This window comes from Leclercia sp. UBA2479 (assembly GCF_002341985.1).
GTDB lineage: Bacteria > Pseudomonadota > Gammaproteobacteria > Enterobacterales > Enterobacteriaceae > Enterobacter > Enterobacter pneumoniae.
In genome coordinates, this window is the sequence record NZ_DDPB01000009.1 from 112764 (window position 1) to 168136 (window position 55373).

Sequence of the window (55373 nt, forward strand, 5' to 3'; positions counted from 1 at the left end):
CTGGCGGCCTCGACGCTTCGCGAATCTTCCTTGATGGTACCCCGCTGGGCAATCCTGACGGGACGATGAACTTTGAAAACGTCTCGTGGGAATTTCGCCCTGGCACGTAGACCCAAACGCCGATCCCCGGATTTCCTGCTGTAGAAAACGAGTCCAGCATTGGCGTATCGCTGACAAAAGTTGCTCCCTGGACCCGCGCACTGAGTAATACCCAGATTGACGCGGTGTTCGTAGGTATTGGCATACCCGGACTTCAAAAGCAGGAAAACAACGCTGATGTTTTAGGTAACCCCAGAAAACGGAATCGAGGTGTAATTGTGAATCGCGTTCGCTGAGTAACAAGACTTTCGTTCCCGGTGCCACGTTATAACGGCCGATTGGAGCCGGATCGTACGCAATATCACGCTCGGCTTCGTCGGCAAGAAACGCCAGGTACGCTTCCCGGGTTTGGGCTTGTGCAAAACGTCCACACATAGAAACCTCCTTCAAGGTTAGGTGTTTTCGCCAGTACTCTGTTGTTACTCAGCCCCGGGTAGAAAATGGCAGATTCTCACTCTGTTAGCCATCACGCCGGGGCAGCTCCGCTCTTTGTGCGCCGTTTACCTCTCATTTACTTTCTCCATGATAGCGTATTAAACGATCCGCAACCCGGCACGGAATACCGGGAACGTAGATACCAAAACACAAAATCTATCCATGCAAGCATTTACCGCCAGTCTCTGGCGGTTTTTTTTTGCCTGCTTTCACGAGCAGAACTGTTTGCGGTACTGGGCAGGCGACAGGGCAAAGTGCTGTCGGAAGTGATGGCGCAACGTAGCGGTATTACCGAAGCCGGTCTGTTCGGCGATACGGTCAATACTGAGGCGGCTGTTCTCCAGAAACTCTTTGGCGCGGGTCAGGCGTTCGTTCAGCAGCCAGCGGGCAGGGGTGGTACCGGTCGCCTCCTGAAAACGTCGCAGAAACGTACGCTGGCTCATCCCCACGCGCTGGGCGAGGGAGCCCACCGTATGCCCCAGGGTCAGATGTTGATGCAGGTAATCGAATAACTGCCCCAGCCGTTGGCTTTCACGCAGTTGTGCCACCGGGCGGCTGAGCTGCTGGGTCTGAGAACCATCGCGATGGGGCGGGATCACCAGGCGGCGCGCGACCTGATTAGCTGCCTCCATGCCATAATCACGTCGTACCACGTGCAGGCACAGATCAATACCCGCAGCGCTCCCCGCGGAAGTCAGCAGTTGCCCCTCGTCCTGATACAGCACATCTTCCACCACGTTAATGCGCGGAAAGCGGCTCTTCAGGGTTTGGGTATAGCGCCAGTGCGTGGTTGCGCGCTGGCCATTCAGTAGCCCCGCAGCGGCCAGCACAAAGACGCCTGAGCAAATAGAGAGCAGATGACAGCCTCGCTGCTGCGCCTGTTGCAGGGCTTCGCACAGCGCTGACGGCACCGGGCTCTCTACGCCACGCCAGCCAGGAACGACAATCAAATCCGCCTCCTGCAGCAGCGACAGGTCACCATCGGCGACCATGCGGATCCCGCCCGTAGCCCGTAGCTCGCCGCCATCCACAGATGCCACGGCAAAGCGATACCAGTTCTCGCCCATTTCCGGGCGCGGCAGGCCGAAGATCTCCACCGCCACGCCAAACTCAAAAGTACAGAGGCCGTCATAGGCCAGTGCCACCACACGCGGGCGCGCGATATGTCTTAAGTTTGTCATCTTTTTGCTGTTTTCTGGCATAGGTGCTGGCATTCACAGGCATCGTCTCTCGTTACTCTAGTGTTAACACAGACACACAGGAGAAAGCCATGAGTTATGTTACCGAGTTCCCCGTCGCCGAGCCGCAAGAAGCGGTCGCCCATTTTCTGCGTCGCCTGAGCGTAGAGACCGACTGCGCGGATGTGCACCATGCCCTGAGCAGTGGTCAGCAGGATTTCGTGTTACTGCACGTCGTCGGGCAGGCGGCTCATTTTGCCCATCGCCACCTGCCGGGTGCCATCCATTTACCCTGGTCGCAAATCACCGCCGAGAAGATGGCTCAGTGGCCGGAGGGTACGCTGTTCGTCGTTTACTGTGCCGGGCCGCATTGTAACGGAGCCGATCGCGCGGCGCTGAAACTCGCCCGGCTGGGACTGCCGGTAAAGATCATGCTGGGGGGGATCACCGGCTGGGAGGATGAAAATTTCGCCTTCGCCAGCGGTGACTGAGTGCAACATGAATTTTATTCAACACACATGAATTTTTCTCGTTTGCCGTGGCGGGTTGCATGTGACATCTTTTTTGGACATTTAGACATCCAGAAGTCTAAAGATTCATAAGATGAATTATCACTGTCGGCAATCATCTGCCGACAGATAAAGGAGAAAAGCATGCAGCGACATAACGCCCCATACCGCGCCGACGTAGTTGGCAGTTTCTTACGCCCTGACGCCATTAAAGAAGCGCGGGTGAAATTTGCCAACGGTGAGATTGATGCCAGCGCGCTGCGTGCCATTGAGAATGACGCCATCCGCCATGTTGTTGAGCAGCAGTGTGCCTGCGGCCTGCACGTGGTGACGGATGGTGAATTCCGTCGCGCCTGGTGGCACTTCGATTTCTTCGACGGTCTGCAGGGTGTGGAGCGTTACGATTCCAGCCAGGGTATTCAGTTCAACGGCGTGCAGACTAAAGCCCACGGCGTGCGGGTTACCGGCAAACTGGGCTTTGGCGCGCACCCTATGCTGGAAGATTTCCGCTACCTGAAAAGCATTAGCGGTGAAGCGCAGCCAAAAATGACCATCCCCAGCCCGAGTGTGCTGCACTTCCGCGGCGGTCGCAAAGATATTGATGCCACCGTCTATCCTGAACTGGATGCCTATTTTGACGATCTGGCCACCACCTGGCGCGATGCGATCCACGCCTTCTATGAGGCAGGCTGCCGCTATCTGCAACTGGACGACACCGTCTGGGCCTATCTCTGCTCCGACGACCAGCGTCGGCAGATCATCGAGCGCGGTGACGATCCCGAGCAGCTGGCCCGCACCTATGCGCGTGTTCTGAACAAAGCGCTGGAGGGCAAGCCCGACGACCTCACCATCGGCCTGCACGTTTGTCGCGGTAACTTCCGTTCAACCTGGATCTCGGAGGGCGGCTACGAGCCGGTGGCCGAAGTTCTGTTTGGCACGGTGAACGTTGACGCTTTCTTCCTGGAGTACGATAACGATCGCAGCGGCGATTTTGCCCCCCTTCGTTTCGTCCGTCCGGGCAAGCAGCAGGTTGTGCTGGGTCTGATCACGACCAAAAACGGCGAGCTGGAGAACCCAGAAGGGGTGAAAGCGCGTCTGGAAGAGGCGAGCCAGTATGTGGCTAAAGAGCAGATCTGCCTCAGCCCGCAGTGCGGGTTTGCTTCAACGGAAGAGGGCAATAGCCTGACCGAAGCACAACAGTGGGACAAGGTTCGCCTGGTCACCCGCATCGCCAACGAAGTCTGGTAAAAAATGAGGCACAGCGTTGCACTTATTTAATGCAACGCTGTGCCGCTGCACCATCTCCATCCGTTAAACCTCGCTAAACCCGTCCGCTGTCAACCTGGCATCCTTTTTGCTCATTCACTTCTGAAATGATGTTTTGCTCTTTCTACGTCCTGTCGTCGCGGACGATTTCGCACAGCTTTCTTTTCAGGAGTGAAAATATGCACCGTCGTACCTTAATAAAAGCTTTTGCTCTGTCCGCCTCTGTGGTGGCCATGGGGATGAGTTTCAGCGTTCAGGCCGCTGAAACGATCAAAGTCGGCATCATGCACTCGCTCTCCGGCACAATGGCTATTTCTGAAACGCCGCTGAAAGACGTGGCGTTAATGACTATTGATGAAATTAACGCCAAAGGGGGCGTACTGGGCAAAAAGCTGGAGCCGGTGGTGGTGGATCCCGCCTCGAACTGGCCGCTGTTTGCTGAAAAAGCGCGCCAGCTGCTGAGCCAGGATAAGGTTGCCGCGGTGTTCGGCTGCTGGACCTCGGTCTCGCGTAAATCGGTTTTGCCGGTGTTTGAAGAGCTGAACGGCCTGCTTTTCTATCCGGTCCAGTACGAAGGGGAAGAGATGTCGCCGAACGTCTTCTACACCGGCGCTGCACCTAACCAGCAGGCGATCCCGGCGGTGGAGTATCTGTTGGGTGAAGATGGCGGCAGCGCGAAGCGCTTCTTCCTGCTGGGCACCGACTACGTCTATCCACGCACCACTAACAAAATCCTGCGCGCTTATCTGCACTCGAAAGGAGTTCAGGATAAAGATATTGAAGAGGTCTATACGCCCTTTGGTCACAGCGACTACCAGACCATCGTCTCCAGTATCAAAAAATTTGCCGCTGGCGGTAAAACCGCAGTGGTCTCTACCATTAACGGCGACTCTAACGTTCCCTTCTATAAAGAGCTGGCGAACCAGGGGGTAAAAGCCACCGACGTGCCGGTCGTCGCCTTCTCGGTTGGGGAAGAAGAGCTGCGCGGTATCGACACCAAACCGCTGGTGGGGAATCTGGCCGCCTGGAACTATTTCGAATCGGTCGATAACGCTGACAACCAGCAGTTTGTGGCCGCGTATAAAGCCTACGCCAAAGCGCATAAGCTGCCGAACGCCGATACCGTGGTGACCAATGACCCGATGGAAGCCACCTATGTGGGGATCCATATGTGGGCTCAGGCGGTTGAGAAGGCCGGTACCACCGACGTGGATAAAGTGCGTGCCGCCATGGCGGGCCAGTCCTTTAAAGCGCCGTCTGGCTTCACCCTGACCATGGATGAAACCAACCACCACCTGCATAAGCCAGTGATGATCGGTGAAATCGAAGATAACGGTCAGTTCAACGTGGTCTGGCAGACCGATGCCACGGTGCGCGCTCAGCCATGGAGCCCGTTTATCGCCGGTAACGATAAAAAACCCGACACCCCTATCAAAACCGCCAGTAACTAAGTTCAGGGAGATCAGCCATGAGCATGCTGCGCTTACTCATCGCCATCATGTGGCTTGCCGGGCTGGTGCCAGGGATGGCGCAGGCAACGGACGCCGATACCTTTGTTGCCGCCAGCCGCAGCCAGCAGGCGGTACTGCTCGGGGAGTGGGCGACGACGCCGGACCCGGCCAGGCTGCCGCTGTTACAGGCACTGCAACAGGAGAATCTTTACGTCGATGCAAAGAAACACGCCTTTACCCGCCACAACGGGCGCTATGACACCCTGAGCAGCGCCGCGACGCCGCAGGGACAGCCTAAGGCGGTGCGGCTAACTAATCGTCTACGTATTGCCGCCGCCACCGCGCTGGCAACCCATCAGCTTATCAGTGACAACGTCACGGATCGTCTTGCTGCGGCAAAGCTGCTGCAGCGGGATGCCCAGCCCGCGATGCTGGGTTTTATGCAGCAGCGGCTGAACGCGGAGCAAAACGAGGCGATACGCCAGGCGCTCAACCTGGCGATTGCCCGCCTGCAACTGTCCAGCCCGCAGGCAGAGGTGCGCCGCCAGGCCGTGACCGCGCTGGGTGAGGCGGACGACGCCGGGGCGCAGGCGCTGCTTACGCCCTACACGCAGGCGCAAACCGAACCCGATGCCAGCGTACGCGCGGCGGCAAGCCACAGTCTGAAGCAGATTGAGCGTCGGCTGATGATAGGCGATCTTCTGGGCCAGGCCTTTATGGGGCTGTCACTCGGCTCCATTTTACTGCTGGCGGCGCTCGGGCTGGCGATCACCTATGGCCTGCTGGGGGTGATCAATATGGCGCATGGCGAAATGCTGATGCTGGGCGCGTACGCCACCTGGATTGTGCAGCAGGCGATGGCGCAATTCACGCCTCAGTGGCTGGGGCTCTATCCGCTGGTGGCGCTGCCGGTCGCCTTTCTGCTAACTGCCGGGATTGGAATGGCGCTGGAGCGCACGGTGATCCGCCATCTGTATGGCCGTCCGCTGGAGACGCTGCTCGCCACCTGGGGCATCAGCCTGATGCTGATCCAGCTGGTGCGTATGGGTTTTGGGGCGCAAAACCTCGAAGTCGCAAACCCCGGCTGGCTCTCCGGCGGGGTACAGGTTTTTGCCAACCTCATATTGCCGTGGAACCGCATTGTCGTGTTGGTGTTTGTCATGATGGTGCTGTTCTTCACCTGGCTGGTGCTAAACAAAACGCGTCTCGGGCTCAACGTCCGGGCAGTCACGCAAAACCGCAATATGGCCGCCTGCTGCGGGGTGCCCACCGGGCGGGTCGATATGCTGGCGTTTGGCCTCGGATCCGGCATTGCCGGGCTGGGCGGCGTGGCGCTTTCGCAACTGGGCAACGTCGGTCCTGAATTGGGTCAGGGCTATATCATCGACTCCTTCCTGGTGGTTGTACTCGGGGGCGTCGGACAGCTGGCAGGTAGCGTCGCGGCCGCGTTCGGGCTGGGTATCTTCAATAAAATTCTGGAGCCGCAGATGGGCGCCGTGCTGGGCAAAATACTCATCCTGGTGGCGATTATTCTGTTTATCCAGAAACGCCCGCAGGGTCTGTTTGCACTGAAAGGGAGGGTAATTGACTAATGAGCCAGCCACTGACATTAACCCTGGCGCGCAAAGCGCCACGTACCGCACCGATTGTCGGCAGTCTGCTATTGGCGGCGCTTCTGGTGCTGCCCTATCTGGCGCTTTTGCCGGCCACCCATCCGCTGGCAGTATCGACCTGGATGTTGACCCTGGTTGGCAAAATTCTCTGCTACGCCATCGTAGCGGTGGCCCTCGATCTGGTCTGGGGTTACGCGGGCATGTTGTCACTGGGGCACGGGATCTTCTTCGCCCTCGGCGGGTATGCCATGGGTATGTACCTGATGCGTCAGGCCTCGGGCGATGCGTTGCCCGCCTTTATGTCGTTTCTTTCATGGAACGATTTACCCTGGTTCTGGTGGGGGACGCAGCACTTTGCGTGGGCGCTGGCGCTGATTGTTCTGGCTCCCGGTCTGCTGGCGCTGGTATTCGGCTGGTTTGCCTTCCGGTCAAAGATCAAAGGGGTCTATTTCTCGATCATGACTCAGGCGCTCACCTTTGCCGGAATGCTGCTCTTCTTTCGCAATGAGACCGGCTTTGGCGGCAACAACGGCTTCACCGGTTTTACCACGCTGCTGGGCTTCCCGGTTACCGCCATCTCGACGCGCATTACGCTGTTTCTTGCCACCGTGCTGCTGCTGGCCGCCTCGCTGGCTATTGGCTATGCGCTGGCGAAAAGCAAGTTTGGCCGCATTTTGACGGCGGTACGCGACGCGGAAAACCGCCTTACCTTCTGCGGTTACGATCCGCGCGGCTTTAAGCTGCTGGTCTGGACCCTCTCGGCCGTCCTCTGCGGGCTGGCAGGTGCGCTATATGTGCCGCAGGTGGGCATCATCAACCCCAGCGAAATGTCGCCCACAAACTCCATTGAGGCCGCCATCTGGGTGGCGCTGGGCGGGCGCGGCACGCTCATTGGCCCGGTGATCGGGGCGGCGCTGGTCAACGGGGCCAAAAGCGTCTTTACCGTGGCAATGCCGGAATACTGGCAGCTGTTCCTCGGCCTGATTTTCATCGCCGTCACGCTATTCTTGCCGCGCGGCGTGATTGGCCTGTTGCGTAAGGGAGAAAAATAATGCAGCCCGCCGAAACCCTCTTCACCCGCCAGCTGCCGGGGGATCGCTTCCGCGACCAGACCGACCCGGTTCTGCAGCTGGAAAACATTACCGTCAGCTTCGATGGCTTTAAAGCCCTGAGCGATCTCTCGCTCAATATTGGCGTGGGCGAGCTGCGCTGCGTAATCGGTCCCAACGGGGCGGGCAAAACCACGCTGATGGATGTGATTACCGGCAAAACGCGCCCCCAGAGCGGGCGGGCCATTTACGATCAATCGACCGATCTCACCACCCTGGAGCCGATGATGATTGCCCGTCAGGGGATCGGGCGTAAGTTTCAAAAACCGACGGTCTTCGAGGCACTTACCGTCTGGCAAAACCTTGAGCTGGCGATGAAGGGCGATAAAACGGTCTGGGCCAGCCTGCGGGCGCGTCTGAGCAGCGAGCAGGGGGACCGCATCAATGAGATGCTGACTCTGCTGCGGCTGAGCGCCGAGCGGGATCGTCTGGCAGGACTCCTTTCGCACGGGCAGAAACAGTTTCTGGAGATTGGCATGTTGCTGGTGCAGGATCCGCATCTCCTTTTGCTGGACGAACCTGCCGCCGGCATGACTGATGCGGAAACGGAATACACGGCCGAGCTGTTTCGCACCCTGGCGGGAAAACACTCTCTGATGGTGGTAGAGCATGATATGGGGTTTGTTGAAACTATTGCCGATCACGTCACGGTGTTACATCAGGGGCGGGTCCTGGCGGAAGGATCGCTGCGTGACGTTCAGGCCAACGAACAGGTGATTGAAGTCTATCTTGGCCGCTAAGGAGCCAGCCATGCTACAGGTTAACGAACTGAATCAGTATTACGGCGGTAGTCATATCCTGCGCGGCGTGAGCTTCGAGGCGCATACCGGAGAGGTGACCTGCCTGCTGGGGCGTAACGGGGTGGGGAAAACCACCTTGCTGAAATGCCTGATGGGGCTGGTGCCCGCCCGCACTGGCGAGGTTACCTGGCAGGGTAAAAAGATCACCAAAGCCTCGCCGCACCAGCGGGTACAGGCCGGGGTGGCCTATGTGCCGCAGGGACGGGAGATCTTCCCCCGTCTCACGGTGGAAGAGAACCTGCTGCTGGGGTTATCGCGCTTTCCGGCGCGTGAAGCGAAGCGGGTGCCAGACGATATCTGGCAGCTTTTCCCCGTTCTGCAGGAGATGAAACACCGCCGCGGCGGCGATCTCTCCGGCGGGCAGCAGCAGCAGCTGGCCATTGGCCGGGCGCTGGCCAGTCGGCCGCAGTTACTTATTCTGGATGAACCCACCGAGGGGATTCAGCCTTCGGTGATCAAAGAGATTGGCCAGGTGATCCGCGAGCTGGCGAACCGGGGGGATATGGCCATTTTGCTGGTCGAGCAGTTTTATGATTTTGCCGCCGGCCTGGCGGACAGTTATCTGCTGATGTCGCGGGGGAGCATCATTCAGCGTGGCCGCGGCGAGAATATGGAGCAGGAGGGGGTACGCGGTCTGGTCGCCATTTAAAGGGCGTTGCGCTTGGTGATGTTATATTATAACATTCTCACTCTTTACAACGGAGTGAGGACATAAGAGTGGCTGGAAAGATTGGTAAACTTGCAATGACTTTGGGGGCGCTGTTAATGGGTGGGCAGGCCTGGGCCCATTCGCACGGTCATCAGATGACCGAAGCGGAACAGAAAGCGGCGAACGGCGTATTTGACGATAAAGATGTGCAAGAGCGCCCGCTCTCCAACTGGGACGGCGTCTGGCAGTCGGTCTATCCGTTCCTGCTGAGCGGTGATTTAGACCCGGTATTCAAAAAGAAAGCGGAAAAAGAGAAGAGCAAATCTTTTGACGAGATTAAAGCCTATTACCGCACGGGTTATGCCACCGACGTAGAGACCATCGGGATTGAAAATAACGTGATGGAGTTCCACACCGGTAAAAACGTGAGCCGCTGTGAATACGTCTCTAACGGTTATAAAATCCTGACCTACGCTTCAGGTAAGAAGGGAGTGCGTTATCTGTTTGAGTGTAAGGATGCCAGCAGCAAGGCGCCGAAGTTCGTTCAGTTCAGTGACCACACCATTGGCCCGCGTCAGTCAGCCCATTTCCATATCTTTATGGGCAACACCTCGCATGAAGCGCTGCTGAAAGAGATGGATAACTGGCCAACCTACTATCCGAACGAGATGTACAAAGAGCAGGTGGTTGACGAGATGCTGCACCACTAATTTCTACAAGGCGAGGGGATCCTCGCCTCTGTTTTATATGGTCTCAGGAACGTCACCCTGCCACGCCTTCACGTTCATCCCTCGCAGGATCATTAGCCAGGCAGTAACGATCGCCACCATCATGATGGCAAACAGCGACCAGTGCGGCAGATGGGTGAGGATAATTCCGGTGATCATGGGGTTAAAGGCTGCGCCCAGCCAGCCCAGCGCCTGTGCGGAAAAGTAGCTGGCCTTCAACCCCGGCGGCGCGATATTGTCAATCAACATATATTCCCCCGGGGCATAGATAATCTCGCCGACGGTAAAGATCGCCGCCGCCACGCCCCAGTAAATCAGGTTATTGCCCGACACCATAAAGCCTGCCAGCCCCAGCACGAAAAAGAGCGTCCCCAGAGTCATTAGCGGGCGGATATTTTTACCCGTCAGCTTACGGCCAATCAGGTATTGCAAAGAGACCACCATCGCCGCGTTGACCGGCAGGACCACCGCCACCACCTGTTGGGCAAAGTCGCTGTCGTAATCGGCGGCCAGGACATACTGAGAGATACAGCTGGCGAAGGAGCCGCCCACGTAGGAGGCGAGCAGACCAGAGAGGGTATACCAGAACAGCGCCCGGTCTTTCAGCAGTATTGAAGGCTGCCAGGCGACGGGCGCGGATTCGCTGGTAGCGGCTTCGACACGCTGCACCCATAGCTGGATAAAGACCAGTGGCAGCGCGGCGCAGAGCGCCGCCAGCCAGAAGTGCAGTTGCAGGCTGTACATCACCAGCAGGGTGCCAATCGGCGGGCCGATGGTCCAGCCGATGTTAAGAAAGCTGTAATTGAGCGAGAAAATTTTCGCCTTTTGGCCTGGGGTAAGCACATCGGAAAACCAGGCCTTTAGCACGGTGGCGAAGACCGAGTAGGCGCAGTTAATCAGGGCAAAGAAGAGCACCACCAGGGTGACATTATCCACCAGCGGAATGGCGATAAAGCCGAAGATAAATGCCGTAATGGAGACCAGCATATAGCGCTTTTTATCGAACTTATCCGCGAGGATGCCAAACCCCATACTGAACACCACGCCGATCGTCAGGGCCACCGTCAGCGCATAACCGATATTCTCCACGCTCATCGCATAGACGCGGGTGAGGTAGATGGTCATGAAAGGTAAGGTCGCGCCGCGTCCAATTGTTAATAACAATGACGAAGCCAGCAGCGCTGCGGTTGAGCGCCTGAGTGATGGTTTCATTATTCCTGCCCGACAATTGCTTATGATTATTTTGTTGTGTCTTATCAGGATTAACACGGCATAAGCGGCTTGTATAGCACCTAATTTATCCCTAAGTGCTTCGCCTGACTGCCAGAATTAATGATCTGTTCTTCACGCTTTTTTTTCGCTACTTTGGTTCTCTTTACAAAAATTTAATAAACAGGGGCAGAGTATGACGCGTAAAGACGGGCTACTGGCGTTACTGGTGGTGGTCGTATGGGGGCTCAATTTTGTGGTCATCAAAGTTGGGCTGCACAATATGCCGCCCCTGATGCTGGCCGGGCTGCGTTTTCTGCTGGTGGCCTTTCCCGCGCTCTTTTTTGTCGCCCGCCCGCAGGTGCCGTTTCGTCTGCTGTTGGGCTACGGCCTGACCATCAGCTTTGGACAGTTCGCCTTCCTCTTTTGCGCGATTAACTTCGGTATGCCAGCCGGACTCGCCTCGCTGGTCCTTCAGGCCCAGGCTTTCTTCACCATCATTTTGGGGGCCATAACTTTTGGCGAACGGCTGCAGGGCAAACAGCTGGCAGGGATCACGCTCGCGGTCTTTGGCGTACTGGTACTGGTGGAGTCCAGCCTGAATGGCCAGCACGTGGCGTTACTGGGCTTTATGCTCACCCTGGCGGCCGCCTTTAGCTGGGCCTGCGGAAACATTTTCAATAAAAAAATCATGCTGCTGGCGTCGCGCCCGCCGGTGATGTCGCTGGTGGTATGGAGTGCGCTGATCCCCATTCTGCCCTTTATGGCAGCCTCCTGGCTGCTGGATGGCCCACAGGCGATGCTGCAAAGTCTGGTGAATATCGATCTCACCACCATTTTGTCGCTGGTCTACTTGGCGTTTGTCGCCACCATTGTCGGATACGGCATCTGGGGGACGCTGCTGGGACGTTATGAGACCTGGCGCGTGGCACCGCTGTCGCTACTGGTTCCTGTGGTAGGGCTGGCCTCTGCGGCGCTGCTGCTGGACGAGAAGCTGAGTGCACTGCAGCTGCTCGGGGCGGTACTGATTATGACGGGGCTTTACATCAACGTCTTTGGGTTTCGCTTTCGCCGGGCGGCGCAGGTAAGGGGCTAAAAAAAAGCCCCGCAAGCGCGGGGCAAATACGAATTACAGGTCGTGGTTGTAGTACGGCACGCCTAATTCGTCGGATTTATCGCTGCCAGCGCCCATATGGTTAAAATCGAACGGCGACTGATCATGTGCAGAAGGTAGGATCATCGCATCGCGATTATTCTGCTGCACAGCGCGGGGAGTTTGCTCCGCAAAGCTCTGGCCGGAGACCAGCACCAACAGGGTGAGGGCGGCGGAGATAAACAATTTCATGATTTCCTCGATACGTCTTGAAAGGCGATTAACAACTACAGTGGTTTAGCGGCATCAAATAACGAGATTCACCGTGCATATTGGTGATGCGATACTTGTGCGGCGGCACGTCGAAATAGTTTTTAAACGTGCGGGTCAGGGTCTGTTGCGATTCAAACCCATAACGCTCCGCCAGATACAAAATCGGCTCGTTGCTCTCTTTCAGCTTCTGGGCGATTTCCGTTAACTTGCGGCTGCGGATGTATTGACCTAATGAATGGCCTGTCTCTTTTTTAAACATCCGTTGCAGGTGCCACTTGGAATAACCTGAACGCTCAGACACCTTCTCAAGTGAGAGCGGCGATTCCAGGTTATCTTCGATCCAGTCCAAAATGCTATGAATTGTAATAGCGTCAGTATTGCGTCTGGACATCGTCATACCTCTTTCTGTTTACGGCAGGATTTTCTTAAGCAAATGCTCAAGAGTTGCCACTTCATCCGCCGTTAAGTTTTTTGTTAGTTCCTGGTGTAATTCTTGCCCTACTAATTGATGACATTGCTCACACATTGCTGCGCCGTCGCTGGTCAACTGCACCAGTACGCCGCGTTTGTCATTCGGGTTAGGGCGTCTCTCAATCCATCCTTTGCAGACCAGTCGATCCATCATGCGCGTCAGGGCGCCAAGATCGACGGATAAGACCTTTTTGAGCTCAACCGGCGTGATACACCCTTCGCAACGCACAGAACAAAGGACTTTGAACTGGGTGGCAGTGATGTCCAGCGGCGACAAATAGTCATTGAGCAAGCGGTCTTTTTTTTGGTTAACCATATAGATAAGGCGACCCAGTGGGATAATTTCGTTGAAGAGATCACTGGTGCTTTTCACAATGGTTGCCCTGGCAAGTAGTTTAATCACGGCAGATATTATTGCTCAGGCAAGTATAAGTCAACTGAATGTATTCCCCGATGCCACGATTTGCTAAAACGTTTCATGAACTTTTTTTTAGCTTTTTCAAATCAATTACATAACTGAAGATTATTTATCACCGGGCGTAAATAGTCAGAATTGGCGCGCCGTAGCCTAAACCCGCTTTAACACCGTATACTTCCTGAGTTGATGAATGGAAAAGGATGACACGCACTATGGTAGAGCTCTTACAAGCCATCGGTCTTGGGCTGGTGGTCCTGCTGCCGCTGGCAAACCCGTTAACGACCGTGGCGCTCTTTCTCGGTCTTGCGGGGGACATGAACAGCGCGGAACGTAACCAACAGTCTCTGATGGCCTCGGTTTACGTCTTTGCAATCATGATGGTGGCTTACTACGCCGGACAGCTGGTGATGAACACCTTTGGGATCTCGATTCCTGGCCTGCGTATCGCCGGGGGCCTGATTGTGGCCTTTATCGGTTTCCGTATGCTCTTTCCGGCGCAGAAAGCGCACGACAGCCCGGAGGCAAGAAGCAAATCGGAAGAGCTGGAGGATAAACCTGGTGCGAATATCGCCTTTGTTCCCCTGGCGATGCCCAGTACGGCCGGGCCGGGTACCATCGCGATGATCATCAGTTCCGCCTCCACCGTGCGCGATAATACAACCTTTCCTGACTGGGTCATCATGGTGGCCCCACCGCTGATCTTTGCGCTGGTAGGCGTCATTTTATGGGCTAGCCTGCGCAGTTCGGGCGCCATTATGCGCTGGGTAGGTAAGGGCGGGATCGAGGCTATCTCGCGGCTGATGGGCTTCCTGCTGGTCTGTATGGGCGTGCAGTTCATCATTAATGGGGTGCTGGAAATTATTAAGACCTATCACTAATAAAAAAGGGTGGCTTGAGCCACCCTTTTTTTATCCGTGTTGCGGCCGCTCTTCCAGCGAAACCGGCCACTTACGAAACACTAGCACTGACCAGATTAACGCCACCAGCGCCGGTATCGCCCCCAGGTAACCGATAGCGGACATCGAAAGATGCAGGCTGATCTGATTGCCAACCAGCGCGCCCGCACCAATGCCGATGTTAAAAATGCCGGAGAAGAGTGACATCGCCACGTCGGTGGCATCTGGCGCCAGCGCCAGCACTTTAACCTGCATGCCCAGGCCGATAATCATGATCGCCACGCCCCAGAAGATGCTCAGAATGGCAAGGTTCGACTCGCTCCCCGACGCCGGTAGCAGCAACAGCAGACACGCCAGCAGCAGGCCAATCGCGCCGCTAACCAGTAACGAGGCGTGGCGATTACCCAGCTTGCCAAACAACACACTGCCGACAATGCCCGCGCTACCCAATATCAGCAGCAATACGGTGGCAAATCTGGCGCTAAAGCCGGCAACCGTCTGCACAAAAGGTTCGATGTAGCTATAAGCCGTGTAGTGGGCGGTCACCACGACAACGGTCAGCAAATAGATGCTCATCAGCGCCGGGCGACGGAAAAGCAGGGGCAGGCTTTTCAGCGAGCCAGAGTGTTCGCTCGGCAGTTTTGGCAGTAATTTAATCAGACACAGCAGGGTAATCAGCGCGCCCATCCCGATGACAAAAAACGTGGTGCGCCAGCCAAAATATTGTCCTACGAGGCGGCCAATCGGCAGCCCAAGCACCATAGCCAACGCGGTGCCCGTTGCCAGCAGGCTCAACGCCTGAGCGCGTTTGCCCGCCGGGGCCAGACGAATGGCCAGCGAGGCGGTGATCGACCAGAAGATGGCATGAGCAAAGGCGATACCGATGCGGCTCACCACCAGCACGGTGAAATTCCACGCCAGAAACGACAGCACGTGACTGGCAATGAACAACACAAAAAGTGCAATCAGCAATTTACGCCGCTCCACCTGACTGGTGAGCAACATAAAGGGTAACGACATCATTGCCACCACCCACGCATAGATGGTCAGCATGATCCCGACCTGCGCGGTTTCCATGCCAAAGCTGCTGGCAATGTCGGAGAGCAGGCCAACAGGCACAAATTCAGTGGTGTTAAATATAAACGCAGCAATCGCAAGCGTAACCACCCGTAGCCACGCGACCCTGCGGGAATCAGTGTTGATTGTCATAATTTTGTCTGGGAATCGTTACGTAAAGAAGAGGAGGCGATCTTAAAACCATCGCTGGTGAAAAGACAATCATTTTGTGACGTAGATCTCAAAATCACCGTTAGAGAAAGGGTGGTGAAATCGGACAATTTCCATGAATATAGGATGCAACATCATATTAACAACCGGAAAAGCGATGCAGAAATATGATTATTATCTGGTAGATGCGTTCAGTGACGGCCCATTTAGCGGTAATCCTGCGGCGGTCTGTCCGCTGCCAGACTGGCTGCCGGACGATACGCTCCTCAGGATGGCGCAAGAGCACAATCAGTCAGAGACGGCCTTCTTCGTCTGCCGTAAAGAGGGCATCACGCTGCGCTGGTTTACCACCACCACGGAGGTGAATCTTTGCGGCCATGCAACGCTGGCGACGGCATATGTCCTGTTTAATGAACTGGGTTACCCCGATCCCCACCTCCATTTTGAGACCGCCTCCGGCACGCTAACGGTGACCCGCGACGGCGACTGGCTCACGCTCGATTTCCCGGCCTGTCCGACAGAGAAGCAAACGCCGCCTCCGCAAATGCTGGCCGCGCTGGGGATTGAGCGCTACGTCGAGGCTCGTAAAGGCCGTGCCTGGGTAGTGGTGCTGGAAAATCGACAGCAGGTGGAAGCCGTTACTCCGAATATCAGCGCTATGATCCCCGGTGAACATAAAGTGTGTATTACCGCCCCGGGCGAGGGCGAGTATGACTTTGTCAGCCGTTTCTTTTCACCGGGCGTCGCACTCTGGGAAGATCCGGTCACCGGCTCGGCGCATACCATGCTTATCCCTTACTGGGCGGACAAGTTGGCTAAGACCACTCTGCTGGCGCGACAAGTCTCAGCCCGGGGCGGTGAGGTACGTTGTCAGTTGAACGGCGATCGCGTCATGATGGGCGGGAAGGCGTCGCTGTATATGAAAGGGCAGCTGTTTATTCGTGAATAACAAAGGGGTAACCCAATGAAAGAAATTGCATTTTATCTGGTCGATGCGTTTAGCGATCGCGCTTTTAGTGGCAACCCTGCTGCCGTCTGTCCGCTGGAAAGCTGGCTGCCGGACGACATTCTGTTAAAGATGGCACAGCAGCATAACCAGTCCGAGACGGCCTTTTTTGTCCGCACGGACGCAGGCTTCGAGCTGCGCTGGTTTACCACCCAGGATGAGATTAACCTCTGCGGCCATGCGACGCTTGCCAGCGCGCACGTCATTTTTGAATACCTCGACTACCCGGAAACGGAGATCCTCTTTTCCACCCGCTTTGTTGGCGACCTGAAGGTCTCGCGTAACGGCGACTGGCTCACGCTGGACTTCCCGGCCTGGAGCAGCGACGCGGTCGACAATCCCCCCGCGCTGCTGTTTAGTGCGCTCGGCATTCCGGCGTCCAGCGCGGTGCGCGTCGGGCGTGATTATATGGTCGTGCTGGAAAACCAGCAGCAGGTTGAATCCCTGACCCCGGCTATCGAGGCGCTGAAACCGCTGGGTAAAATGGTGTGCGTTACTGCGCCAGGCGATGAAGTGGATTTCGTTAGCCGCTTCTTCTGCCCGGGCGAATCGGTGGCAGAAGACCCGGTCACCGGCTCCGCGCACAGTATGCTGATCCCCTGGTGGAGTGAGCAACTCGGCAAAACCCAAATGACCGCACGTCAGGTTTCCGCCCGCGGCGGCGATCTGCGCTGTGAACTCAAGGGAGACCGCGTGCTGATGAGCGGCCAGGCGGCGCTTTATTTGAAAGGCACGGTGTTTCTTCGCTAACATCCCGCGGGCGGCGTGAAATTCCGCCCGCGTTAAAAGCAGCCAAGCCCCCTCCCAACGTTTTCCCGGAAAGCGCCTCGCAGTTTTAAGCATGCCTGTTCGCGTACCTTGTTAATGATCTTAACCCAGCGACGCCCCACCGCAGAGCACCCACTCCTGACCGGTGATCGGGGCCGCTTCCTCACTCAGTAGAAAATTCACCGCAGCGGCCACCTCCTGAGGAAGGATCAGGCGACCCATGGGGGGAACCCTGGGTGGGGAAGAGACGCGTCCGGGGTCGCTAAGCATCGGCGTCTGGGTCGCGCCGGGCGCGACCACGTTGGCGGTAATACCCCGTGGCGCCAGTTCCGCCGCCCAGCTGCGAATCATCCCTACCAGCGCGGCTTTGGTGGCGACATACTGCGATCGGCCCGCGGCACCCCGGGAGGTCCGGCTGCCGATAGCAACCAGCCGTCCACCGGGGCGCATTTGCGGTACAAAGTGGTTAAAAAGTTGCTCGGCAGCATGAACATGCAGGCTCCAGAGCCGGGCGCTGATGGCCGGATCCAGCTCGCCGAGCGGGGCGGCAGCCATCATCCCGGCGGCGTGGACAATCGCCTGAGGTACTGGCAGGGTAGCGAGTGCGGCGGCAAGCGCGTCGCTGTCGCTAAGATCCACGCTCACGCAGCGATAGTTCGCATGGTCTAAAGGTAAACCGCGCCGGCTCAGGCCGATAACCTGCCAGCCTTCATCAAGCAGGCGCTGCACAATGGCTTCGCCGATTCCTGAGCTTGCACCCGTTACGATGGCACTGGGCATGTCACACCTCCAGCAGGGCGCGCGGCACCTTGAATACCGCTTTGCGCACGGTCATGGATTCGTCTAAGGCGCACAACGCCTGATGCGGCTCGCCGGGCAGAAATACTGCAAAAGCACCGGGAGTTAACCTGATGTTGACCGGGAGCGCAGCGCCGGTGGCGATAAAGAGATCCGGTTTGCGCTCTTCATCCTGCGGCTGCGCCAGCGACTGCACACCTGCGTTGATCATCTCGCTGCCGGCCAGCATAACCTGAATATCCGCCCACTGGTGATGATACTCCGTATGGCGCTGGGTCTGCGGCTGGGTCTGCGCCGGGCCGATATGGCAAAACCATGCGCAACCTTCCGGCTGCCAGCGGCCGTCGTCCCGGGCGGCTAGCGCCGCCAGGGTGCAATCAGCGCGCGTCAGGATGGACAGCAGCGCGGTGGGGAGCCCTGCCAGCGGCAGGGCGTTCAGATGGCCGATAATCACTGTGATGACTCCTTAACCCATTCAGGCGAGACACGAACATATTTGATCGCCTGGCGGAAATAGGTGTAAGCGATGTGTAGCGTGCCGTCGGCGCCCTGTTTAATACTGGGGTAGGAGAACTCGCGGTTCAGCTTCTCCAGCGAGTTATTCGTCATGCAGTAGCCATCGCCTTCATCAAGATTGCGCTGCCACGCCCAGCTCTTTCCGCCGTCGGCCGATATGGCTACCGTCATCGGTGCGCGCGGGGCACCCCAGAAGGCGGTGCGTTCTCCGGTCGCTTCTGGCTCTTTACGGTCATCACCATCGTCGATCTCGTCATACAATGAGGCGCGACGCTCCAGCGCTCCGGCTGCGCTCATGTGGTTGAACACCAGCGCCAGCTCACCGCTGGCAAGGGTGGTGACCTGGATAGAGGAGTTGTTGTTCGGCAGCGCCGTGGGTTCCGGTACAGACCAGCTTTCGCCCTGATCCTGCGACTGGCTGATATAGATATGATCCGCCCAGCGGCTACGGTAGAGCGCCACCAGATGCCCATTTTTCAGCGGCGTAATGTTCATATGGACGCAGCCCAGGCTTTGCGGCACCTCGACATCGCGCCAGCTTTTCCCCCGATCGGCAGAGATTTTCACCGCGCTAATATCATCGTTTCCGACCCATTTCTCGCCCGGTCGGGTGCGGCAATAGAAGACCGGCAGCAGCCAGTTACCGTTTTCGAGAACGGTGATGGGCTGGCGGATAAAGGTACCCGGTTTATCCAGCAGAGTAGCAATCTCACCCCAGGTTTGGCCAAGATCATGAGACTGGCGGTAACGTACGATGGCGGTATCCTGGTTGCCGGAGATCTGCGCGGTCCACAGCAGCCACAGTACGTTGTCCGGCGCGAGGAACAGCACCGGGTTCTGCTCGGAGCGGCTGGCATCGTCAGAAAGCTTTACCGCCTCGCTCCACTGGTTGCTACCGGGAGCCAGGCGAGACCCCCACACAGAAATATCAGCAATCCCTTCCTGGGTGCCGCCGAACCAGACGCACATCAGCGTGCCATCCGGCAGGGGCAGCAGGTTGGCGGCATGGTTCTGCGGACAGGAAGAGGGCAGCATGGCCGTTTCCACGCGGGCATCCTGCGGCTGCGGGCGAACAATCCCGTCACGGGTTACGGTTACAGACATATCAGACTCCATTATGTTGAACAGGGGCAGGCGCTTTGCGATCCGCTTTATTGGGGATCAAACGGTCGAGAACCATAATCACCGCCGGGGTGACCAGCGCAATATACATATTGTTAATCCCAAACGGATCGCCCAGCAGATACCAGACCGAGGTGACTACGCAGGCGCCAATCAGCCCGGCATTCGCCCCGCGGGCGCTCTTAAAGAACGGGGCGTAGAAGGCGATGATGGCCACAACCGTAATCGACAAACGAATAGCGCGAGTAAAGAACGATAGTTTCAGGACTTCCGGGACCAGCAGCACAAAGATTAACGGCAGGAAGCCAATCAACAACGACAGCCAGCGGGTCGCTTTAAACTCCTGCTCCGGGGTCGGGTTGCGGTAGGGCACGTAGAAATCTTTCACCACCAGCGAGGCGATAGCGAGTGCCACGGTGCTGACGCTGACAAAGATGGAGGCAACAAGTGACGTTGTCACCAGTCCCGCCAGCCACGGATTCATGTCCTGCAGGAAGATAGGCATTGCGTACAGGCTGTTAATCTCCGGATGCAGGTACTTCGCCGCCACGCCAATTACCGCAATCGCCAGCGCGATGGGCAGGCAGAAGAAGAAGGCGATCCAGGTGGAACGTTTAGCTGACTTCACATCTTTCGTGGAGGAAATGGCCTGAATCACGAACTGGGTACAGAAAATGGAGCCGATGGTGCCAATCAGCCAGGCGACAATGGTGCTGGCGCCGATATTGCCGTCCCAGGTCCAGTAGTAAGATGGCATCTGTTCAATCATGGGGGTAAAGCCGCCGGTTTTAGACAAGGCGAAGCCCATAATCACCAGGATACCGAAATACTTCAGGGCGCTGTGCAGCAGGGTCACCCACGCCACCCCCTTCATGCCGCCAAAAGCGAAATAGAAGGTACTGACGATGGCGGTGATAAAGGCGGCAACAGGCAAGTTCACCTTCAGTACCGTCGAAATCGCCGCCGCGCCGCTCACGTAGTTACCTACGTTCACCAGCAGCAGGGCGTAGATCATAATGATGGAGATAATGTTTTTGGTGCTGGTGCCGTATTTTTCGGCAATCGCCCCGGAGATGGTGATCTTGCCGGTGCTGTAGATGCGTTTCACCAGCAGCAGCCCAAACAGCGGGAAGCCGATAGCCGCGCCGATGACTGACCAGGAGGCGGCAAAGCCATCTTCAAACGCCGCCTGTGCGGTACCGATCGTGGATTTCGCACCAATGTATTCCGACATCAGCAGGATCCCGACGATAAACGCCGGCATCGCGCGCGAGCCTTCCATAAAATCACCGGTGTTTTTACTGCGTAACCGGAACGTCAGCCAGGTAGTAAACAGAATGTAGACAATCACAATGCCTACGATGATGAGGGTATCTTCAGCGGTAAAGTTGTTCATCTTAGCCTCTCTTCAGGGCGTATGAATCCTGGGCGCAGAGGGCACCCGAATTCTTATGGACGAAAGCAAACGCCGGTTACTGCAGTGACTTCGTCACTATCTGGCGGATCTGGTCTGTTTGTTGCGCATCGAAAGCCACCGCGTAGCGGCTCTCTCCCACCTCTTCACCCATGACCTGCAGCGCTTTTTTCACGGCCGCAGGCGAAAAAGCGACGCTGTACAGTCGGGTACGGAGATCGGTCACGCTCTCCTGGGCCTGCCGCGAGCCCGCGATATCCCCGGCACGAAAACGCGCCCAGATGGCATTGATCTCGTTCGGCGCCACGTTCGCCAGGCCAGAAATACAGGCGGAGCATCCCTCAACAAAGCCCTGATGAATGAGCGAATCCGGGCCATTCAGCACGTCAAAACCGTCAATATCTTCAACGGCTTTCAGAAAACCGCTCAGGCTCTCATGGCTCCCCGCGCTGTCTTTAATGCCGATAATATTGGGGTGAGCGGCCAGCGCCCGGGCCGTCTCAGGCGCGATGGTGTTGCCGGTTCGCGCCGGGATGTTGTAGAGGAATACCGGTACGTTCAGCGCATCGGCAATAGTGGTGTAGTGGGCGATCAATTCAGCCTGGGTGAGTGGAACGAACCACGGGGTGATAACGGAGACCGCGTCCACCCCCAGCGCCTCGACCTGTTTACCCAGACGAATCGTTGCCCGGGTCGAAATTTCGCCAATATGTGCCACCACCGGCGCGCGCCCGGCCACCTCTTCCACGCAGGTGCGGGTGACGGCCACTTTTTCCTCTTCGGTCAGCACAAAGAACTCTCCGTTAGTACCGCCACAAAAGATGCCGTTGCCCGCCGCCAGCTGACGCTGGATCTGACGTTTTAGTCCCGGCAGGTGCAGCGCCCCGTCGTCGGTGAAGGGGGTGACGATCGCCGTCAGCACGCCCTTAATGTTGTTACGCATTACACACTCCTTTGAAGTTAACTGGCTGGAAACAGAGTCTGATAAATACCTGCGACCTCGGCATGGCTGACCTGGCGCGGGGCATTATTCATCAGACGTTTTACGTTCAGGGCGGCATCGCTCAGAGAGGCGATGTCATCGCGCGGGACCCCCAACGTTTCGAGGTTGTCGGGTAAATCTAGGCGACGTACCAGGGCGGCTAAGTAGTCCACCAGCGCGTGCGACTTCTCTTCCAGCGACAGAGAGGTGTCGGCGCCGGGCACCAGATCCCACACTTGCGCAAATTTCTCAACGGCATCCGGACGAACCACGCGCATGCAGGGGGCCAGCAAAATGGCATTCGCCACGCCATGGGGCAGATGGTACGTCCCGCCCAGAGGATAAGAGAGGGCATGAACCAGATGGGTGCCCGCATGGGCAATGGCGACGCCGCCGTAGTAAGAGGCCCACAACATCTCCAGCTTCGCGGCCAGGTTGTGCGGCTCGGCGCAGGCGGTTTCAATGTTGTTCAACAATTTGCGCAGCCCCGTCAGCGCCGCGTTATTGCTTACCGGGTTGGCCACGGTTGCGGTGAAACACTCAATCAGATGGCAGAGGGCATCAATACCCGTTGAAGAGGCAATATGCGGCGGCATGCTGGTCGTTAACTCCGGCAGCAGCGCGACATAATCTGGCAGCAGCACGGGAGAGATGATGCCAACCTTGGTGCTCTGCTCGGGAATCGCGAGAATCGCGTTTGGCGTTGCTTCCGAACCGGTGCCGGCGCTGGCCGGAATCAGCAACGAGGGGAGGCGAACCTGCGGTTTTTCGCCTGCCAGCAGGGCATCCAGCCCAGGGGAGTGGGGATGACACAGCACCGAAAGCAGTTTGGCCACATCCAGTACGCTGCCGCCACCTACGCCGACCACCAGATCGAAGGCGGTCTCTTTTGTTTCTGCCAGCAGGGCGCGCACGTCGTGGCTGGTGGGCTCCGGTGGCACACTGTCAATCACGCTGAGCTGGCGGCCATCGGCCTCCAGCAGGCTGCGGATGGCGCGGGCGGCGTCGAGACGGGCGATATTGCCGTCGGTGACCAGTAATAGATGCGTTTTACCTGCCAGCAAGGGGGCAATAGCGGGGATAGCGCCCGCGCCGCTGATGATCGTACTGTTGATGGTTAACACATGAATCTCCTGTTGCTGTGTCTGTGATTGATTTCGCTCATTACAAGGCAATCACAGTCATCGTGTCCTTAAATTTATAATTTATTCACAAACTGAATAACTTGATCTTGCTCACATATAATCAATTATGATTGAATATAATCATTAACAAGAAATGCAAACCCGGAGTGGGGATGAAAGTGAACAGCAAAAGAGAGGTCGTAGTCATTGCCGATGACTTTACCGGCGCTAACGATGCGGGGGTGAGCCTGGCGTTGCGCGGTAAAAAAGTCAGTGTGGCGTTTCAGACTCCCTTTACCGGTCATGCCGACGCGCTGGTTATTAATAGCGATAGCCGGGCGCTAACGGCATCAGAGGCCGCTGAAAAGGTGGCGGGCTATGGTGCTGAAATGCGCCAGGCACAGTGGCAGGTGAAAAAAATTGACTCCACCCTGCGGGGTAATCCCGGGGCGGAAGTGGAGGCGCTTCTGCAGGCGACCGGCCAGCGTCAGGCGATTATCGCGCCAGCGTTTCCGCAGGCCGGGCGTACCACCGAGCAGGGTGTCTGTCGCGTGTTCGGCCTACCGGTGACGGAAACCGAATTCGCCAGCGACCCCAAAACGCCCGTGCGTCATGCGCAGATTGCCGCAGTGCTGGCAGAGCAGACGGCGCTGTCAAGCCAGGTGGTTACGGCGTCGACCCTGGCCGCAGCCCTGACTGGCGACACCCGATTACTGATTGTGGATGCCCAGAGCGATGACGATCTGGATCAGATCATGGCCGTAGCCGCAGCCTGCGACCCGCGTCCGTTGCTGGTGGGTTCCGCCGGACTGTGTGATGCCCTGGCGCGTCACCTGGCGCGTCCGCGTCCTTTATTGGCGGTGGTTGGCTCGATGAGTGAAATCGCGCAAAAGCAGATTCTGCGAGTACGCCAGCAGCAGAACGTCCGCTCGATCTTTATCGACATCACCGATCTCTTTCGCGACGGAATAAGCGGTTATGCGCAGCAGATTAGTGTGGCGCTGGCGGCTGGAGAACACTGCGTGGTGCACACCTGTTCCGATCACGCCGCGCGTCATCAAATTGACGTGCTGTGCCAACAGTACGGGCTGAGTCGTGCGGAGCTGGGTGAGCAAATCAGCACATTTCTGGGCGCGCTCACGAGCCAGGTGCTGGAGAGCAGTAACCCGGCAGCGTTATATGTCTCCGGGGGGGATGTGGCAATGGCGGTAGCCAGTGCGCTTCACGCCGAAGGGTTTGAAATCACCGGGCAGGTGGCGCGCTGCGTACCCTTCGGTCGGTTTTTAGGTTGTCGCTGGCAGGGGCCAGTCATGACCAAAGCGGGCGGTTTTGGTAGTGAAACCACGCTGCTTGAGGTTCTGCATTTTATCGAGGAGAAGATGAGTGACTAATATCATTGCTGTAACGATGGGCGACCCGGCGGGCATCGGCCCGGAGATCATTATCAAATCCCTGACCGGGGGGGAACTCTCTGGTGCACCGATCGTGGTGGTGGGATGCGCAGTGACGCTGCAGCGCGTACTGGAGAAGGGCATTACGCCTGCGGCCGAATTACGGATGATTACCCGCGTCAGCGATGCCCACTTTGGCCCGGCTATCATCAACGTGCTCGACGAACCCCTGGCCGATCCGCAGGCCTTGCAGCCCGGCGTGGTACAGGCTCAGGCCGGCGATCTGGCCTATCGCTGCGTGCGTCGCGCTACCGAGCTGGCGATGGCCGGAGAGGTAAAAGCCATTGCCACCGCTCCGCTGAATAAAGAAGCGCTGCATCTGGCGGGCCATCTCTATCCGGGGCACACCGAGCTGCTGGCACATCTGACCGACAGTAAAGACTACGCGATGGTGCTCTATACCGATCAGCTTAAGGTCATTCACATCACCACCCACATTGCGTTGCGCAAATTCCTTGATACCCTGAACCCGGAAAGGGTAAAAACGGTGATTGGCATTGCCGATACCTTCCTTAAGCGCGTAGGCTACACCAACCCGCGCATCGCCGTGGCGGGGGTGAACCCGCACGCGGGAGAGAATGGTCTTTTTGGCGATGAAGAGATCACCATCGTTGGCCCGGCCGTCGAGGCGATGAAAGCGCAGGGGCTGAATGTCTTTGGACCCTGCCCGCCGGACACGGTCTTTATGCAGTGCCATGAAGGTATGTATGACATGGTGGTGGCGATGTATCACGATCAGGGGCATATTCCCTTGAAACTGCTTGGGTTTTATGATGGTGTCAACATCACCGCCGGGCTGCCGTTTATCCGCACTTCCGCTGACCATGGCACTGCGTTCGACATTGCGTGGACAGGTAAAGCGAAGTCTGAGAGCATGACGGTTTCTATCCAGTTAGCGATGCAAATCACACGGGAATAATATGAAGGGATATAACCGGTTAGAGCAGATAATGGACTACCTGAAGGGGCACAATCTGGTGACGGTTGACCAGCTGGTAGCCGTGACTGACGCCTCCCCGGCGACCATACGTCGGGATTTGATTAAGCTCGATCAGGAGGGGGTTATCAGCCGTACCCACGGCGGCGTAACACTGAACCGGTTTATTCCTTCCCAGCCCACCACCAGTGAAAAGATGCAGCGCAGCCTGGCTGAAAAACATGCCATCGCCTGCGCGGCGGCAAGCTTCGTTAAGGCCGGCGATGCGGTGGTGCTGGATGCCGGCACCACCATGATTGAACTTGCGCGACAGCTGACGCATTTGCCGCTTCGCGTCATTACCAGCGATCTGCATATCGCGCTGTTTCTTTCAGAGTTTAAGCAGATTGAGGTCACCATTATTGGTGGGCGCATCGATGACTCCAGCCAATCCTGCATCGGCGAACATGGCCGCCGTCTGCTGCAAAACATCTGGCCGGATATTGCGTTTGTCAGCTGTAATGGCTGGGATGTGGAGCGAGGCATAACCTCGCCCACGGAAGAAAAAGCGGCGTTAAAGCGCGATCTGATTGCTAACGCCCGCCGTCGTGTACTGCTGGCAGACAGCTCAAAGTATGGCGCCTGGTCGCTGTTTAACGTTGCGCACCTTCACTCGCTGACCGATATCGTGACCGACCGCCATCTGGATGAAGATGCGCAACAGACGCTAAGTCAGCTCGACGCCACCCTGACGCTGGCACCCTGAGCGTCAGGGCAGGCGAGCAATATTGGCTTTAATGACCTCTACCGACTGGCGGAATTTTTGTTGCTCCTCTTCCGCCAGTTTCAGTTCTATAATCTGCTGAACCCCGCTCTGCGCCAGTACGGCCGGTACGCCAATCGCCACCTCATCGACGCCATATTCCCCCTGCAGAATGCAGGAGATCGCTAGCGCCCGGTGGCTGCCAGTAAAGATATTGCGGCAGATTTCAGCGATGGTTCCGGCGATACCGAACTCGGTGCACCCTTTACGGGCGTAAATCTCAAACCCTTGCTTGCGCACGCGTTCGGCCAGGGCGTCGAAGTCCAGGGTATTGCCGGTATGGTGTTGATAAACTTCGGCGATAGGTGAGCCGTAGACCGATGAGTGCGACCACACCGGGAACTGGGTATCCCCATGTTCACCCAGAATAAAGGCATCGATGCTCTGGGCGCCAATATCCAGCGCTTGCGCAAGGGTGCGGCGCAAACGGGTGGTGTCCAGCCAGACGCCAGTGCCGATCACCTGACTGCGCGGCAGGCCGGAGAGTTGCCACACCTGCCAGGTGATGATGTCGCACGGATTAGTGGCGATCAGGAAAATGCCCTTAAAGCCGCCCGCCATCATCTGCGGCACAATACTTTTGACAATGTTAGCCGTCGCGGTCAGCTCATCTAGGCGGGTCTGGCCGGGCTTTAACGCGCCGCCGGAAACGGTGATCACCGCGATATCCACATCCGCGCAGTCGCTCACTTCGCGGGTGGAAATGGTCATCATCCCCGGCATATAGGCCGCGGCGTCGGCCAGATCCCAGGCGTGCCCCTCGCTGCGCGCCTTATCAAGATCCACCAGCAGTAGCTCTTCGCAGATATTCTGGTTTAACAGGGCGTAAGCGGCGGAGGTGCCGACATTACCGGCGCCGATAATCATCACTTTACGGGCTTTGGTGTGCATTGTTTTTCCTGAGGTTTTAATCGTTAACTGCCTTCAACGTTACGCCGCGGGAACGGGCGGCGCAACGGGCGCGGGTAGCTATAAGTTTAAAATATGAATAACCCGTCATAGTGAAGGGGTAGGGTAGAGAAAAACGACAAAAGGAGCCTGCTATGTATTCCATTACCTCTGAATCACCCGCTCATCCGGACATCGTTACGCTGATTGCCGCGCTTGACCGGTATCAAGGCGAACTCTACCCGGCTGAAAGTAACCACCTGCTCGATCTAACGGCGCTGCCCGCCGACAGCCTGATTATGATGGCGATCCGCGATCTGCAGCTACGCGCCGTGGGATGCGGCGCCATTGTGCTGAACGGTGACGGTACCGGCGAGATGAAACGGGTCTATATCGATCCGACGCATCGCGGGCAGCACCTGGGAAACCGATTGCTGGCGGCGCTGGAGGATGAAGCCATGAGCCGCGGCTGCCATACTATCCGCCTTGAGACGGGCATTAAGCAGGATGCCGCCATTCGTCTTTATGCCCAGCAGGGATATCAGCTCTGCGAGGCTTTCCCGCCCTACGCCGCCGATCCGCTAAGCCATTTTATGGAGAAGGCGCTGGTGGCTGATGTTCGTTTAGCAGCGCTATAAATGCCTCCAGTTGCCGGGTCATTGCTCCCCGGCGCCAAACCAGCCAGGTGGTGAGCCAGCGCCAGTTTTCGGCCAACGGCCAGGCCTCGACCTGATGATGTCCGGGCATACTTTCCAGCATCGAGCGCGGCATCAGGGCAATACCCGCCCCGGCAATCACGCAGGCCAGCATGCCGTGATAAGACTCCATCTCGTGAATCCGACCGGGCGTGGCCCGGTCGGCATGGAACCAGCTTTCTAAATGACGGCGATAAGAGCAGTTTGCGCGAAACGCGTAAACGTCCTGACCACTTACCTCGGCGGCGCGCGCCACCTTCGCATGACCCGCCGGCACCACCAGCATCATCTCTTCCCGGTAGACCGGCATCCCTTCCAGCTCCGGATGCGTTAATGGCCCGTCAACGAAGGCCGCGCTGAGGGTCCCCTCCAGTACGCCGTCGATCATGGTGCCGGAGGGACCGGTCGCAAGAGCGAATTGTATGCGCGGATAGCGCTGGTTGAATTGCGCCAGCGAGGCGGGAATGCGCACCGCAGCGGTACTCTCCAGCGCCCCCAGAGAGAAAAGTCCCTGAGGTTCATCGCCGGCCACCACCATCCGCGCCTCATCCACCATGGCGAGGATCTGCCTGCTGTAACGTAAAAAATTATGCCCGGCAGGAGAAAGCCGCAGGCGCTGGTTTTCGCGGATAAAGAGCGCCACGCCCAGGTCGGCCTCCAGCTGTTTGATACGGGTGGTGAGGTTAGAAGGGACGCGGTGCACCTTCTGCGCCGCCAGGGTGATGCTCCCCGTCTGAGCTACGGCGTTAAACATTTCCAGCTGCGTTAAATCCATACCATTCTCGATTCGTGAAAAAGGTGGTCAATATTATTCATTTTTCAGAAATAGCAGACCAGGCCACACTTAGGCAACTGTTATTCACTGGAGCACAAGATGAACTACTCCTCAGCTACGCATGCTTTTTCGGTCAATCCGACGACCGGTGAAACCCTTGCCCGCTGGCCGTGGGCCACGGCGTCTGATGTTGAGACGGCGATCGCCAATGCTGATGCGGGCTACCGCCAGTGGCGTACCGTACCGCTGGCCAATCGCGCGCAGCTTCTGCGGGATCTCGGCGCGGCACTGCGCCAGCACGGCGAAGAGATGGCCCAGACCATTGTCCGTGAGATGGGCAAACCTCTTGTTCAGGCGCGGGGCGAAGTGGCGAAATCCGCCAGCCTTTGCGACTGGTATGCCGATCACGGTCCGGCGATGCTGAGCCCGGAAGCCACGCAGGTGGAAAAAGCGGTCATTGAGTACCGTCCCCTGGGGCCGATTCTGGCGGTGATGCCGTGGAACTTCCCGCTGTGGCAGGTATTACGCGGCGCGGTACCGATTATTCTTGCCGGTAACAGCTATCTGTTAAAACATGCGCCCAACGTGCTGGGATGCGCGGATCTGATCGCCCGGATATTTACCGCCGCCGGCTTCCCGCAGGGGGTATTCGCCCAGATCAACGCCACCAACGAAGGGGTGAGCCAGGCGATTAACGATCGGCGTATCGCCGCCGTGACCGTCACCGGTAGCGTACGCGCCGGGGCCGCCATTGGCGCCCAGGCCGGGGCGGCGCTGAAAAAATGCGTGCTGGAGCTGGGCGGTTCCGATCCCTTTATCGTGCTTAACGATGCCGATCTGGATCTGGCGGTCAAAGCGGCGGTCGCGGGGCGTTATCAGAACACCGGGCAGGTCTGCGCCGCCGCCAAACGATTTATTGTGGAAGCAGGCATTGCCGGGGCCTTTACCGAGCGCTTCGTCGCCGCCACCGCCGCACTGAAGATGGGCGCGCCGGAGCAGGAAGAGACCTTTATCGGGCCGATGGCGCGTTATGATCTGCGCGATGAACTGCATCAGCAGGTTCAGACCTCCCTGGCCGAAGGGGCGACGTTGCTGCTGGGCGGCGAGAAAATAGCGGGCGAGGGCAACTATTATGCGCCAACCGTACTGGGTAACGTTACGCCTGCAATGACCGCGTTTCGCCAGGAGCTGTTCGGGCCGGTTGCGGCCATCACCGTGGCGAACGATGCCGCCCATGCCCTGGCGCTGGCTAACGACAGTGATTTTGGCTTGTCGGCAACGGTCTTCACCACCAGCGATGCCACCGCGCAGCAGTTTGCGGATGGGCTGGAGTGCGGCGGGGTGTTTATCAACGGCTTTAGCGCCAGCGATGCCCGCGTGGCGTTCGGTGGGGTGAAAAAGAGCGGTTTCGGTCGCGAGCTGTCCCACTTTGGCCTGCATGAGTTCTGTAACGTGCAGACAGTGTGGAGAGATCGTCTGTAACAAAACCCGGTAAAGGCCTGCGGATCGCAGGCCTTTGTCATGCTGCTGAAATAGTTCTGTCATTTATAAACCGTAGACTCGCTGGCGTCTAACGTCTTGTTACAGAACACAAATATGAACCTAACGCAAATTTTTCGTCCCCTTGTTCAGCGACTCAGGCCACGGCAGTTTGGCCTGCTGGCGGGGATCTTCTGTATTATTGCGCTTTTCTCCGCACTGCAAATCTCCTCCTCCGTGCTGCTTACGTTCTCGCTGAGCGACGCCCAGCGCAACGATCAACGAAATCAACTCGCCCTGACCCAGCAGGAAAAGCTCGACGAGGCGCGTATCGCTCTGCTGTCGGCAAGCGATCTGCTCAACCGTGCCGGGGTCTACTTTATGCAGGACAAAGAGACAGGTTCTGAAGGGAGCTGGCAAAGCCTGATGGACGAGGCACGGAGCGCCCTCGCGGTCTCGGGAAAGGCCTGGGCAAGCTGGCAGGCAATGCAGCCGCGACAGGACGACGCGCTGGTGAGCAGCTATCAACTCTTCTTCGGTGCGATTCAGGAGCAGGCGGAAGGGCTCGTGAAAACGCAGTCCATTGATGCCTTCTTCGCCGTACCGGCTCAGGCATTCCAGGCCGATTTTAACGACAACTATGCGCGCTATCAGCAGACCAGTAGCCAGCTTGCCGCCGAGGGGCGCCAGCGTCTGACCAGTAGCCTGTCGAATCTGCAGACGCTGTTTATGCTGGCTCCGCTACTGCTGGTGGCCATTGCCGTACTGGTCTGGTTTGGCATGTCGCGCTGGGTCATTACACCGCTGCGCGGCCTGATTGGCTGGATCAATCAGCTGGCCGCGGGGGATCTTTCAGGTACGCCGCCTGCGATAAAACAGGTCAACCGGGAGATTTCGCAGCTGGATGACAGCATTCATACCTTGCAATGCGGTCTGCAGCAGCTGGTGAGACAGGTGAGCGACGCCACCACGGCGATGGTGGAGAACATCGGCTCGCTGGCCGAGGGGAACCGGGCGTTATATCACCAGTCCACCCTGCAGGCGCGAGAGCTGAAAGAGGTCACTGCCCATATCGCTACCCTTGAAACTCACGTGGAGGGCAATACCGGCTATGCGAAGCTCGCCAGCTCCCGCGCCGACGAGGCCCGCCAGGTGGCGGCAGGCGGGGATCGCATGATGGCTACCGTTAATGCCTCGATGGCGGCCATCGTCGAGCGCTCGTCTGAAATGCGCGGCATCGTAGCAATGATTGATAACGTCGCGTTTCAGACCAATATTCTGGCGCTCAATGCGGCGATAGAGGCGGCTCACGCCGGCAATCAGGGGCGAGGATTTGCCGTAGTGGCGCGGGAAGTCGGGCTGCTGGCCCGTAAGAGCAGCCACTCGACCCAAACCATCCAGGAGCTGATTAACCGCTCCCTGCAGGGGATCGATGACGGTTCGCAGGCGGTGACCCGGCTGGAAGATAACCTGCAGCAGGTCATGAGCCTGGTGGGGAATCTCTGCAGCCTGCTGAATGATATCTCGGTGGCGACCCTGAGCCAGGGAGAGAGCATTCACCATATGACCCGCCAGTTGCAGGGGTTGAACAACGTGGCGCAGCAAACCGATCTCCTGGTGAACACCGCCACCGAAGCGTCTCAACGCCTGCATGATGAGTCGGGCTTGCTGATTCAGGCGGTTTCGCGTTTTCGACTTCCAGCCTGACGCAACACATTCGCCTCTGGTATACTCCCAGCCCGTTTTTGGGCTGTGAGCAAGGAGTAAGACGTGGCTGCGGTCATCGACAATCAGATGCTGGAAGAGATTCTGGCGCAGGTGCGCCCATTACTGGGGCAGGGTAAGGTAGCTGATTACATCCCGGCGCTGGCCTCGGTAAAGGGCAATAAGCTCGGCATCGCCATCTGCACCCTCGACGGACAGCAGTTTCAGGCCGGGGATGCCACCGAACGCTTCTCAATCCAGTCGATCTCCAAGGTGCTAAGCCTCGTAGCGGCCATGCGCCAGTACGACGAGCACGAGATCTGGCAGCGCGTGGGAAAAGATCCCTCCGGACAGCCCTTCAACTCGCTACTCCAGCTTGAGATGGAACAGGGAAAACCGCGCAATCCCTTCATTAACGCCGGGGCGCTGGTGGTGTGCGATATGCTGCAAAGCCGCCTCAGCGCGCCGCGTCAGCGGATGCTGGAAATTGTGCGCCAGCTCAGCGGCCAGTCGGATATCACCTACGACACCACCGTGGCCCGTTCGGAGTTTGAACACGCGGCGCGCAATGCCGCCATTGCCTGGCTGATGAAGTCGTTTGGCAATTTCCACAATGACGTGACCACCGTTTTGCAAAACTATTTCCACTACTGCGCGCTGCGGATGAACTGCGTAGAGCTGGCGCGCACCTTCCTGTTTCTGGCCCACCAGGGTTCGGCTCCCCATTTGGGGCAGGAGGTGGTGTCACCGCTACAGGCACGGCAGATTAACGCCCTGATGGCGACCAGCGGCATGTATCAAAATGCCGGGGAGTTTGCCTGGCGCGTGGGGCTGCCGGCAAAATCGGGCGTGGGTGGCGGCGTGGTAGCGATTGTTCCCCATGAGATGGCCATTGCCGTCTGGAGCCCCGAACTGGACGAGACGGGTAATTCACTGGCGGGGGTGGCGGCACTGGAGCAGCTCACCCACCGACTGGGGCGTTCTGTATACTAATGACTGATTTCACTCCGCTGTTTACCCGGCTGGCACGTTCGCCGTTTCGTTCCCGTTTTCGTCTGGGAGTGAAAGAGCGACAGTACTGCTGGGATAAAGGGCCAGAAACTATCGATCAGCACGCGGCCGATTTTATTGCCAAACGGTTAGCTCCGGCGCGCCCGGCGAAGGATGGCAAACAGACGCCGATGCGTGGACACCCTGTGTTTATTGCACAGCATGCTACCGCGACCTGCTGTCGGGGCTGTCTTGCCAAATGGCATAATATTCCGGAAGGGGTTGCACTGACCGCCGCGCAGCAGCACTATGTTGTGCAAGTCATTCATTTCTGGCTGGTGCAGGAAATGAACGCAAAACATTGATGGGTACCGCAGTGTTACCTCTGTGTTATATATTGATGCTAATCTTTTACACTTCCGCCAGCCGCTAGATCATTGTCTGTCACAAGCAGTGATATGGATAGAGATTGAATGTCAGCTTCTCCTTTCTTCAGATTTACTTTCTTTGCTAAGAACAACCCGTTACGTAACGCGGTGTGGATCTTTTTGTTAACCACGCTGTTTTACTTTATCGGTGCGAAGTTACGTCTGATCGAAGCGCTGTCGGTCTTCTGGCCGCTTAATGGCGTGATGGCCGGGATTTTTGCCCGCTATATCTACCTCAACCGGTTGCGCTACTACGCCATCTCATACGTGGCGATGCTGGGTTACGATGCCATCACAACCAACTGGGGTATCGCCTCGCTGGTGATCAACCTCTCGAATATGGCGTTTATCGTTACCCTGGCGCTGCTGGTGATCCGCGATAAACGGCTCAATAAAGGTACGCCGGATCCGCTCAACGCCCTGCGTCTGTTTGGCTACTGTCTTGTGGCTGCGCTGTTTTGTGCGTTAATCGGGGCAGCGGGTGCTGTGGGTATTGCCAGTCAGACCTTCTGGCCGTCGGTGGCCGACTGGTTCAGTGAACAGTTCTCTACCGGGGTGCTGATTGTGCCCTGTTTGTTGACCATCCGGTGGCCTGAACTGACTCGTCAGGTTCGCCTGCAAAATTTGATGCCGGTGGCAGCGCTGATCGTCTCGGTCTTCGCCTCTGTCATGATCGGTGGTGCCGGGAGCCTTGCCTTCCCGCTGCCTGCGCTCATTTGGTGCGCGGTACGCTATTCAGTGCCGGCAACCTGTCTGTTGACCTTCGTGACCGGTGCCACAGAGATCACGCTTATCGCCAACTCGATTATTGATATCGCCGTGACGTCGCCCCTTACCACGCCGATGATGTTTTCGGCGCGTCTGGGGGTCGCTACCATGGCGATTTGTCCGGTGATGGTCGCAGTGAGCGTGGCGGCGATCAACTCGCTCATCCGCCAGGTCTCGCTGCGCGCGGACTATGATTTCCTGACCCGTGTTTACTCCCGGTCCGGACTGTACGAAGCGCTCAAACATGAGGAGTCGCATCGGCACCCTCGCTTCCTGACAGTGATGTTGCTGGATATCGATTACTTTAAAAGTATCAACGATAACTATGGCCATGAGTGCGGCGACAGGGTGCTCCAGGCGTTCGCAGAACAGGTGCAAACCACCGTGGGAGAGGATGGTCTGGTGGCGCGGATGGGGGGCGAAGAGTTTGCGGTGGTCGTCAACTCTCCATCGGCACAGCAGGGCTATGCGCTGGCCGAACGCATCCGGGCCTCTATTGAGCAGCATCCCTTCCACTGGCGTGGGCAGACGCTCTTCATCACGGTCAGCATTGGCCTGGGAAGCGGTAAATCTGAATCCTGGCAACTCACCGAGGTCTTTAACCGTCTGCTGACCGAAGCGGATGATTATCTCTATCGTTCGAAAAAAGCGGGACGAAATCGTACCAGTGGTCGGCTGGACGAAAGGGTTCAGCCTGCCGGGAATACTACCGCGCGTGAACAGGTATAACCGCGCAGACCAGTCTGGCTGCGGGGTTTATATCCTTGTTTAACAGATAAATATCTTGCTACGTATTTTTAACGCCAATACTATAACAGGGTGATTGTATCGGAAAAAACGTGTGATGAACGGAACTGACCAAATCAGTAAGCCCCCCCGCATACCAGGAAGTCGGTTCGTCAAACGCATGTACTTGATGCGGATCCTTGGCACCTTTCTTTGCTTTATCCCTATCTGCTCCGTCTTGTTAGAGCAACACCGCTCCGGCTGGCTAATTGGCCTGTTGGCGCTGAATGCCTTTGTCTGGCCAACTCTCGCCTGGATGCGCTCACGTCACTCCGCAACGCCGCTTAAAACCGAGCACCAGAACCTGATACTCGATGCAGGGGCCGGCGGTTTCTGGATTGCGATGATGGCCGCCAATCCGCTTCCTTCGGTGACCATTGCCACCATCCTGCTGGCGGATCGCCTGTCAGCAGGCGGTGTACCCTTAATGAAAAAGGCGCTGGGGCTGATGGTGGCCGTATTTCTGGCGACGTGGTTGACTCAGGGTATGGCACTGGTTGCTGAGGTGTCTCAACGTACCATGTACGCCACGCTGCCGCTGATTGCCGTCTATTCCCTGGCGCTGAGCGTGCTGACCGACAGCATTGCCATTCGCCTGCGCCTGAAATCCCGTGAGCTGGAACGCATCGCGATGATGGATCCGCTGCTGGATATCGCTAATCGCCGCCTGCTGGAAACACGCATCGATCATGAACTGAACAAGCTGCGTAAAAGCTGTCATGAATCGGCGCTGATGTTTATCGACATTGATAACTTCAAAGAGGTGAATGACCGTTTCGGCCACAAGGTAGGGGATATGCTTTTGGTGACAGTGTCACATATTCTGCATGTTGCTACCCGGACAACCGACACTCCCGCGCGGCTGGGCGGGGATGAGTTCGTCATTTTACTCCCTGACACCTCCCTCGAAGAGGCCCGGAGCGTGGCTACCCGTATTATGGATGCCGCTGCTATTATTGATGAAGTTGCCGATGAGCCGGTGCTGTGTACCGTAAGTATCGGTATTGCCAGCGCCACGAGAGAGATGAAGAGTGTTACTGACTGGTTACAGGCTGCAGACACCGCGCTCTATCAGGCGAAACGGGAAGGTAAAAACCGCATTTTTGCCCATTGATTCACTGCAAGATGCGCTAAGCTTTTAAAAAGGACGCCCTCCGGAGACGACATGAAACCACCCATATTCCCTGCCAACGAAGCGGAGCGTCTTGCATCGCTGCGCGATTCAGGTCTCCTTGAGGCCAATTTACACCCAACCTGCGATCGATTGACCAGGCTGGCGAAACGGTTATTTGATGTGCCCATGGCGATGGTGAATCTGGTGAGCGAGCATACCGTCCTGGTGAAGTCGGCCGTGGGCATGTCCGAGGCTGCCCAGCCACGGAACATCTCTTTTTGCGGGCATACCATTCTTTCATCCTCGGCGCTGATCGTGCCCGACACCCTGAAAGATGAACGTTTCCTCGATAACCCCCTGGTAACCGATGACCCGCCGGTCCGCTTTTATGCCGGTTATCCTCTCAGCCTGCCGAACGGGGCGGTCGTAGGTGCTCTGTGCCTGCTGGACAACCGGCCGCGACAGTTTAGCGAGCAGGATATCGCCAGTCTGCGTGACCTGGCGGCGCTGGCAGAAGTGGAGTTTTCTGCCGTCAGTTCGGCCATCACCGACGACCTGACCGGGCTCTATAACCGCCGGGGCTTCCACCATATGGCGACCTGGGGTATCAATAACGCCCGTCGTCGCGCCGAACCCCTGACGCTGGCCTGGCTCGATCTGGATCGTTTTAAGCAGATTAACGATCGTTATGGTCATGCGGATGGCGATGCGGCCCTGAAGGCCATGGCCGATTTGCTGAAAGCCACCTTCCGGGAGGCCGACGTGCTGGCGCGCTATGGCGGAGATGAGTTCGCCATTCTCTTTACCAACAGTGATGAGAAGGGCGCCTGGATTGCAATGCAGTTTCTAACGGAACAGGCGGCAGTCTGGAATGAGCACGCCCAGCACCCGTGGGCGCTCTCCTTCTCGTGGGGGGTGAGCGAGTTTGATCACGATCGCGATGACCTGCATAGCTGGTTACGCACCGCCGATGAGAAGATGTACTCCATGAAACAGCAGCGCGGTACCGGGCGCGTATCATAAGTAAATCCTCTTGTGTTAATAAAACGTTAAGAGCAAGCTGATGTGGTTGATTATGGAGAAAATAATGACCACATCACTCGCTATTTCATCTCTCTCGCGTGAACAAATCCTTACGCATCTTCCCGCTTTAGCCGACATTCTGCACAACTGCGTACAAGGTGGCGCATCGGTAAGCTTTATGTTGCCGTTTACCCAGGATCAGGCCTGCGATTTTTGGCGCGGCGTTGCCGATAGCGTTGGGCGTGGCGAACGCGTTGTACTGGCCGCGGCCCGCGCCGATGGCGAACTGATCGGTACAGTGCAGCTCATTACCGACCAGCCGCCAAACCAACCCCATCGCGCGGATGTCGCCAAGTTGCTGGTCCATGAAAATGCGCGTCGTCTCGGGGCCGGTCTACAGCTGATGCAGGCGCTCGAGCAGCACGCCCGTTCCCACAATAAAAGCGTGCTGGTGCTGGATACCGCCACCGGTAGCGGGGCGGAAACCTTCTATACCCGTACCGGCTGGCAAAAAGTGGGCGAGATCCCGCGCTATGCGCTGATGCCTGGCGGCGAAATGACGGCGACCTCGGTGTTCTACAAATTTTTATAGTCTTTAGCAAAACTGCTACAAGCTTTGATCAAAACGGGGGTTAGTGGTCGTAAAGTTTTGGTAAGTTATTACACCAATCTTATCAGGCTGTATGACTAATCATAAAAGGAACCCCCTAGTGAACACACTCAACCGTCGTGATTTCCCCGGTGCCCTCTACCCTGAACGTATCATCCAGTTTGGTGAGGGCAACTTCCTGCGCGCGTTTATCGACTGGCAGATTGACCAGCTAAACGAGCATACCGACCTCAATGCCGGCATTGCGATTGTGCGTCCGATTAAAAGTGATTTCCCCCCGTCACTCAGCACTCAGGACGGCCTGTATACCACCATCATTCGCGGTCTGAATGAGCAGGGTGAAGCCGTGAGCGACGCGCGCCTTATCCGCTCTGTTAACCGCGAGATCAGCGTCTACGATCAGTACGATGAGTTTCTGAAGCTGGCGCACAACCCGGAGATGCGCTTTGTCTTCTCGAATACCACCGAAGCGGGGATCAGTTACCACGCCGGAGATCGCTTCGACGACGCGCCTGCCGTCAGCTACCCGGCCAAACTGACCCGTCTGTTATTTGAGCGTTTCAGCCACTTTAACGGCGCCAGCGATAAAGGCTGGGTGATTATTCCTTGTGAACTGATTGACTATAACGGCGAGGCGCTGCGTGAGCTGGTGCTGCGTTATGCCCAGGAGTGGGCGCTGCCGGCGGCCTTTACTCAATGGCTGAACGAGGCCAACAGCTTCTGTTCCACCCTGGTTGACCGTATCGTCACGGGCTATCCGCGTGACGAAGTGGCGGCGCTCGAGAAATCTCTGGGTTATCACGACGCCTTCCTCGACACCGCCGAACACTTTTACCTGTTTGTGATTCAGGGGCATAAATCTCTGGCCGCCGAGCTGCGTCTCGACCAGTTGCCGCTTAATGTGCTGATTGTGGATGACATCAAACCCTATAAAGAGCGCAAAGTAGCCATTCTGAACGGGGCGCATACCGCGCTGGTGCCGGTGGCCTTCCAGGCCGGGCTGGATACCGTTGGCGAAGCGATGAATGATGCGCAGATCTGCGCCTTTGTTGAGAAAGCCATTTACCAGGAGATTATCCCGGTGCTGGATCTGCCGCGCGACGAGCTGGAGTCATTCGCCAGCGCGGTGACGGGGCGTTTCCGCAATCCGTACATTAAGCATCAACTGCTGTCGATTGCGCTCAACGGCATGACCAAATATCGCACCCGTATTCTGCCGCAGTTGCTGGCAGGGCAGCAGGCGAGCGGTAAACTCCCGGCGCGCCTGACCTTTGCGCTGGCTGCGCTGATTGCCTTCTACCGTGGTGAACGTAACGGCGAATCCTACCCGGTGCAGGATGATGCCCACTGGCTGACCCGTTTCCAGCAGCTCTGGGCTCAGCATCGTGATAAGCAGATCGCAACCAGCCAACTGGTCACTGCGGTTCTGAGCGTGAGCGAACACTGGGAGCAGGACCTGACGCAGGTGAAAGGTCTGGTCGAGCAGGTGACGCTGGATCTGGATGCGATTTTGCACCAGGGGATGCGTGCGGCGGTGGAGCCGCTGTGCTAATTCTTCTGCCTTAACTGTACCCGGCTGCGGCCGGGTTTTTCAGTAATCCTATTAGTTACAACATACTATTTTGCTTTTTTGATTAAGGTCGGGCACCGTGCGCACTGTCAGAGGTCTGGCAAGGGTGCAATACTTCTTTAACATACTTGCAACCGTGACAACGATCACGTTTAATAGTCGCCGCTCTTAATTCTTCAGAAGCTGACTATGATCGTTCGTCCTCAACAGCACTGGCTGCGGATGATATTTGTCTGGCACGGTTCGGTGCTGGTTAAAATTTCCTCCCGCCTGTTTCTTAATTTTTTGCTCTCTATTGCCGTCATTATCCTGTTGCCCTGGTATACCTCACTCGGCATCAAACTGACCGTAGCGCCATTCAGTATCCTTGGCGTGGCGATAGCGATCTTCCTCGGGTTTCGTAACAACGCCTGTTACTCACGCTATGTCGAGGCGCGGCAACTCTGGGGCCAACTGATGATTGCTTCCCGCTCGCTGTTCCGCGAGGTGAAAAACACGCTACCCGATGATCCGGCACTGGGTGAATTTGTGCGTCTGCAGATTGCCTTCGCCCATTGCCTGCGTATGTCGCTCCGCCGCCAACCGCAGGCCAGCCAGCTGGCGAACTACCTGTCACCCGAAAACCTGCGCCACACGATGGATTCCAGTACACCGGCAAATCGCATTTTGTTGATTATGGGGGAGTGGCTGGCCGTACGGCGCCGGGAAGGGCAGTTGTCCGATATCCTCTTTCACAGCCTCAATAACCGTCTGAATGATATGTCTGTGGTGCTGGCCGGATGCGAGCGTATTGCCAATACACCGGTACCGTTCGCTTATACGCTGATTTTGCATCGCACGGTCTATCTGTTCTGCATCATGTTGCCCTTCGCCCTGGTGGGGGATCTGCATTACATGACGCCGTTCGTTTCGGTGTTGATCTCCTATACCTTTATCTCTCTCGATGCGCTGGCAGAAGAGCTTGAAGAGCCCTTCGGCACTGAAAACAATGACCTGCCGCTGGATGCTATTTGTAATGCGATGGAAAGAGACCTCCTGCAGATGAACGACGAGCAAGAGATCCCGCCGCGCATCCTGCCTGATAAGTACTACCAGTTAACCTGAAACGGTTCGGGGCGGTTGGCAACCCTGGCACGCCTCGACGTTTATTATCCCATCGGCAGACGTAACCGGGCCGCCAGCCAGGCCTTGCGCGCAGGACTAACCTGCAGTAGCGTCGTTATCCTGTCCGCTATCTGGAAAGGAATCATGAATATCACCATCACGCCCGCGCAGCCTGAACAGCTTGCCGCGTTGCGCGCCATTGAATTGGCGGCATTTGATACATTACGGCTCGCCGGTGCGGTCAGCGGCGAGGCCTCTGCGGCAAGCCTGGACGAACTGGGTGCCTTGCGCGAGGAAGGGGTGTTACTGACGGCTTTGACGCCGGAGGCGGTGCCGGTCGGTTTTGCAGCAGGCAGCATGGAAGAGAACTGGCTTCATATTGCTGAAGTGGATGTGCACCCTGACTGGCAGCGTCAGGGCGTGGGGACTCAGTTGATGCGGGCGATACTTGATACCGGGCGAGCCCGTGGTCTTGTTGGGGCAACCCTGACAACCGATCGCCTGGCGGCGTTTAATGCGCGTTTTTACGCGACGCTGGGTTTTGAAATAATCGAAGGGTCCGCAAGGCCGTGTCATTTGGCGGATCGGATCACCGATGAAATCAACAGCGGGTTCGATCCCGCCAGACGTGTCGCTATGTTGATGCGCTTTTAATTGATGTAAAACCCGCCAGGCGATTCCCGGCGAGTTATCTCACAGGCTGGGATATTTCCCATCCTCATCCACCAGGTAAATCTGGGTTAAATACCATTTTTGCTTCTCCTGCTTAAAATGGTACTCATACACGGGCGAATAATACTCAGCCGACAGCTGGGTGGTGATAACCGCCTCCTGCTGTTGAATGTTTTTGCCGATAATTTTCTCCCGCGCCGGGTCGTGCGAAGCGTCGGAACCATACGCGACGGGCTCACCGTGAAAGTCAGGTTGGGTATATTTTTTTAGCAGTGCGGCATAATTTTGCTCCGCCGTTTTCATCGCATTGACATCATCTGGACGACGATTCTGGAAGGATTCATCGTTCCAGATTTTATAATCATGCTGAAATGCCACTACCATCTGCTCTGGTGATGTAGCCATTGCCTCAGTCATACATAGCACTCCCGAAAGGAATAAAAGCAGAGAAATCAGCCTGTTTTTCATCGTGTCTTATCCGCCTGCGCAGCCAGGGATGAAAGTTGCCATCCGGTCAAAAGGCCCGTTGCGGCCAACATTTATGCTCCATGATCTTCTCTCTTTTGCCACCAGCGCGGGGATAAACACGATTATCATCTCGCATAACTCCTTAAATTTAAAAAGATCAGAGCATAGCCAGTGGACTCCGCTTGCGCCAATCGTCTCGTGAAAGAGTAAAGAGCAGGCTCGGGGGCGCGTTCTTCACGTCGTCAACTTCACGGCTATAGGTCAGCCCCGTTTTCATCAGCACCTTTTGCGATGCGAGATGGTTACCCCGTACCACGGCAGAAATTTCACTCAGTCCGAGCGTCTCAAAGCCGTAATGCACGGCAGAGAGAGAAAACTCTGTTGCCAGTCCTTTACCCCAGGCGTCGGTGGCAAAACGATATCCGAGATTATTGATAGTGATGTCGGCATAACGGCTGATGCTTAATCCCCCAAAGCCAATGATCTGTTCAGGATTTTCGCGTAACGCGATCGCCCAGTTGCCGAATCCCTTATCGCGCCAGTGCATGAGCCAGCGTTCAAGCACCGCTTCTGCATGCTGGAGAGAGGGATAGGGGCCTGCGGGGTTAAATTGATTGGTCGCCGGGTCACCATAAATGCTGAACAGCATTTGTGCATTGGTCTCTGTGACAGGCCGAAGTTGCAGGCGTTTCGTTTCTACTATCACACTCTTCTCCCGGAGTTTATGGTCAGATGCTGCCATGAAAAGCATTGAACATTTTTAGCCCTGCGTAAAGCGCTAATAACAATGGTAAATGAGTACAAGGCTATGACGTTTCACCGGCCCTCCAGGCCATGACTCACTCCCGGATTGCCTCTTCCAGGAATTCGATAAACGCTCTGACCTTCGCATTCAGCGCCGATCGTTCATGAACACAGGCGAAAATCGTCATCGGCACGGATTCCGTATCGTGACAAAACAGAGGGACCAGCTGTCCATTATCAATAAAAGGCTGTGCGACAAAGCTTGCCAGACGCGCTATCCCGCCGCCGTTGACGGCAATTCTGGCAATAATATCAATATCATCACTGATAAATTTTGGGTTGAGTTTGGCGTTAACCTGCTGGCCGTTGACGGCGAATGTCCAGGGAAGGAAACGTCCATCTGTGGGATAACGAAATACCAGACAGGCGTGATGGCTCAGTTCATCCGGCGAGCTGGGAGTTCCGGCTAGCGCCAGATAGGCCGGTGCTGCGCAGAATACAAAGGGGAGGGAGGCGATTTTACGGGCGATAAGCTGATCGTTAAGTTGCGCCTCGATGCGGATACTCACATCCACCCCTTCGAGGCGATGATCGACGTTACGGTCGGTTGCGATCAGTTCCACCTCAATATCGGGAAAAGCCTGATTAAAAGCCGGCATGAGCGGGGCGATAACATGGCGACCAAACGCGGCCGTGGTGGCTATGCAGAGCGGGCCCTGCGGTCGACTCTCCGTGGCCGCGGCCTGCGAAGCGATCTCGATATCCTGAGGAATATGTCGAACTTTCTCGAAATAACGTTTTCCGTTTTCGGTTAACGTCATGCTCCGGGTGGTGCGCGAAATCAGACGCACCCCTAAATGCGACTCCAGCCGGGATAAGCTCTGGCTTACCGCCGCTGGGCTCATCCCTTTTGCCCGCGCCGCGGCAGCGATGCTTCCATTCTCGACCACCCGAATAAAATTGCTGATTAGCCCTAACACGTCCATCGCGTCTCCGAGGTTCTATTCATCACATTCTCTTAATAATGATTAAAGCACAGCCGCTCTACTGAGAGAACGCTTAACTTGTTAGTTTAGCGGCTGTTTTCACCTGACAAAATCAAGAAGGACGGTTCATGAACGACACCATCGCAAACAGAACTCCCCGTATTCGCTTGCCAAAGCACGCCTCGCCTTACGTTTTCGCACTCTATATGGCGACCATTATGGCCTTTCTGATGAGCCTGGTTATTACCCTGGCTGAATTCGGCGCCGGCCCGCATTACATGGAAAATGTGATGAATGCTTATCAGGTTGCCATGCCGGCGGCCTTTTTCTGCATCCTCGTGGTCCGTCCGGTGGTGAGCCGTCTGGTCGGATTGACGGTCCACGGCTGAAAACGGCTCGTTGTGCTATGACAAACAGAGGGATATCCTTTTATCTCTTACGGGATATCTCTTTGTTTAGCTTCGCAACCTTTGCAGGTTTCACGCTTATGCCAGACACGACTATCGAAACGCTTCTGGAAGCCCAGGGCCCCTGCGGTATGCTCAGGGGAACGTTACTCTCGCCGGTCCCTTCTCCTCAACAGGTCGTTTTCATTCTTCCCGGATCCGGACCCACCGATCGGGACGGCAATAACCCGCTGGGCGTGAGTGCGTCTACCTATCGACATTTGGCCCAGGCGCTGGCCGCGTACGGCATTGCTACGCTCCGTATTGATAAGCGCGGGATGTTCGCCAGCGCATCCGCCGTGCCTGATGCCAATGCCGTAACAGTGCAGGACTACGTTGATGATGTTCGTGCCTGGATAGCAGTGCTAAAACGCGAAGTGCCTACCGCCGCCGTCTGGCTACTGGGCCACAGCGAAGGCGGCGTCGTGGCGCTCGCTGCGCAGGAAGAGGAGGTAAAAGGGGTCATGCTGGTCGCAACGCCAGCGCGTCCGCTGGGTGAAATCTTGCGTCAGCAGCTGGCAAACGCCGCGCTTCAGGAGGAGGGCAGCGCTATTATTGCCGGGCTCGAGCAGGGTTGCCGTGTCGATGTTGCACACGCCCATCCGGCGTTGCAAAGCCTCTTTAATCCCGCTGTTCAAGGCTTTCTTATCGATCTCTTTTCCCGCCATCCGCAGGCCATGATCGCTACCGTGCGCAAACCGCTGCTGATTTTACAGGGCGAGCGCGACCTGCAGGTAGAGCCGGAGGAGGCCCGGCGCCTCAGCGCGGCTAACCCCAATGCCACTCTGGTCCTGCTCCCGGATACCAATCATGTACTGAAGTCGGTTTGCTCCGATAGCCTGCAAGAAAACATGGCGGCTTATTCCGATGCCTCGCTTCCGCTGGCGCCCGGGGTGGTCACTGCCATTACGCAATTTCTTGCCCGGCACTGAATATTGGCTCTGACATCCTGCCGCCTTTTCATGTTAAAACATTGTTACGCGTCTCGACGCGGAACACGCTGTGTTCATTTGAAACCGCACATCGCAAACGCCTGTGTTTCATAATCAAAAAATAACAACAATAAGGAGAGACGATGCAGTTGAGAAAAGCGCAGGCGCATGAAGCCGAAGCGTTGTGGAGTCTGCGCAATCTGGCGATCCGCCACGGTTGTGTCAGCAGTTATAGCCCGGAGATTATCCGTAACTGGACCCCAGAGGCCATGCCCGAACATTACCGTAAGATGATTATCGATAACCCGTTTTATGTTATCGATGCCCAGGGCGTACTGGTCGCCAGCGGTTATCTCGATCTGAATGCTGCGAGCGTAGAAGCGATTTTTACCCTGCCAGGCTACACCGGCAAAGGGCTGGCATCGCAAATTATTGCGGCTATTAAAGATGAGGCGATCGCGCGGGGTATAGCCCGGCTGACGCTCGAAGCGACACCGAATGCCGCCGATTTTTACCTGCGCCACGGGTTTGAGTGGCTGGGTGAGAGTATGCACCCGTCGGCAATGGCCCGCGCCGAGCTGCGCTGCGTCAATATGGCCATCACCCTCTAAATTTTTCCCTTGTTTGTATCACAGTGTATATAGCGCCGGGTCCGATACGCAGGCATGCAGTTCGGCCCCTTTGTGCACACATTATCCTTACACTGGCATGTTGTTATGTCCGGGTAAACACAACCCGGAGACAGACAAATGAAAAACAAACTGGCTTATTCAACCCTGGTCGCAGCCCTCTCTCTTTCAACCGTGATGGCCTGTCAGGCCGAAGCGGCAGGGACGGATTACCGTGCCGCATTTAATCGGCTGCATCAGATCAACGCCGGTGACCTGAACGTCGGTTACGTTGATATCGGCCCAAAAAATGGCGAACCGGTGATTTTGCTGCACGGCTGGCCCTACGACATTAGCAGCTATGCCGAGATAGCCCCGGCGCTGGCGGCGAAAGGTTATCGCGTCATTGTTCCTTATAACCGCGGGTTTGGTACCACCCGTTTTCTCTCCTCGAAAACTCCGCGAAATGGGCAACCTGCCGCCATGGCGAAAGATGTCATTAATCTGATGGATGCGCTTAACATCAAACAGGCGGTTTTCGCAGGTTACGACTGGGGCGCCAGAACGGCGGATATCGTGGCGGCGCTGTGGCCTGAGCGGGTCAAATCGTTGGTTTCGGTGAGCGGTTATCTGATTGGTAACCAGCAGGCGGGTAAAAAACCGCTGCCGCCGCAGGCCGAATTACAGTGGTGGTATCAGTTCTACTTCGCTACCGAACGCGGCGAGAAGGGCTATGCCGCAAACACCCACGACTTTGCGAAGCTGATCTGGACTCTGGCCTCACCGGGCTGGAAATTTAGTGATGCCACCTTTAATCGCAGCGCTAAAGCGCTGGATAACCCGGATCATGTGGCGGTCACCATCAGCAACTACCGGTGGCGTCTGGGTCTTGAGCGCGGCGAGAAAAAATACGACAACTACGAGCAAAAACTGGCGGCGGCCCCTGTTATCACCGTGCCTACCATTACCATCGAAGGGGATAATAACGGCGCACCGCATCCGCTGCCGGCCGCCTATGCCGCCAAATTTACCGGCAAATATGAGCACCGCACCTTTACGGGCAATATAGGGCACAACCCGCCGCAGGAAGATCCACGCGATTTTGTTCAGGCCGTGGTGGATGCGGACCATCTTTAAGCAAACTATGCTAATTTCTGCGTATCCCTTATTAACAGGAGCTTACCGTGGATGCAGCTGACCATATCCTTGTCGTCGATGACGACAGGGATATTCGTGAACTGATCGTTGATTACCTGCATAAGTCGGGCTACCGCGCGACCGGGGCGGCCAACGGCAAAGAGATGCGCGCCGTGCTTGATAAACAACATATCGATCTGGTGGTGCTGGATGTCATGATGCCCGGCGACGACGGTTTGACGCTCTGCCGCCAGCTGCGTAGCGATAAGCACCAGGATCTACCGGTATTGATGCTCACCGCCCGCAGCGACGATATGGACCGCATCCTTGGGCTGGAGATGGGGGCCGATGACTACCTGGTGAAACCCTTTGTTGCCCGGGAGTTGCTGGCGCGCATTAAAGCGATTCTGCGTCGTTTTCGTACCCTGCCACCTAATTTGCAGGTGACAGAAGCCGGGCGGATCATTGCCTTTGGGGAGTGGCAGCTGGACACCAGCGCCCGCCATCTGCTGGATGCCGCAGGGACGATCGTGGCGCTGAGCGGGGCGGAGTACCGTCTCCTGCGGGTGTTTCTGGATCATCCCCAGCGCGTGTTAACCCGCGACCAGCTTCTCAACTTCACTCAGGGGCGAGACGCCGAGCTGTTCGAGCGCTCTATCGACCTGCTGGTGAGCCGTGTGCGACAACGCCTGAACGAGGATGCCCGTACCCCGGCCTATATCAAAACCGTGCGCAGCGAAGGCTATGTCTTCTCCATGCCGGTCAGCATCGTTGAGGCGCGAAAATGAAATTCTGGCCACGTTCGCTCCTCTATCGGTTGCTGCTGATTGTGCTGCTGGGACTGCTGCTGGCCAACGGCCTGAGCCTGACGCTGGTGATGATCGAAAGAATGAGCAGCGTCCGTAACGTGATGTTGGGAAACCTCGAGCAGGATGTTGCCACCAGCGTGGCAATCCTCGACAGGCTGCCTGCCGATGAGCGGGCGGAGTGGCTGCCCCAGCTGGCGCGGGGCAATTACCGCTACCTTTTGGGCGAGGGGGAGCCCGGCAACCCGCCGCACGACGCCCGATCCCGGGATGCCATCCGCACCATTACCGACACCCTTGCGGGCCGCTACCCGCTGCGCTTTACCGCCGTACCGGGGCCTGTGTCGCACATTCAGGCTCATGTCACCCTGCGCGACGGCGCGCCCCTTACCATCGATCTGATCCCGCGCATGCCGCCGGTGGCCCGCTGGTTACCGGTGGTGTTTATCCTGCAGGTATTGCTTGTAGCGCTCTGCTCCTGGCTGGCGGTCCGGCAAGTGGTGCGTCCGTTTACCCGATTCACCCGGGCGGTGGATGCGCTGGAGCCAGCCAGCCAGCCCCTGACGCTGGCCGAACAGGGGCCGCTGGAGGTGCGCCAGGCTGCGCGGGCCTTTAACGCCATGCAGCAGCGAATCCAGGCTTATTTACAGGAGAGGGCGCAGATCCTGGCCGCCATCTCTCACGATTTGCAAACCCCGATTACCCGTATGAAACTGCGTGTCGAAATGGCCGATCAGCCAGAGCTGCGCGATAAGCTGACCGCCGATCTGGATAATATGACCCGACTGGTGCGGGAGGGGATCGCCTTTGCCCGCTCGTCCGGATCGTCTGAAGAGACGCCCCGGCGTCTGGATCTGCACGCTTTTATTGACACCCTGGTGTGCGACTATCTCGACATTGGGAAAAACGTGCAATTTCGTGCAAACGGCGTCGGACAGCCGCTGACGACACGCCCGCAAGCCTTGCGCCGGGTAGTGACTAACCTGCTGGATAATGCTCTGAAATTTGGTGATGCCGCCGACGTGACGCTCAACTTTGCTCCTCGTGAGGTCAGTATCGTTGTGGCTGATAACGGACCGGGGATCCCGCAGGATGAACTGGCCGCCGTGCTGCAACCTTTTTATCGAGTGGAATCTTCCCGTAATCGCGAAACGGGCGGTACGGGGTTAGGGCTGGCGATTGCCGCCCAGCTCACCGGCCAGATGGGCGGAAAACTGCAGCTCGTTAACCGCCCGGAGGGAGGACTGGCAGTAACCGTGACTTTACCTGCTACGCAAATGTAGTCTTTTGTATCCGCCTGGGTCGTAGATACCCAGGCTGACAAATCTCGCTTTTCTACACATATCCCGCACACATCACTCCGCTGTAATAACCCCACTGCGCCGTTGCAGATAACTGCTTAGTGAGGTTGATATGACGCTGTTAATCGCTTTTTTTGGGGGCATGGTAAGCCTGCTCAGCCCCTGCACGCTGCCGGTGATCCCGCTGCTCTTTGCCGGATTTCGTGGCCAGCCCCGGCAGATAGCCGCCATGCTGGCTGGCATGGTAATGATGTTTACCCTGGTTGCCGGGCTTATCACCGTCGCCAGCGACTGGGTAATTGATGCCACGCTGGTGGGGCGCTGGCTGGCCCTTGCGGTGCTGGCAATGGCCGCCGTGTCGCTGATTTTTCCGGGCGTAGCCCTGCGCGTGGCGGGCCCCGCGTTGAAGCTGGGGAATGTGCTTAATGACCAGAGCCATAAAACGCGCGGGTTGGTCTCCGCCGGGCTCGCAGGCATGGCGGTAGGGTTACTGTGGTCACCCTGCGCCGGGCCGATATTAGGGGCGATCCTCAGTCTGGGGCTGGCGGGTGAAAGTGCCCTGACCAACGGAGCGCTTCTGGCAGCCTATGGCAGCGGTTGCGCTGTGATGCTGGCGCTGTTGGCCTTTTGTGGTCAGCGGGTGTTAACTCGCCTGAAAGCCAGCGGAGGAGTGATGGAAGGGCTGCGCAAAACCGCCGGTGTGATGATGCTGGGCACCGTAGTACTCACCGCCAGCGGGATGAACAGCTTGTTACAGGGGGCAAATGGCGTGGCCGATCGGGTCGAGCAGCGCCTGTTACAATGGGCTCCCGATATCACACGACCGGCGAAGTTACAGCCGGTGGTAGATACGGCCCCGTCCAGCGCGATGCCTTCCCTCAGCGGTGGCACGGCATGGATTAACGGTGAGCCGGTCACGCCCGCGTCGTTAAAGGGCAAAGTGGTATTGATTGATTTCTGGACCTGGGACTGCATCAACTGCCAGCACACGCTCCCGCATGTCCGGGAGTGGGCAAAAAAATATGCTGACCAGGGGCTGGTAGTCATTGGCGTACATACCCCGGAGTACCCCTGGGAAAAACCGCTCGACTCGGTGAAAAAGGCGGTAGCGAAGTGGCAAATCCCTTACCGCGTCGTTACAGATAATAACTACAAAATCTGGACGGCGTTTGGTAATCAATACTGGCCCGCACACTACTATTTTGATGCCAAAGGGCAACTCCGTTACACCGCGTTTGGTGAAGGAGATTATGCAAAACAGGAGCAGGTTATTCAGCAATTACTTAAAGAGGCCAGAACCTGATTGTTTAAATAAATTCCCCTGATTTTTATTTTACCGCTTTATATCATGACGGCGCACATTATCCATATGTGCGCTTTTCGCGTGAATTTATTTCAAGCAAAATTAACGATCCGTGCGCTAATGCTTTTACTGTTTTACATACATTTACAGGAGTGATAACAATAATGCCCTGCAACCTTATTCAGGTTGTATTTTGGCAAGTGGCAGATTATCAGGGTATAAAAAAATGAAAATTAATCAACTGAGCATGCTGATTAGCGCAGCCATGCTCTGCACAACCGCACACGCAGCAGAGATTTATAATAAAGATGGCAACAAACTGGATCTTTATGGTTTAGTTTCCGCAGAGCATTATTTTTCTAACAGCAGTGATAACGATGGCGACCAGACTTATATGCGTCTGGGTTTCCGCGGTGAAACTCAGGTTAACGAGCAGATTACCGGGTATGGCCAGTGGCAGATGCACATCGATGCTACTAAATCCGAAGGCGAAAGCAATAACCCGCGTACCCGTTATGCGTTTGCGGGGCTGAAATTCGCCGATTATGGCTCTATTGATTACGGCCGTAATAAGGGCGTGGTCTATGATTCGCTGGCCTATACCGACATGCAGCCAGAGTTCGATGGCATGACCTACGGTTCCGATCAGTTCCTTTTCAGCCGTACCAATGGTGTGCTGACCTACCGCAACACCGACTTCTTCGGTCTGGTTGATGGGCTCAACGTTGCGCTGCAGTATCAGGGTAAAAATGATGGCGGCGGGGAGCCGGGCGTGCGTGACGTACTGCGCCAGAATGGTGACGGCTTCGGGGCCTCTGTTACGTACGACATCGGTGCGGGCTTTAGCGTAGCGGGCTCGATGATGAGTTCTGACCGTACTAATGAACAAAATACCGCCGCCGGTATTATGGGTAGAGGTAAACGGGCCGAAGCGTATTCTGGTGCCATTAAGTATGATGCTAATAATGTCTATTTAGCGGCGATGTTTACCCAGGCCTATAATGCCTCCCGATTTGGTTCTCGCTCCAGTGACAGTGCCTATGGTTACGCCAATAAATCACAGATTATGGAATTCTACGCCGGTTATCTGTTCGATTTTGGGCTGCAACCTTTCGTCGCTTATGATGTATTAAAAGGTAAAAATCTCGGCAGGGCGGTATCCGGAAATACCTACGGTGACGAAGATCTGATTAAATATGTCGATTTTGGTGCGACCTATAACTTCAACAAAAATATTAACGTATTTGTAGATTATATGGTTAACCTGGTTGATGAAGATCGGTTTACCCGTGAAGCTGGTATTAATACCGACGACGTGGTCGCCGTCGGCGTGGTGTATCAATTCTGATTCACCTCAGGGTTCGCGTCTGGCAACAATAAACAGGCGCGGATAGGCAAGCAATATCTGGCCGTTCTCCTGTAGCGGATAGTGCTCTTCCAGTAGCTGATGATAGCGGAGCAGATAATTTTTCTGTTCGCTCTCATTCAGCTCCTGTAGCCATGGGCGTAAGCCCGTGGCGCTCACCCAGTCTATAATCGCCTGGTGCGACGCCATCTGATGGTAATAGGTGGTTCGCCACAATGTCACGTCACATCCCGCTTCGCTCAAAATATCATGATAAGCATGCACCCCCGGTAACGCTTCCCGTCCCCGATCCGGGTAACCTTGTTCCCAGGCCACTTCGCGCATCAGGACGTGGGTCGGCTCTTGCCAGTTATCCGGCATCTGTACTGCCAGCACGCCGTTCATTTTTAACAGCGAGACCAGTTTCGGCAGCAGATCGTAGTGGTCGGGTACCCACTGTAACGAGGCGTTAGCAAAGATCAGATCCAGGGGGCGATCCGGGCGGTAGTGACGGATATCTTCCTGCAGAAAGTGACAGTCGGGCAGGGTGCGGCTGGCTTCTGCAATCATCGCGGATGAGCTATCGACCCCGGTGATATGGGCCGTGGGCCAGCGCTGATGCAGCAGGGCGGTGCTGTTGCCCGGGCCACAGCCGAGATCGACAATCTGATCAGCGGCTTCGACGTTTACGCGGGAAAGCAGATCGATGGCCGGGCGGGTACGCTCCGAGCCATAGTGCAGATATAAGGTGGGGTTCCAGTCATCCATCGTAGCGCCTCCTGTTTTTATGAACACAGCAAGTGTAGATGATCCGGACAGAACTCCTGTTCTGTCCGCCTTATTATGCCTGCGGGATCGCGTCAAGCTCGGTATAAACGGTCAGACCGTGCTCCCGGGCGACCTCAATATCCAGATCCGCCCCTCGCGATGCGCCGGCGATACGATAGAGGGCATCACAGCGGGTAATTAACCGGTGCGCCACCGGATAGAGCATCGCTTCGCTTATCTCATCTCCCAGCTGCTGCGAACCGGCGGCTTTTGCCAGCGGCAGCGCCAGCCACTCGCCGATCAGCGGTATGTGCCCACGCTCCCATACCGCCAGCGCCGCGGCTTCCAGTTTCGCCAGGTTAGCCTCAATACGGACAGGGTCGCCATCGGTGCCGCTACGATAGGGGCCGGCAATCAAAATCAATTTTTTAGACATCATTTCCTCACAAAATGCCCTTCAGGGCGAGATGGTAAATCAGCATGATGGTTTTGCCATCGACAATCAGGCCGTCATCAATGGCGCGTAGCGCCGCCTCAAACGGCATTTCCAGAACCTCGATATCTTCGCCTTCGTCTTTAATGCCCCCACCGTCGCCGGTGCGATCCTGAGGCTGATATTCGGCAATATAGAAATAGAGTTTTTCGGTCACCGAGCCCGGGCTCATAAAGGCTTCGAACACTTTTTGTGGGCGTGCGACCCGATAGCCGGTCTCTTCTTCGGCTTCGGCTTTGATGCGGCTTTCGGGGTCCATGTTGTCCAGCAGACCGGCGGCGGTTTCGATGAGATAGCCGTCATGCCCGTTGAGAAAAACAGGAAAGCGGAACTGTCGGGTCAGGATTAGGGTGCGTTTTTCACGGTTATAAAGGAGGATGGTGGCACCGTTACCGCGATCGTAAGCTTCGCGATTTTGCCGTTGCCACTCCCCGTCATGACGCTGCAGTTCGAAGGTGTACTTTTTCAGGCTATACCAGTCATCAGACAGGATTGTGGTATCGATAATACGTACTTCTGCACGTTTTGATTGCATGTTTTACTCTCCCTCGGTAGTCTGACCATCATAAGCAGCACATTCGTGCAAGATCAAGTTAAAACGTGCAACTTCAGGAATAACCCGATGCTCACCAGTCAACGTAAACAACGCATCCTTGAGAAACTCAACGCCGAAGGGCAGGTATTATCGGGCGCGTTAAGTCTTGAATTCGCGGTCTCTGAGGACACCATCCGCCGGGATCTGCGCGAACTGGCGGCAGAAGGGCGCTTACAACGCGTTCATGGCGGCGCGTTGCCGGCTTCGGGCGCGGTGGCCAATTTTGCTGAACGAAAAACGTTGCGCACCGATGCGAAAAAGCGGGTGGCGCAGCAGGGGGCATCGCTGATTTCAGCCGGGCAGGTGGTGATCATTGATGGCGGGACGACCACCGGTGAACTGGTGCGCTGTCTGCCGGACGATCTGGCTATCACCGTGGTGACGCACAGCCCTGGCATTGCACTGGCGCTGGTTGAACATCCGCTGATTGAGGTGATCCTGATTGGCGGTCGGCTGTTCAAGCATTCGATTGTCACCGTCGGCGCGGCCACCGTCGAGGGTATCGAACGTATTCAGGCGGATCTCTTCTTTATGGGGGTTACCGGTATCCACCCCGAGGCGGGACTGACAACCGGTGATTACGAAGAAGCGTGTATCAAACGTGCATTTTCCGGTAGAGCAGCCGAAACGGTGTTGATGGCGTCGCCAGAGAAGATTAACAGCGCCTCGCCGTTTCAGATCGGTCCACTCTCCCTGGTCAACACCCTGGTGGTCGAGCCGGATACCGACGCCGCGTGGGTGAAGGCGATACGCGCAAAAGGGATAACCGTTGTAGGTGCTTAATCAGTCGCGGAGAAGAGCAAAAAAAGCGGGGCCGGCGAATGTCAGCCAGGCTCACAGCCTTATTACTCAAGTCATGATCGGCAATCGCAGGAATAAGGTTCTCTCCTGCGTTTGCGAAGGGATGAATCCGTGATGGATGTAAAACTGCCTGGCGCGGTCGGAAATAGCATGAACCATAATGGCCCGTACGCCAATGTTCTCAGCCACCCGGCAGCAGCGTAAGACGGCGTCATGAAGTAAATCAGCGCCGAGTCCTTTGCTGTGAAAACTCGCATCAACGGCAAGCCGGGCCAGAATGATGACGGGGACCGGATCGGGCATATTCCTGCGCAGGCTTCCCGGTGCAACAGCATGGGTGACGCTACCGGTCGCGAGAGAATAGAACCCAACCACCTGAGACGCGTTGCCCCGGCATACCACAAATGTCCTTGCGGCTCCCATGGATTGATTTTTTAACCCCCGGTGCTTAATCCATTCGTCCAGTGCCGCTTCACCACAGTGAAATTCAGCGAGAATATGTGACGAATTCAATGGTACTGGAGCCGTTACTTTTCCCACTGCGGTTTTCTCGCCAGGAGTTTATCCATCGCCGGATTAGCTGTCACCGGGGCATCCAGCATATCGATAAATTCGGCATATTGTTCATCGTTAAGATTAAACATCCGGCGGTCAAGGATGACGTTCTCAGCTGCCTGGCAGGCCATCTCCAGGATAAAATCGGTGCGTGATTTATGGAGAATCTCAGCGGCAGCATCAATCAGGGCTCGCTGCGCTTCTTTTGCCCGGATATTAAGCTGAACATCAGATTTCATACTTCCTCCTTTGTATAGCAAATGATATACACAGCTTAGCACTGATGTATAGCAAACGCTATACAGGCGTTACGCGAAGCTCACCCTGGACACTGCAATTAACTCTGTCAGCAACCCGATTTAACGCATGACCTTTTGAATGGCAAAAAGGTGTCACTTCTGCTTTGCGTTGACTCTACTGGAAAAGGTTAGCGCGGCAGTTCAACGACAAACGCATTCTCTTTTAGCGCGCCCTCAATAAACAGCGCCATCTCTTTCAATAGCTGTCGGCCTTCCTCCAGCGTACCGTTCGGCGTGCCGAAGGAGATCGTTAACTCTTTGCCGCTGCGCGACAACAGGATCTCTGCATCGTCTTTGTTGGCGGCGGGCAGGAACAGCGCCGAATGTTTGTTTTCCTCAATCGCCTGATGCAGGGTGACCAGCTCCGGACAATCCGCCACGTTCACTATTCCGTTGACGTAGAACTTCATGGTCTGGCCACTTTCCGCCGGATAGTAGACCAGCGTCACCCAGCTGGTTTCATTTCCCCAGCCTTCCGGATAGAGATGAATCGCCTTGTAATCGCCCTCCCAGTTATTCACCCGGTGGCGACAATTCTTATCGGGGAAGATCTCTGCCATCGTCAGCTTAGCGGTTTCAATCATCGCCGCCTCAAACTCCGCTAATAACGCGTTGGCTTTCAGTAACTGCTGAAAGTTTTCCGTCACGAAGGTCTGCTTGTCGTTATTCATGATCTGCTCAGGTTCCTTTCCACTTAGCGCATAAAGATGGTTTAAAAATTCGGTGTAGAAAACATGCCACTTGCTGAAAGGGAGGCGCGCCTGGTCGTGTCCCAGACGGTTTCGGGCCGCGTCTACCAGCGTGGAGTAGTTGATAAATGGCCAGCCTGCCTGTGG

61 protein-coding genes and 1 pseudogene (2 of these 62 cut by a window edge) are annotated in these 55373 nt (G+C 56.6%); 38 read left to right on the forward strand and 24 right to left on the reverse strand.

What is annotated here, in order from left to right:
* Both B3B59_RS10220 and B3B59_RS20545 read left to right on the forward strand, forming a co-directional pair.
* On the forward strand, positions 1-110 hold the 3' end of the coding sequence (locus B3B59_RS10220) for a hypothetical protein (RefSeq protein WP_046885589.1). 124 nt of this gene lie to the left of the window's left edge; only the last 110 of its 234 coding nucleotides appear in the window; the start codon falls outside the window, past its left edge; its stop codon occupies positions 108-110.
* A gap of 90 nt (positions 111-200) precedes the next feature.
* A complete protein-coding gene (locus tag B3B59_RS20545) occupies positions 201-335 on the forward strand; it encodes a hypothetical protein (RefSeq protein ID WP_422655496.1) in 135 nt (44 codons plus the stop codon).
* Here B3B59_RS20545 and B3B59_RS10225 read toward each other — a convergent pair.
* A pseudogene (locus B3B59_RS10225) lies at positions 286-474 on the reverse strand (SOS response-associated peptidase family protein); the annotation flags it as partial. The gene B3B59_RS20545 and the pseudogene B3B59_RS10225 overlap by 50 nt on opposite strands.
* 269 nt (positions 475-743) lie before the next feature.
* The gene (gene ftrA, locus B3B59_RS10230) at positions 744-1736 is read right to left on the reverse strand and encodes a transcriptional regulator FtrA (RefSeq protein ID WP_207293834.1); all 993 of its coding nucleotides are present in this window, start codon (positions 1734-1736) and stop codon (positions 744-746) included.
* A 68-nt stretch (positions 1737-1804) separates the two neighbouring features.
* Here ftrA and B3B59_RS10235 point away from each other — a divergent pair, with 68 nt between their 5' ends.
* The 8 genes from B3B59_RS10235 to zinT all read left to right on the forward strand — a co-directional run bounded on the left by B3B59_RS10235 (position 1805) and on the right by zinT (position 9819).
* On the forward strand, positions 1805-2203 hold the full coding sequence (locus B3B59_RS10235; protein WP_046885591.1) for a rhodanese-like domain-containing protein: 399 nt from the start codon (positions 1805-1807) through the stop codon (positions 2201-2203).
* A 162-nt stretch (positions 2204-2365) separates the two neighbouring features.
* Positions 2366-3469 carry a cobalamin-independent methionine synthase II family protein gene (locus B3B59_RS10240; RefSeq protein WP_286808897.1) on the forward strand — a complete coding sequence of 368 codons (1104 nt, stop codon included), beginning with the start codon at positions 2366-2368 and terminating at the stop codon, positions 3467-3469.
* A gap of 197 nt (positions 3470-3666) precedes the next feature.
* Entirely contained in the window at positions 3667-4938 is a 1272-nt protein-coding gene (gene urtA / locus B3B59_RS10245; protein WP_207291783.1) for an urea ABC transporter substrate-binding protein, read from the forward strand.
* A gap of 17 nt (positions 4939-4955) precedes the next feature.
* Entirely contained in the window at positions 4956-6530 is a 1575-nt protein-coding gene (urtB, locus tag B3B59_RS10250; protein ID WP_286808898.1) for an urea ABC transporter permease subunit UrtB, read from the forward strand.
* Positions 6530-7603 (forward strand): urea ABC transporter permease subunit UrtC, encoded by a 1074-nt coding sequence (urtC, locus tag B3B59_RS10255; RefSeq protein WP_286808900.1) that lies wholly within the window; start codon positions 6530-6532, stop codon positions 7601-7603. The genes urtB and urtC overlap by 1 nt, the downstream gene beginning before the upstream one ends.
* A complete protein-coding gene (urtD, locus tag B3B59_RS10260) occupies positions 7603-8400 on the forward strand; it encodes an urea ABC transporter ATP-binding protein UrtD (protein WP_207291781.1) in 798 nt (265 codons plus the stop codon). Before urtC ends, urtD begins: the two co-directional genes overlap by 1 nt.
* 10 nt (positions 8401-8410) lie before the next feature.
* Positions 8411-9109 carry an urea ABC transporter ATP-binding subunit UrtE gene (gene urtE, locus B3B59_RS10265; RefSeq protein ID WP_286808902.1) on the forward strand — a complete coding sequence of 233 codons (699 nt, stop codon included), beginning with the start codon at positions 8411-8413 and terminating at the stop codon, positions 9107-9109.
* 68 nt (positions 9110-9177) lie between these two features.
* Entirely contained in the window at positions 9178-9819 is a 642-nt protein-coding gene (gene zinT / locus B3B59_RS10270; RefSeq protein WP_046885597.1) for a metal-binding protein ZinT, read from the forward strand.
* A 33-nt stretch (positions 9820-9852) separates the two neighbouring features.
* Here the strand turns inward: zinT and ydeE are convergent, their stop codons facing one another.
* A complete protein-coding gene (gene ydeE / locus B3B59_RS10275) occupies positions 9853-11049 on the reverse strand; it encodes an efflux MFS transporter YdeE (RefSeq protein ID WP_286808903.1) in 1197 nt (398 codons plus the stop codon).
* A gap of 193 nt (positions 11050-11242) precedes the next feature.
* Between ydeE and eamA the strand changes: the two genes are divergently transcribed.
* Positions 11243-12142, forward strand: coding sequence for an O-acetylserine/cysteine exporter (gene eamA, locus B3B59_RS10280; RefSeq protein ID WP_286808904.1), 900 nt, complete (start codon positions 11243-11245; stop codon positions 12140-12142).
* 33 nt (positions 12143-12175) lie between these two features.
* On the opposite strand, the gene marB is transcribed toward eamA, so the two are convergent.
* From marB to marR, 3 genes are read right to left on the reverse strand one after another with little or no spacing between them, the layout of a single operon-like run.
* Positions 12176-12391: a multiple antibiotic resistance protein MarB gene (gene marB, locus B3B59_RS10285; protein ID WP_046885600.1), complete on the reverse strand. Its 216-nt coding sequence runs from the start codon at positions 12389-12391 to the stop codon at positions 12176-12178.
* Between the two features lie 28 nt (positions 12392-12419).
* Positions 12420-12803 (reverse strand): MDR efflux pump AcrAB transcriptional activator MarA, encoded by a 384-nt coding sequence (marA, locus tag B3B59_RS10290; RefSeq protein WP_154298843.1) that lies wholly within the window; start codon positions 12801-12803, stop codon positions 12420-12422.
* An 18-nt stretch (positions 12804-12821) separates the two neighbouring features.
* Positions 12822-13256, reverse strand: a complete 435-nt coding sequence (marR, locus tag B3B59_RS10295; protein ID WP_046885601.1) for a multiple antibiotic resistance transcriptional regulator MarR — start codon at positions 13254-13256, stop codon at positions 12822-12824.
* 257 nt (positions 13257-13513) lie between these two features.
* On the opposite strand from marR, the gene B3B59_RS10300 reads away from it, so the two are divergent.
* Entirely contained in the window at positions 13514-14179 is a 666-nt protein-coding gene (locus B3B59_RS10300; RefSeq protein WP_040075757.1) for a MarC family NAAT transporter, read from the forward strand.
* A gap of 30 nt (positions 14180-14209) precedes the next feature.
* Here the strand turns inward: B3B59_RS10300 and B3B59_RS10305 are convergent, their stop codons facing one another.
* Positions 14210-15406: a sugar transporter gene (locus B3B59_RS10305; RefSeq protein ID WP_207291777.1), complete on the reverse strand. Its 1197-nt coding sequence runs from the start codon at positions 15404-15406 to the stop codon at positions 14210-14212.
* A 175-nt stretch (positions 15407-15581) separates the two neighbouring features.
* Between B3B59_RS10305 and B3B59_RS10310 the strand changes: the two genes are divergently transcribed.
* Both B3B59_RS10310 and B3B59_RS10315 read left to right on the forward strand, forming a co-directional pair.
* Positions 15582-16373: a PhzF family phenazine biosynthesis protein gene (locus B3B59_RS10310; protein WP_286808905.1), complete on the forward strand. Its 792-nt coding sequence runs from the start codon at positions 15582-15584 to the stop codon at positions 16371-16373.
* Positions 16374-16388: 15 nt separating this feature from the next.
* Positions 16389-17180 carry a PhzF family phenazine biosynthesis protein gene (locus tag B3B59_RS10315; protein ID WP_286808906.1) on the forward strand — a complete coding sequence of 264 codons (792 nt, stop codon included), beginning with the start codon at positions 16389-16391 and terminating at the stop codon, positions 17178-17180.
* 120 nt (positions 17181-17300) lie between these two features.
* On the opposite strand, the gene B3B59_RS10320 is transcribed toward B3B59_RS10315, so the two are convergent.
* From B3B59_RS10320 to B3B59_RS10345, 6 genes are all read right to left on the reverse strand, one after another.
* On the reverse strand, positions 17301-17978 hold the full coding sequence (locus tag B3B59_RS10320) for an SDR family NAD(P)-dependent oxidoreductase (protein WP_286808908.1): 678 nt from the start codon (positions 17976-17978) through the stop codon (positions 17301-17303).
* A 1-nt stretch (position 17979) separates the two neighbouring features.
* Entirely contained in the window at positions 17980-18450 is a 471-nt protein-coding gene (locus B3B59_RS10325; RefSeq protein ID WP_046885608.1) for a YhcH/YjgK/YiaL family protein, read from the reverse strand.
* Entirely contained in the window at positions 18447-19616 is a 1170-nt protein-coding gene (locus tag B3B59_RS10330; protein WP_046885609.1) for a sialidase family protein, read from the reverse strand. Before B3B59_RS10330 ends, B3B59_RS10325 begins: the two co-directional genes overlap by 4 nt.
* 1 nt (position 19617) lies before the next feature.
* The gene (locus B3B59_RS10335) at positions 19618-21030 is read right to left on the reverse strand and encodes a sodium:solute symporter family protein (protein ID WP_040075745.1); all 1413 of its coding nucleotides are present in this window, start codon (positions 21028-21030) and stop codon (positions 19618-19620) included.
* Positions 21031-21106: 76 nt separating this feature from the next.
* The gene (locus B3B59_RS10340) at positions 21107-21991 is read right to left on the reverse strand and encodes a dihydrodipicolinate synthase family protein (RefSeq protein ID WP_286808910.1); all 885 of its coding nucleotides are present in this window, start codon (positions 21989-21991) and stop codon (positions 21107-21109) included.
* Between the two features lie 17 nt (positions 21992-22008).
* Complete coding sequence (locus B3B59_RS10345) at positions 22009-23154, reverse strand: iron-containing alcohol dehydrogenase (RefSeq protein ID WP_286808912.1); 1146 nt, start codon at positions 23152-23154, stop codon at positions 22009-22011.
* A gap of 173 nt (positions 23155-23327) precedes the next feature.
* Between B3B59_RS10345 and dtnK the strand changes: the two genes are divergently transcribed.
* Genes dtnK through B3B59_RS10360 form a run of 3 tightly spaced genes read left to right on the forward strand, consistent with a single transcriptional unit; the run spans position 23328 to position 26287 of the window.
* Positions 23328-24545, forward strand: coding sequence for a D-threonate kinase (gene dtnK / locus B3B59_RS10350; protein ID WP_286808914.1), 1218 nt, complete (start codon positions 23328-23330; stop codon positions 24543-24545).
* On the forward strand, positions 24538-25524 hold the full coding sequence (locus B3B59_RS10355; RefSeq protein ID WP_207291768.1) for a D-threonate 4-phosphate dehydrogenase: 987 nt from the start codon (positions 24538-24540) through the stop codon (positions 25522-25524). Before dtnK ends, B3B59_RS10355 begins: the two co-directional genes overlap by 8 nt.
* 1 nt (position 25525) lies before the next feature.
* Positions 25526-26287 carry a DeoR/GlpR family DNA-binding transcription regulator gene (locus B3B59_RS10360; RefSeq protein ID WP_040075740.1) on the forward strand — a complete coding sequence of 254 codons (762 nt, stop codon included), beginning with the start codon at positions 25526-25528 and terminating at the stop codon, positions 26285-26287.
* Positions 26288-26290: 3 nt separating this feature from the next.
* Here the strand turns inward: B3B59_RS10360 and B3B59_RS10365 are convergent, their stop codons facing one another.
* Positions 26291-27235, reverse strand: coding sequence for an L-lactate dehydrogenase (locus B3B59_RS10365; RefSeq protein WP_286808915.1), 945 nt, complete (start codon positions 27233-27235; stop codon positions 26291-26293).
* A 152-nt stretch (positions 27236-27387) separates the two neighbouring features.
* Here B3B59_RS10365 and B3B59_RS10370 point away from each other — a divergent pair, with 152 nt between their 5' ends.
* On the forward strand, positions 27388-27870 hold the full coding sequence (locus tag B3B59_RS10370; protein WP_286808916.1) for a GNAT family N-acetyltransferase: 483 nt from the start codon (positions 27388-27390) through the stop codon (positions 27868-27870).
* Here B3B59_RS10370 and ptrR read toward each other — a convergent pair.
* Positions 27824-28702, reverse strand: a complete 879-nt coding sequence (ptrR, locus tag B3B59_RS10375) for a putrescine utilization regulator PtrR (RefSeq protein ID WP_286808917.1) — start codon at positions 28700-28702, stop codon at positions 27824-27826. The two genes, B3B59_RS10370 and ptrR, sit on opposite strands and share 47 nt — an antisense overlap.
* Before the next feature lie 99 nt (positions 28703-28801).
* On the opposite strand from ptrR, the gene sad reads away from it, so the two are divergent.
* From sad to B3B59_RS10430, 11 genes are all read left to right on the forward strand, one after another.
* Complete coding sequence (gene sad, locus B3B59_RS10380) at positions 28802-30184, forward strand: succinate-semialdehyde dehydrogenase (protein WP_233802466.1); 1383 nt, start codon at positions 28802-28804, stop codon at positions 30182-30184.
* Between the two features lie 114 nt (positions 30185-30298).
* Positions 30299-31888, forward strand: coding sequence for a methyl-accepting chemotaxis protein (locus B3B59_RS10385; RefSeq protein WP_046885618.1), 1590 nt, complete (start codon positions 30299-30301; stop codon positions 31886-31888).
* Between the two features lie 63 nt (positions 31889-31951).
* Complete coding sequence (gene glsB / locus B3B59_RS10390; RefSeq protein ID WP_040075734.1) at positions 31952-32878, forward strand: glutaminase B; 927 nt, start codon at positions 31952-31954, stop codon at positions 32876-32878.
* Positions 32878-33240, forward strand: coding sequence for a DUF4186 domain-containing protein (locus tag B3B59_RS10395; RefSeq protein ID WP_286808918.1), 363 nt, complete (start codon positions 32878-32880; stop codon positions 33238-33240). The genes glsB and B3B59_RS10395 overlap by 1 nt, the downstream gene beginning before the upstream one ends.
* Before the next feature lie 108 nt (positions 33241-33348).
* Positions 33349-34800 (forward strand): GGDEF domain-containing protein, encoded by a 1452-nt coding sequence (locus B3B59_RS10400; protein WP_286808920.1) that lies wholly within the window; start codon positions 33349-33351, stop codon positions 34798-34800.
* A 178-nt stretch (positions 34801-34978) separates the two neighbouring features.
* Positions 34979-35971 carry a sensor domain-containing diguanylate cyclase gene (locus tag B3B59_RS10405; RefSeq protein WP_212476155.1) on the forward strand — a complete coding sequence of 331 codons (993 nt, stop codon included), beginning with the start codon at positions 34979-34981 and terminating at the stop codon, positions 35969-35971.
* Positions 35972-36022: 51 nt separating this feature from the next.
* Positions 36023-36994 carry a sensor domain-containing diguanylate cyclase gene (locus B3B59_RS10410; RefSeq protein WP_046885622.1) on the forward strand — a complete coding sequence of 324 codons (972 nt, stop codon included), beginning with the start codon at positions 36023-36025 and terminating at the stop codon, positions 36992-36994.
* A gap of 64 nt (positions 36995-37058) precedes the next feature.
* Entirely contained in the window at positions 37059-37586 is a 528-nt protein-coding gene (locus tag B3B59_RS10415; RefSeq protein WP_233802461.1) for a GNAT family N-acetyltransferase, read from the forward strand.
* A 118-nt stretch (positions 37587-37704) separates the two neighbouring features.
* Complete coding sequence (locus B3B59_RS10420; protein WP_286808924.1) at positions 37705-39156, forward strand: tagaturonate reductase; 1452 nt, start codon at positions 37705-37707, stop codon at positions 39154-39156.
* Between the two features lie 207 nt (positions 39157-39363).
* Positions 39364-40278 carry a bestrophin family protein gene (locus tag B3B59_RS10425; RefSeq protein ID WP_040075725.1) on the forward strand — a complete coding sequence of 305 codons (915 nt, stop codon included), beginning with the start codon at positions 39364-39366 and terminating at the stop codon, positions 40276-40278.
* A 144-nt stretch (positions 40279-40422) separates the two neighbouring features.
* On the forward strand, positions 40423-40932 hold the full coding sequence (locus tag B3B59_RS10430) for a GNAT family N-acetyltransferase (RefSeq protein WP_286808925.1): 510 nt from the start codon (positions 40423-40425) through the stop codon (positions 40930-40932).
* Positions 40933-40971: 39 nt separating this feature from the next.
* On the opposite strand, the gene B3B59_RS10435 is transcribed toward B3B59_RS10430, so the two are convergent.
* From B3B59_RS10435 to B3B59_RS10445, 3 genes are all read right to left on the reverse strand, one after another.
* The gene (locus B3B59_RS10435; protein ID WP_233802458.1) at positions 40972-41418 is read right to left on the reverse strand and encodes a hypothetical protein; all 447 of its coding nucleotides are present in this window, start codon (positions 41416-41418) and stop codon (positions 40972-40974) included.
* 157 nt (positions 41419-41575) lie between these two features.
* On the reverse strand, positions 41576-42124 hold the full coding sequence (locus B3B59_RS10440) for a GNAT family N-acetyltransferase (RefSeq protein ID WP_286808926.1): 549 nt from the start codon (positions 42122-42124) through the stop codon (positions 41576-41578).
* Between the two features lie 133 nt (positions 42125-42257).
* Entirely contained in the window at positions 42258-43148 is an 891-nt protein-coding gene (locus B3B59_RS10445; RefSeq protein ID WP_212476144.1) for a LysR family transcriptional regulator, read from the reverse strand.
* A 128-nt stretch (positions 43149-43276) separates the two neighbouring features.
* On the opposite strand from B3B59_RS10445, the gene B3B59_RS10450 reads away from it, so the two are divergent.
* The 8 genes from B3B59_RS10450 (at position 43277) to ompC (ending at position 51029) form a co-directional block, all read left to right on the forward strand.
* On the forward strand, positions 43277-43537 hold the full coding sequence (locus tag B3B59_RS10450) for a DUF2798 domain-containing protein (protein ID WP_046885629.1): 261 nt from the start codon (positions 43277-43279) through the stop codon (positions 43535-43537).
* Between the two features lie 98 nt (positions 43538-43635).
* Positions 43636-44526, forward strand: a complete 891-nt coding sequence (locus B3B59_RS10455; RefSeq protein WP_286808927.1) for an alpha/beta hydrolase — start codon at positions 43636-43638, stop codon at positions 44524-44526.
* Positions 44527-44669: 143 nt separating this feature from the next.
* A complete protein-coding gene (locus B3B59_RS10460) occupies positions 44670-45137 on the forward strand; it encodes a GNAT family N-acetyltransferase (RefSeq protein ID WP_286808928.1) in 468 nt (155 codons plus the stop codon).
* A gap of 138 nt (positions 45138-45275) precedes the next feature.
* Positions 45276-46271, forward strand: a complete 996-nt coding sequence (locus B3B59_RS10465; protein ID WP_286808929.1) for an alpha/beta fold hydrolase — start codon at positions 45276-45278, stop codon at positions 46269-46271.
* A gap of 47 nt (positions 46272-46318) precedes the next feature.
* On the forward strand, positions 46319-47059 hold the full coding sequence (locus B3B59_RS10470) for a response regulator (protein ID WP_286808930.1): 741 nt from the start codon (positions 46319-46321) through the stop codon (positions 47057-47059).
* Entirely contained in the window at positions 47056-48360 is a 1305-nt protein-coding gene (locus B3B59_RS10475; protein ID WP_286808932.1) for an ATP-binding protein, read from the forward strand. Before B3B59_RS10470 ends, B3B59_RS10475 begins: the two co-directional genes overlap by 4 nt.
* Before the next feature lie 130 nt (positions 48361-48490).
* The gene (locus B3B59_RS10480) at positions 48491-49681 is read left to right on the forward strand and encodes a cytochrome c biogenesis protein DipZ (protein ID WP_286808933.1); all 1191 of its coding nucleotides are present in this window, start codon (positions 48491-48493) and stop codon (positions 49679-49681) included.
* Between the two features lie 226 nt (positions 49682-49907).
* Positions 49908-51029, forward strand: a complete 1122-nt coding sequence (gene ompC, locus B3B59_RS10485; RefSeq protein WP_286808934.1) for a porin OmpC — start codon at positions 49908-49910, stop codon at positions 51027-51029.
* Between the two features lie 6 nt (positions 51030-51035).
* On the opposite strand, the gene tam is transcribed toward ompC, so the two are convergent.
* From tam to B3B59_RS10500, 3 genes are all read right to left on the reverse strand, one after another.
* Positions 51036-51794 (reverse strand): trans-aconitate 2-methyltransferase, encoded by a 759-nt coding sequence (gene tam, locus B3B59_RS10490; protein ID WP_286808935.1) that lies wholly within the window; start codon positions 51792-51794, stop codon positions 51036-51038.
* Positions 51795-51867: 73 nt separating this feature from the next.
* Positions 51868-52230, reverse strand: a complete 363-nt coding sequence (locus B3B59_RS10495; RefSeq protein ID WP_212476130.1) for a DUF4406 domain-containing protein — start codon at positions 52228-52230, stop codon at positions 51868-51870.
* Positions 52231-52237: 7 nt separating this feature from the next.
* Positions 52238-52822, reverse strand: coding sequence for a GDP-mannose pyrophosphatase (locus B3B59_RS10500; RefSeq protein WP_040075708.1), 585 nt, complete (start codon positions 52820-52822; stop codon positions 52238-52240).
* 87 nt (positions 52823-52909) lie between these two features.
* On the opposite strand from B3B59_RS10500, the gene B3B59_RS10505 reads away from it, so the two are divergent.
* Entirely contained in the window at positions 52910-53665 is a 756-nt protein-coding gene (locus B3B59_RS10505) for a DeoR/GlpR family DNA-binding transcription regulator (RefSeq protein ID WP_286808936.1), read from the forward strand.
* A gap of 66 nt (positions 53666-53731) precedes the next feature.
* Here the strand turns inward: B3B59_RS10505 and B3B59_RS10510 are convergent, their stop codons facing one another.
* From B3B59_RS10510 to B3B59_RS10520, 3 genes are all read right to left on the reverse strand, one after another.
* Positions 53732-54223, reverse strand: a complete 492-nt coding sequence (locus tag B3B59_RS10510) for a GNAT family N-acetyltransferase (RefSeq protein WP_286808937.1) — start codon at positions 54221-54223, stop codon at positions 53732-53734.
* Complete coding sequence (locus tag B3B59_RS10515; RefSeq protein ID WP_046885640.1) at positions 54211-54477, reverse strand: DUF1778 domain-containing protein; 267 nt, start codon at positions 54475-54477, stop codon at positions 54211-54213. Before B3B59_RS10515 ends, B3B59_RS10510 begins: the two co-directional genes overlap by 13 nt.
* Before the next feature lie 188 nt (positions 54478-54665).
* Positions 54666-55373, reverse strand: partial view of a PD-(D/E)XK nuclease family protein gene (locus B3B59_RS10520; protein WP_286808938.1) — the 3' portion only. The gene runs 441 nt beyond the window's last position; the window shows 708 of its 1149 coding nt (coding positions 442-1149); the start codon falls outside the window, past its right edge — the gene reads right to left on this strand; the stop codon is at positions 54666-54668.

Bases quoted from the DNA above. Each gene is read 5' to 3' on its own strand.
- ftrA (WP_207293834.1), bottom strand. From the start codon at position 1,736: ATGCCAGAAAACAGCAAAAAGATGACAAACTTAAGACATATCGCGCGC.
- B3B59_RS10235 (WP_046885591.1), top strand. From the start codon at position 1,805: ATGAGTTATGTTACCGAGTTCCCCGTCGCCGAGCCGCAAGAAGCGGTC.
- B3B59_RS10240 (WP_286808897.1), top strand. From the start codon at position 2,366: ATGCAGCGACATAACGCCCCATACCGCGCCGACGTAGTTGGCAGTTTC.
- urtA (WP_207291783.1), top strand. From the start codon at position 3,667: ATGCACCGTCGTACCTTAATAAAAGCTTTTGCTCTGTCCGCCTCTGTG.
- urtB (WP_286808898.1), top strand. From the start codon at position 4,956: ATGAGCATGCTGCGCTTACTCATCGCCATCATGTGGCTTGCCGGGCTG.
- urtC (WP_286808900.1), top strand. From the start codon at position 6,530: ATGAGCCAGCCACTGACATTAACCCTGGCGCGCAAAGCGCCACGTACC.
- urtD (WP_207291781.1), top strand. From the start codon at position 7,603: ATGCAGCCCGCCGAAACCCTCTTCACCCGCCAGCTGCCGGGGGATCGC.
- urtE (WP_286808902.1), top strand. From the start codon at position 8,411: ATGCTACAGGTTAACGAACTGAATCAGTATTACGGCGGTAGTCATATC.
- ydeE (WP_286808903.1), bottom strand. From the start codon at position 11,049: ATGAAACCATCACTCAGGCGCTCAACCGCAGCGCTGCTGGCTTCGTCA.
- eamA (WP_286808904.1), top strand. From the start codon at position 11,243: ATGACGCGTAAAGACGGGCTACTGGCGTTACTGGTGGTGGTCGTATGG.
- marB (WP_046885600.1), bottom strand. From the start codon at position 12,391: ATGAAATTGTTTATCTCCGCCGCCCTCACCCTGTTGGTGCTGGTCTCC.
- marA (WP_154298843.1), bottom strand. From the start codon at position 12,803: ATGTCCAGACGCAATACTGACGCTATTACAATTCATAGCATTTTGGAC.
- B3B59_RS10300 (WP_040075757.1), top strand. From the start codon at position 13,514: ATGGTAGAGCTCTTACAAGCCATCGGTCTTGGGCTGGTGGTCCTGCTG.
- B3B59_RS10305 (WP_207291777.1), bottom strand. From the start codon at position 15,406: ATGACAATCAACACTGATTCCCGCAGGGTCGCGTGGCTACGGGTGGTT.
- B3B59_RS10310 (WP_286808905.1), top strand. From the start codon at position 15,582: ATGCAGAAATATGATTATTATCTGGTAGATGCGTTCAGTGACGGCCCA.
- B3B59_RS10315 (WP_286808906.1), top strand. From the start codon at position 16,389: ATGAAAGAAATTGCATTTTATCTGGTCGATGCGTTTAGCGATCGCGCT.
- B3B59_RS10320 (WP_286808908.1), bottom strand. From the start codon at position 17,978: ATGCCCAGTGCCATCGTAACGGGTGCAAGCTCAGGAATCGGCGAAGCC.
- B3B59_RS10330 (WP_046885609.1), bottom strand. From the start codon at position 19,616: ATGTCTGTAACCGTAACCCGTGACGGGATTGTTCGCCCGCAGCCGCAG.
- B3B59_RS10335 (WP_040075745.1), bottom strand. From the start codon at position 21,030: ATGAACAACTTTACCGCTGAAGATACCCTCATCATCGTAGGCATTGTG.
- B3B59_RS10340 (WP_286808910.1), bottom strand. From the start codon at position 21,991: ATGCGTAACAACATTAAGGGCGTGCTGACGGCGATCGTCACCCCCTTC.
- dtnK (WP_286808914.1), top strand. From the start codon at position 23,328: ATGAAAGTGAACAGCAAAAGAGAGGTCGTAGTCATTGCCGATGACTTT.
- B3B59_RS10360 (WP_040075740.1), top strand. From the start codon at position 25,526: ATGAAGGGATATAACCGGTTAGAGCAGATAATGGACTACCTGAAGGGG.
- B3B59_RS10365 (WP_286808915.1), bottom strand. From the start codon at position 27,235: ATGCACACCAAAGCCCGTAAAGTGATGATTATCGGCGCCGGTAATGTC.
- B3B59_RS10370 (WP_286808916.1), top strand. From the start codon at position 27,388: ATGTATTCCATTACCTCTGAATCACCCGCTCATCCGGACATCGTTACG.
- ptrR (WP_286808917.1), bottom strand. From the start codon at position 28,702: ATGGATTTAACGCAGCTGGAAATGTTTAACGCCGTAGCTCAGACGGGG.
- sad (WP_233802466.1), top strand. From the start codon at position 28,802: ATGAACTACTCCTCAGCTACGCATGCTTTTTCGGTCAATCCGACGACC.
- B3B59_RS10385 (WP_046885618.1), top strand. From the start codon at position 30,299: ATGAACCTAACGCAAATTTTTCGTCCCCTTGTTCAGCGACTCAGGCCA.
- B3B59_RS10395 (WP_286808918.1), top strand. From the start codon at position 32,878: ATGACTGATTTCACTCCGCTGTTTACCCGGCTGGCACGTTCGCCGTTT.
- B3B59_RS10400 (WP_286808920.1), top strand. From the start codon at position 33,349: ATGTCAGCTTCTCCTTTCTTCAGATTTACTTTCTTTGCTAAGAACAAC.
- B3B59_RS10405 (WP_212476155.1), top strand. From the start codon at position 34,979: ATGTACTTGATGCGGATCCTTGGCACCTTTCTTTGCTTTATCCCTATC.
- B3B59_RS10410 (WP_046885622.1), top strand. From the start codon at position 36,023: ATGAAACCACCCATATTCCCTGCCAACGAAGCGGAGCGTCTTGCATCG.
- B3B59_RS10415 (WP_233802461.1), top strand. From the start codon at position 37,059: ATGACCACATCACTCGCTATTTCATCTCTCTCGCGTGAACAAATCCTT.
- B3B59_RS10425 (WP_040075725.1), top strand. From the start codon at position 39,364: ATGATCGTTCGTCCTCAACAGCACTGGCTGCGGATGATATTTGTCTGG.
- B3B59_RS10430 (WP_286808925.1), top strand. From the start codon at position 40,423: ATGAATATCACCATCACGCCCGCGCAGCCTGAACAGCTTGCCGCGTTG.
- B3B59_RS10435 (WP_233802458.1), bottom strand. From the start codon at position 41,418: ATGAAAAACAGGCTGATTTCTCTGCTTTTATTCCTTTCGGGAGTGCTA.
- B3B59_RS10445 (WP_212476144.1), bottom strand. From the start codon at position 43,148: ATGGACGTGTTAGGGCTAATCAGCAATTTTATTCGGGTGGTCGAGAAT.
- B3B59_RS10450 (WP_046885629.1), top strand. From the start codon at position 43,277: ATGAACGACACCATCGCAAACAGAACTCCCCGTATTCGCTTGCCAAAG.
- B3B59_RS10455 (WP_286808927.1), top strand. From the start codon at position 43,636: ATGCCAGACACGACTATCGAAACGCTTCTGGAAGCCCAGGGCCCCTGC.
- B3B59_RS10460 (WP_286808928.1), top strand. From the start codon at position 44,670: ATGCAGTTGAGAAAAGCGCAGGCGCATGAAGCCGAAGCGTTGTGGAGT.
- B3B59_RS10465 (WP_286808929.1), top strand. From the start codon at position 45,276: ATGAAAAACAAACTGGCTTATTCAACCCTGGTCGCAGCCCTCTCTCTT.
- B3B59_RS10475 (WP_286808932.1), top strand. From the start codon at position 47,056: ATGAAATTCTGGCCACGTTCGCTCCTCTATCGGTTGCTGCTGATTGTG.
- B3B59_RS10480 (WP_286808933.1), top strand. From the start codon at position 48,491: ATGACGCTGTTAATCGCTTTTTTTGGGGGCATGGTAAGCCTGCTCAGC.
- ompC (WP_286808934.1), top strand. From the start codon at position 49,908: ATGAAAATTAATCAACTGAGCATGCTGATTAGCGCAGCCATGCTCTGC.
- tam (WP_286808935.1), bottom strand. From the start codon at position 51,794: ATGGATGACTGGAACCCCACCTTATATCTGCACTATGGCTCGGAGCGT.
- B3B59_RS10495 (WP_212476130.1), bottom strand. From the start codon at position 52,230: ATGTCTAAAAAATTGATTTTGATTGCCGGCCCCTATCGTAGCGGCACC.
- B3B59_RS10500 (WP_040075708.1), bottom strand. From the start codon at position 52,822: ATGCAATCAAAACGTGCAGAAGTACGTATTATCGATACCACAATCCTG.
- B3B59_RS10505 (WP_286808936.1), top strand. From the start codon at position 52,910: ATGCTCACCAGTCAACGTAAACAACGCATCCTTGAGAAACTCAACGCC.
- B3B59_RS10515 (WP_046885640.1), bottom strand. From the start codon at position 54,477: ATGAAATCTGATGTTCAGCTTAATATCCGGGCAAAAGAAGCGCAGCGA.